The 57,671-nt window shown below is 64.5% G+C and carries 42 protein-coding genes and 5 pseudogenes (2 of these 47 cut by a window edge); 23 read left to right on the plus strand and 24 right to left on the minus strand.

Going from position 1 to position 57,671, the window contains the following annotated elements; genetic code table 11:
- From XcyCFBP4188_RS06650 to XcyCFBP4188_RS06660, 3 genes are all read left to right on the plus strand, one after another.
- A protein-coding gene (locus tag XcyCFBP4188_RS06650) for an assimilatory sulfite reductase (NADPH) flavoprotein subunit (RefSeq protein WP_006450706.1) crosses the window boundary here: on the plus strand, positions 1-370 show its 3' portion. 1,478 nt of this gene lie to the left of the window's left edge; only the last 370 of its 1,848 coding nucleotides appear in the window; its start codon lies beyond the left edge, outside the window; it ends in the stop codon at positions 368-370.
- Between the two features lie 105 nt (positions 371-475).
- Entirely contained in the window at positions 476-2,197 is a 1,722-nt protein-coding gene (cysI, locus tag XcyCFBP4188_RS06655) for an assimilatory sulfite reductase (NADPH) hemoprotein subunit (protein WP_104591823.1), read from the plus strand.
- On the plus strand, positions 2,194-2,919 hold the full coding sequence (locus XcyCFBP4188_RS06660; RefSeq protein ID WP_023904953.1) for a phosphoadenylyl-sulfate reductase: 726 nt from the start codon (positions 2,194-2,196) through the stop codon (positions 2,917-2,919). Before cysI ends, XcyCFBP4188_RS06660 begins: the two co-directional genes overlap by 4 nt.
- Before the next feature lie 137 nt (positions 2,920-3,056).
- Here XcyCFBP4188_RS06660 and XcyCFBP4188_RS06665 read toward each other — a convergent pair whose 3' ends face one another.
- The 3 genes and pseudogenes from XcyCFBP4188_RS06665 to XcyCFBP4188_RS06675 all read right to left on the minus strand — a co-directional run bounded on the left by XcyCFBP4188_RS06665 (position 3,057) and on the right by XcyCFBP4188_RS06675 (position 7,402).
- On the minus strand, positions 3,057-4,769 hold the full coding sequence (locus XcyCFBP4188_RS06665) for a PepSY-associated TM helix domain-containing protein (RefSeq protein ID WP_104591824.1): 1,713 nt from the start codon (positions 4,767-4,769) through the stop codon (positions 3,057-3,059).
- Positions 4,769-6,769, minus strand: a pseudogene (locus XcyCFBP4188_RS06670) (TonB-dependent receptor). The gene XcyCFBP4188_RS06665 and the pseudogene XcyCFBP4188_RS06670 overlap by 1 nt, the downstream one beginning before the upstream one ends.
- A gap of 195 nt (positions 6,770-6,964) precedes the next feature.
- Positions 6,965-7,402 (minus strand): DUF2946 family protein, encoded by a 438-nt coding sequence (locus XcyCFBP4188_RS06675; RefSeq protein ID WP_006452710.1) that lies wholly within the window; start codon positions 7,400-7,402, stop codon positions 6,965-6,967.
- Positions 7,403-7,732: 330 nt separating this feature from the next.
- On the opposite strand from XcyCFBP4188_RS06675, the gene XcyCFBP4188_RS06680 reads away from it, so the two are divergent.
- On the plus strand, positions 7,733-8,926 hold the full coding sequence (locus tag XcyCFBP4188_RS06680) for a sensor histidine kinase (RefSeq protein WP_006452711.1): 1,194 nt from the start codon (positions 7,733-7,735) through the stop codon (positions 8,924-8,926).
- 463 nt (positions 8,927-9,389) lie between these two features.
- Here the strand turns inward: XcyCFBP4188_RS06680 and XcyCFBP4188_RS06690 are convergent, their stop codons facing one another.
- Together XcyCFBP4188_RS06690 and XcyCFBP4188_RS06700 are read right to left on the minus strand one after the other, a co-directional pair.
- Complete coding sequence (locus XcyCFBP4188_RS06690; RefSeq protein WP_043889865.1) at positions 9,390-9,671, minus strand: hypothetical protein; 282 nt, start codon at positions 9,669-9,671, stop codon at positions 9,390-9,392.
- An 855-nt stretch (positions 9,672-10,526) separates the two neighbouring features.
- Complete coding sequence (locus XcyCFBP4188_RS06700) at positions 10,527-11,510, minus strand: LysR family transcriptional regulator (protein ID WP_104591825.1); 984 nt, start codon at positions 11,508-11,510, stop codon at positions 10,527-10,529.
- A 162-nt stretch (positions 11,511-11,672) separates the two neighbouring features.
- Here XcyCFBP4188_RS06700 and cobA point away from each other — a divergent pair, with 162 nt between their 5' ends.
- The 4 genes from cobA to XcyCFBP4188_RS06720 all read left to right on the plus strand — a co-directional run bounded on the left by cobA (position 11,673) and on the right by XcyCFBP4188_RS06720 (position 15,361).
- Positions 11,673-12,878 carry a uroporphyrinogen-III C-methyltransferase gene (gene cobA, locus XcyCFBP4188_RS06705; protein ID WP_074066026.1) on the plus strand — a complete coding sequence of 402 codons (1,206 nt, stop codon included), beginning with the start codon at positions 11,673-11,675 and terminating at the stop codon, positions 12,876-12,878.
- A gap of 16 nt (positions 12,879-12,894) precedes the next feature.
- The gene (gene cysK, locus XcyCFBP4188_RS06710; RefSeq protein ID WP_006451419.1) at positions 12,895-13,854 is read left to right on the plus strand and encodes a cysteine synthase A; all 960 of its coding nucleotides are present in this window, start codon (positions 12,895-12,897) and stop codon (positions 13,852-13,854) included.
- Between the two features lie 252 nt (positions 13,855-14,106).
- A complete protein-coding gene (locus XcyCFBP4188_RS06715; RefSeq protein WP_043909502.1) occupies positions 14,107-14,613 on the plus strand; it encodes a methyltransferase family protein in 507 nt (168 codons plus the stop codon).
- A 208-nt stretch (positions 14,614-14,821) separates the two neighbouring features.
- A complete protein-coding gene (locus XcyCFBP4188_RS06720; RefSeq protein WP_006451417.1) occupies positions 14,822-15,361 on the plus strand; it encodes an O-acetyl-ADP-ribose deacetylase in 540 nt (179 codons plus the stop codon).
- 246 nt (positions 15,362-15,607) lie between these two features.
- Here the strand turns inward: XcyCFBP4188_RS06720 and XcyCFBP4188_RS06725 are convergent, their stop codons facing one another.
- The 9 genes and pseudogenes from XcyCFBP4188_RS06725 to gap form a co-directional block, all read right to left on the minus strand.
- Complete coding sequence (locus tag XcyCFBP4188_RS06725; RefSeq protein WP_006451416.1) at positions 15,608-16,612, minus strand: class I fructose-bisphosphate aldolase; 1,005 nt, start codon at positions 16,610-16,612, stop codon at positions 15,608-15,610.
- A 362-nt stretch (positions 16,613-16,974) separates the two neighbouring features.
- Positions 16,975-18,441, minus strand: coding sequence for a pyruvate kinase (pyk, locus tag XcyCFBP4188_RS06735; protein ID WP_043889404.1), 1,467 nt, complete (start codon positions 18,439-18,441; stop codon positions 16,975-16,977).
- Positions 18,442-18,649: 208 nt separating this feature from the next.
- On the minus strand, positions 18,650-19,303 hold the full coding sequence (locus XcyCFBP4188_RS06740) for an HAD family hydrolase (protein WP_006451414.1): 654 nt from the start codon (positions 19,301-19,303) through the stop codon (positions 18,650-18,652).
- Positions 19,300-20,475, minus strand: a complete 1,176-nt coding sequence (locus XcyCFBP4188_RS06745; RefSeq protein ID WP_104591826.1) for a phosphoglycerate kinase — start codon at positions 20,473-20,475, stop codon at positions 19,300-19,302. The genes XcyCFBP4188_RS06740 and XcyCFBP4188_RS06745 overlap by 4 nt, the downstream gene beginning before the upstream one ends.
- Positions 20,476-20,795: 320 nt before the next feature.
- Positions 20,796-22,154: a DUF3999 domain-containing protein gene (locus tag XcyCFBP4188_RS06755; protein ID WP_006451412.1), complete on the minus strand. Its 1,359-nt coding sequence runs from the start codon at positions 22,152-22,154 to the stop codon at positions 20,796-20,798.
- Positions 22,151-24,655 (minus strand): annotated as a pseudogene (locus XcyCFBP4188_RS06760) (DUF2339 domain-containing protein); the annotation flags it as partial. The pseudogene XcyCFBP4188_RS06760 and the gene XcyCFBP4188_RS06755, both read right to left, overlap by 4 nt.
- A 98-nt stretch (positions 24,656-24,753) precedes the next feature.
- Positions 24,754-24,952 (minus strand): annotated as a pseudogene (locus tag XcyCFBP4188_RS23755) (hypothetical protein); the annotation flags it as partial.
- A 159-nt stretch (positions 24,953-25,111) separates the two neighbouring features.
- Positions 25,112-25,582: a hypothetical protein gene (locus XcyCFBP4188_RS06765; protein ID WP_043909495.1), complete on the minus strand. Its 471-nt coding sequence runs from the start codon at positions 25,580-25,582 to the stop codon at positions 25,112-25,114.
- A gap of 217 nt (positions 25,583-25,799) precedes the next feature.
- On the minus strand, positions 25,800-26,801 hold the full coding sequence (gap, locus tag XcyCFBP4188_RS06770) for a type I glyceraldehyde-3-phosphate dehydrogenase (protein ID WP_006451409.1): 1,002 nt from the start codon (positions 26,799-26,801) through the stop codon (positions 25,800-25,802).
- Positions 26,802-27,380: 579 nt separating this feature from the next.
- On the opposite strand from gap, the gene XcyCFBP4188_RS06775 reads away from it, so the two are divergent.
- The 8 genes from XcyCFBP4188_RS06775 (at position 27,381) to modC (ending at position 33,446) form a co-directional block, all read left to right on the plus strand.
- On the plus strand, positions 27,381-27,893 hold the full coding sequence (locus XcyCFBP4188_RS06775; protein ID WP_104591828.1) for an SgcJ/EcaC family oxidoreductase: 513 nt from the start codon (positions 27,381-27,383) through the stop codon (positions 27,891-27,893).
- 290 nt (positions 27,894-28,183) lie between these two features.
- A complete protein-coding gene (locus XcyCFBP4188_RS06780; protein WP_006452853.1) occupies positions 28,184-28,807 on the plus strand; it encodes an OmpW/AlkL family protein in 624 nt (207 codons plus the stop codon).
- A 116-nt stretch (positions 28,808-28,923) separates the two neighbouring features.
- The gene (locus XcyCFBP4188_RS06785) at positions 28,924-29,538 is read left to right on the plus strand and encodes an OmpW/AlkL family protein (protein WP_006452856.1); all 615 of its coding nucleotides are present in this window, start codon (positions 28,924-28,926) and stop codon (positions 29,536-29,538) included.
- A complete protein-coding gene (locus tag XcyCFBP4188_RS06790; protein ID WP_046933708.1) occupies positions 29,510-30,439 on the plus strand; it encodes a S1/P1 nuclease in 930 nt (309 codons plus the stop codon). Before XcyCFBP4188_RS06785 ends, XcyCFBP4188_RS06790 begins: the two co-directional genes overlap by 29 nt.
- A gap of 13 nt (positions 30,440-30,452) precedes the next feature.
- On the plus strand, positions 30,453-31,277 hold the full coding sequence (locus XcyCFBP4188_RS06795; protein WP_104591848.1) for an MBL fold metallo-hydrolase: 825 nt from the start codon (positions 30,453-30,455) through the stop codon (positions 31,275-31,277).
- A 76-nt stretch (positions 31,278-31,353) separates the two neighbouring features.
- Positions 31,354-32,130 carry a molybdate ABC transporter substrate-binding protein gene (modA, locus tag XcyCFBP4188_RS06800; RefSeq protein ID WP_006452859.1) on the plus strand — a complete coding sequence of 259 codons (777 nt, stop codon included), beginning with the start codon at positions 31,354-31,356 and terminating at the stop codon, positions 32,128-32,130.
- A gap of 15 nt (positions 32,131-32,145) precedes the next feature.
- Complete coding sequence (modB, locus tag XcyCFBP4188_RS06805) at positions 32,146-32,832, plus strand: molybdate ABC transporter permease subunit (RefSeq protein WP_174555997.1); 687 nt, start codon at positions 32,146-32,148, stop codon at positions 32,830-32,832.
- On the plus strand, positions 32,832-33,446 hold the full coding sequence (gene modC, locus XcyCFBP4188_RS06810) for a molybdenum ABC transporter ATP-binding protein (protein ID WP_104591829.1): 615 nt from the start codon (positions 32,832-32,834) through the stop codon (positions 33,444-33,446). The genes modB and modC overlap by 1 nt, the downstream gene beginning before the upstream one ends.
- A 53-nt stretch (positions 33,447-33,499) precedes the next feature.
- On the opposite strand, the pseudogene XcyCFBP4188_RS06815 reads toward modC, so the two are convergent.
- From XcyCFBP4188_RS06815 to XcyCFBP4188_RS06825, 3 genes and pseudogenes are all read right to left on the minus strand, one after another.
- Positions 33,500-34,130, minus strand: a pseudogene (locus XcyCFBP4188_RS06815) (hypothetical protein).
- The gene (locus tag XcyCFBP4188_RS06820; RefSeq protein WP_104591830.1) at positions 34,130-35,470 is read right to left on the minus strand and encodes a TonB family protein; all 1,341 of its coding nucleotides are present in this window, start codon (positions 35,468-35,470) and stop codon (positions 34,130-34,132) included. The pseudogene XcyCFBP4188_RS06815 and the gene XcyCFBP4188_RS06820 overlap by 1 nt, the downstream one beginning before the upstream one ends.
- Positions 35,460-35,825: a BlaI/MecI/CopY family transcriptional regulator gene (locus XcyCFBP4188_RS06825; RefSeq protein WP_043888927.1), complete on the minus strand. Its 366-nt coding sequence runs from the start codon at positions 35,823-35,825 to the stop codon at positions 35,460-35,462. The genes XcyCFBP4188_RS06820 and XcyCFBP4188_RS06825 overlap by 11 nt, the downstream gene beginning before the upstream one ends.
- Before the next feature lie 154 nt (positions 35,826-35,979).
- Between XcyCFBP4188_RS06825 and XcyCFBP4188_RS06830 the strand changes: the two genes are divergently transcribed.
- From XcyCFBP4188_RS06830 to XcyCFBP4188_RS06850, 5 genes are all read left to right on the plus strand, one after another.
- Positions 35,980-37,938, plus strand: coding sequence for an acetyl-CoA hydrolase/transferase C-terminal domain-containing protein (locus XcyCFBP4188_RS06830; RefSeq protein ID WP_104591831.1), 1,959 nt, complete (start codon positions 35,980-35,982; stop codon positions 37,936-37,938).
- Between the two features lie 140 nt (positions 37,939-38,078).
- On the plus strand, positions 38,079-39,254 hold the full coding sequence (locus XcyCFBP4188_RS06835) for a phosphatidylinositol-specific phospholipase C1-like protein (RefSeq protein ID WP_043911012.1): 1,176 nt from the start codon (positions 38,079-38,081) through the stop codon (positions 39,252-39,254).
- Between the two features lie 136 nt (positions 39,255-39,390).
- Entirely contained in the window at positions 39,391-42,105 is a 2,715-nt protein-coding gene (locus XcyCFBP4188_RS06840) for a TonB-dependent receptor (protein ID WP_104591832.1), read from the plus strand.
- A 370-nt stretch (positions 42,106-42,475) separates the two neighbouring features.
- Positions 42,476-43,405 carry a L,D-transpeptidase family protein gene (locus XcyCFBP4188_RS06845; RefSeq protein WP_046940583.1) on the plus strand — a complete coding sequence of 310 codons (930 nt, stop codon included), beginning with the start codon at positions 42,476-42,478 and terminating at the stop codon, positions 43,403-43,405.
- Positions 43,406-43,407: 2 nt separating this feature from the next.
- Positions 43,408-44,124 carry a M23 family metallopeptidase gene (locus XcyCFBP4188_RS06850; protein WP_104591833.1) on the plus strand — a complete coding sequence of 239 codons (717 nt, stop codon included), beginning with the start codon at positions 43,408-43,410 and terminating at the stop codon, positions 44,122-44,124.
- 56 nt (positions 44,125-44,180) lie between these two features.
- Here XcyCFBP4188_RS06850 and XcyCFBP4188_RS06855 read toward each other — a convergent pair whose 3' ends face one another.
- The gene (locus XcyCFBP4188_RS06855) at positions 44,181-44,942 is read right to left on the minus strand and encodes an SDR family NAD(P)-dependent oxidoreductase (RefSeq protein ID WP_167393508.1); all 762 of its coding nucleotides are present in this window, start codon (positions 44,940-44,942) and stop codon (positions 44,181-44,183) included.
- 159 nt (positions 44,943-45,101) lie between these two features.
- On the opposite strand from XcyCFBP4188_RS06855, the gene XcyCFBP4188_RS06860 reads away from it, so the two are divergent.
- Entirely contained in the window at positions 45,102-46,073 is a 972-nt protein-coding gene (locus tag XcyCFBP4188_RS06860) for a LysR family transcriptional regulator (protein WP_167387211.1), read from the plus strand.
- A gap of 299 nt (positions 46,074-46,372) precedes the next feature.
- Here the strand turns inward: XcyCFBP4188_RS06860 and fhuE are convergent, their stop codons facing one another.
- A complete protein-coding gene (gene fhuE, locus XcyCFBP4188_RS06865) occupies positions 46,373-48,565 on the minus strand; it encodes a ferric-rhodotorulic acid/ferric-coprogen receptor FhuE (protein ID WP_104591834.1) in 2,193 nt (730 codons plus the stop codon).
- A 210-nt stretch (positions 48,566-48,775) separates the two neighbouring features.
- On the opposite strand from fhuE, the pseudogene XcyCFBP4188_RS23635 reads away from it, so the two are divergent.
- Positions 48,776-48,940 (plus strand): annotated as a pseudogene (locus XcyCFBP4188_RS23635) (alpha/beta hydrolase); the annotation flags it as partial.
- A 106-nt stretch (positions 48,941-49,046) separates the two neighbouring features.
- Here the strand turns inward: XcyCFBP4188_RS23635 and tkt are convergent.
- The 5 genes from tkt to XcyCFBP4188_RS06900 form a co-directional block, all read right to left on the minus strand.
- Positions 49,047-51,047, minus strand: coding sequence for a transketolase (gene tkt / locus XcyCFBP4188_RS06875; protein WP_104591835.1), 2,001 nt, complete (start codon positions 51,045-51,047; stop codon positions 49,047-49,049).
- Positions 51,048-51,303: 256 nt separating this feature from the next.
- Positions 51,304-52,584, minus strand: a complete 1,281-nt coding sequence (locus XcyCFBP4188_RS06880; RefSeq protein WP_174705829.1) for a dicarboxylate/amino acid:cation symporter — start codon at positions 52,582-52,584, stop codon at positions 51,304-51,306.
- 818 nt (positions 52,585-53,402) lie between these two features.
- Complete coding sequence (locus XcyCFBP4188_RS06890) at positions 53,403-55,169, minus strand: BatD family protein (RefSeq protein WP_006451346.1); 1,767 nt, start codon at positions 55,167-55,169, stop codon at positions 53,403-53,405.
- Positions 55,166-57,004: a tetratricopeptide repeat protein gene (locus XcyCFBP4188_RS06895; protein ID WP_043909474.1), complete on the minus strand. Its 1,839-nt coding sequence runs from the start codon at positions 57,002-57,004 to the stop codon at positions 55,166-55,168. Before XcyCFBP4188_RS06895 ends, XcyCFBP4188_RS06890 begins: the two co-directional genes overlap by 4 nt.
- Positions 57,001-57,671, minus strand: the 3' portion of a protein-coding gene (locus XcyCFBP4188_RS06900; protein ID WP_006451348.1) for a vWA domain-containing protein. The gene runs 337 nt beyond the window's last position; only the last 671 of its 1,008 coding nucleotides appear in the window; its start codon lies off the right edge, out of view; the stop codon is at positions 57,001-57,003. Before XcyCFBP4188_RS06900 ends, XcyCFBP4188_RS06895 begins: the two co-directional genes overlap by 4 nt.

Raw genomic sequence — 57,671 nt, forward strand, 5'->3', positions numbered from 1 at the left:
AACCGGCGCCAAGGGCCGCAACTGGCTGTTCTTCGGCGCCCAGCATTTCAATACTGACTTCCTGTATCAGGCCGAATGGCAGCAGGCCCTGCAGCGCGGCGAACTGCATGCATTGGAAGTGGCGTTCTCGCGCGACCAGGCCGCAAAAATCTACGTGCAACACCGCCTGCGCGCACGCGGCGCCGAGGTCTACGCCTGGTTGCAAGGCGGCGCGCATGTGTATGTGTGCGGCGCTACCGGCATGGGCAAGGACGTGCACGCCGCCCTGCTCGACATCGTTGCCACCCACGGCGCACTCGATGCCGAAGCCGCAGCGGCGTATCTCACCAAGCTGCAGGTGGAGGGGCGGTATGCGCGCGATGTCTATTAGAGCCGGGATTGGGGAGTTGGGATTGGGGATTCGTAACGGCGGGCTCCCGAGGTCGTTGTGTTGTCGTCGTACTGCCTGCCTTGTGTTGCCAATCCCCAATCACGAATGCCGAATCCCGTCATGAGCCATTCCGTCGAAGACATCAAATCCGAAAGCCGTCGTCTGCGCGGGTCGCTGGAACAGAGTCTGGCCGATGCGGTGACCGGTGCGTTGCGTGAGGACGATCAGACCCTGATCAAGTACCACGGCAGCTACCAGCAGGACGACCGCGATATCCGCGATGAGCGGCGTCGCCAGAAGCTTGAGCCGGCGTATCAGTTCATGATCCGCACGCGCACGCCGGGTGGGGTGATCTCGCCCACGCAGTGGCTGGCGCTGGATGGCATCGCCACGCGGTATGCCAATCATTCGCTGCGCATCACCACGCGCCAGGCATTCCAGTTCCATGGCGTGATCAAGCGCGAACTCAAGGCGACCATGCAGGCGATCAACGCGACCTTGATCGATACGCTGGCCGCCTGCGGCGATGTGAATCGCAATGTGCAAGTGGCAGCCAATCCGCTGCTGTCGCAGGCGCACGCCACGCTGTATGCCGATGCTGCGCGCGTGTCCGAGCATCTGCTGCCGAATACGCGCGCGTACTACGAAATCTGGCTGGACGAAGAGCGCGTCTCCGGCTCCGGCAGCGAAGAGGAACCGATCTACGGCGACCGTTATCTGCCGCGTAAATTCAAAATCGGCTTCGCCGCGCCGCCGCTCAACGATGTGGACGTGTTCGCCAACGATCTGGGCTTTATCGCCATCCTGCGCGAGGGCCAATTGCTCGGCTACAACGTCAGCATCGGCGGCGGCATGGGCGCCAGCCATGGCGATGCGGAAACCTGGCCGCGCGTGGCCAATGTCATTGGGTTTGTCACCCGCGATCAGTTGCTTGATCTCGCAACCGCCGTGGTCACCACGCAGCGCGACTTCGGCAATCGCGCAGTGCGCAAACGCGCACGCTTCAAATACACCATCGACGATCATGGTCTGGACACCATCGTGGCCGAGATCGAACGCCGCGCCGGTTTCGCGCTGCAGCCGGCGCAGCGGTTCGCCTTCGAGCATAACGGCGATCGCTACGGCTGGGTCGAAGGCGAAGACGGGCTGTGGCATCTGACTCTCTCGCTGCCGGCCGGGCGCATCGCCGATACCGAAAGCGCTGCGCACCTGAGCGGCCTGCGTGCGATTGCGCAATTGAACGTCGGCGAGTTTCGCATGACGCCCAACCAGAATCTGGTCATCGCCGGTGTGCTGGCCAGCGAGCGCGCGCGCGTCGATGCCTTGGTTGCGCAGTACGGCCTGGATGCCGGCAACCGCGCGCCCACCGCACTGGCACGCGGCGCGATGGCCTGCGTGTCGCTGCCCACCTGCGGCCTGGCGATGGCCGAGGCCGAGCGGTATCTGCCCGACTTCAGCGCCGCCTTGCAACCGTTGCTGGAACAGCACGGACTGGCCGACACCCCGATCGTGCTGCGCCTGTCCGGTTGCCCCAACGGCTGCTCGCGCCCCTATCTGGCCGAGATCGCGTTGGTGGGCAAAGCGCCCGGTCGCTACAACCTGATGCTGGGCGGCGATCGCCGTGGCCAGCGTCTGAACACGCTGTATCGCGAAAACATCACCGAGGCGGACATCCTCGCCGCGCTGGAACCGCTGCTGGCGCGCTATGCGGCCGAACGCGACCAGGCCGGCGACGAAGGCTTCGGCGATTTCCTGCATCGCAGCGGCCTGATCGCCCTGCCGCCCTACCCCACCCACCGTCACCTCGACCTGGAATTGCTCGCATGACCGCGCTGCCTGCTGCATCGATCGCACCTTCCGCGCTGGACGACCTGGACGCGCTCAACGCGCAGCTGGAAGGCCTGCGTGCCGACGAGCGCGTGGCCTGGGCACTGCAACACGGCCCGCAGGACGCGGCGCTGTCCTCCAGTTTCGGCGCGCAGTCGGCAGTCACCCTGCACCTGCTCACCCAGCAGCGCCCGGACATTCCGGTGATCCTGATCGACACCGGTTACCTGTTCCCGGAAACCTACCGGTTTGCCGACGCGCTGGCCGACCGGCTCAAGCTCAATCTCAAGGTGTATCGCCCGTTGGTCAGCCGTGCCTGGATGGAAGCGCGCCACGGTCGCCTGTGGGAACAGGGCATGGTCGGCATCGACCAGTACAACAACCTGCGCAAGGTCGAGCCGATGCGGCGCGCATTGGACGAGCTCAATGTGGGCACCTGGTTCACCGGCCTGCGCCGCAGCCAGTCCGGCGGCCGCGCGCAGACGCCGATCGTGCAAAAGCGCGGCGAGCGCTACAAGGTCAGCCCGATCGCCGACTGGACCGATCGCGACGTGTGGCAATACCTGCAGGCGCACGATCTGCCGTATCACCCACTGTGGGAGCAAGGCTACGTGTCGATCGGCGACTTCCACACCACGCGCCGCTGGGAACCGGGCATGCGCGAAGAAGACACGCGCTTCTTCGGATTGAAGCGCGAGTGCGGCATTCACGAGGACATCTGAGCACTACACCACGTCGTCATTTCTTCGCGGTAATTTCAAGCGCTGTGGCGCGCTGAATGTTTCTGCTGGCCATCCCAAGAAGTAAGGCCTCGCCGTAGCGAATGCTCAGCGCGATGCAGCCGCAGACATGCCGACCCTCATGGCGCTGCGACGCCAGTTTGATCGCGCTGCATCCAGTAGCGATCAAACAGCCACATCAGCAGCAACGAGAGTCCGACCAACGGGAAGATCAGCCCGCAGATCACCAGCAGCAGCATCAAACCGCGCAGCGTGCGTGGTTCGGCTGGCAGCGGCGGCACGCCCAGCCCGCCGGCCGGGCGACGCTTCCACCACATCACCGCAGCGCTCACGCACAACAACACGATCGCCGCGCACGCCAGCAACAGGATCAACTGATTGGCAGTGCCGTACTGCTGGCCCAGGTGCACGTTGATGCCCCATTCCAGCGCGCGTCCCACCGGCCCGTAATCGCGATAAGTCATGTCCAGCAGCACCGCACCGCTGTACTGATCCAGATGGATCACGCGCTGCCGTTGCAGGTCGGCCGGATACACCGAGGCGGTGTACACGCCGGTAGCGCCACGCGGCGGCGAGATGCTGTAGCCCGGCACGATGCCGAGTGCATCGAAGCGCGCCATCGCCGCATCCAGCCCTATCGCAGCATGACCGGGCGCAGCGACGCTGCCGGTGCCGGTGCCGGTGCCACCGTGAGCCGCGTGCTCGCTGTCCGTCGAGTGCGCGTGTTGCGCCGAGTGGCTTGAGTGCTGTGAGTCCCCCGGCATGCCTATTTGCTCTGAGTGCTCTACAGGATTTGCATCAGAAGCACGCTGACTAGCCCCTCTCCCCGCGGGGCGAGAAGGCACGGCTTGCGCGCCACTGGCGCGCGTGCCTTGGAGCGCCCGCGCTGCTAGCGCGGGCCGGGGCGCGGAGCGGGGGTTGGGGTGAGGGTCGGCAGCACGCACTGCACTCACCTTCAACCCGCCCGCCTGCTCATGCCGCGCAACACCTCCACGCCCAGGCACAACAGACTCCGGCACGCGCGCCTGCCGCAACGACCACGCCGGATCGGTCGTCTCGGTCAACCGCTGCTGCGACATCGGCTGCTGTACCCGCAGCCCAGCCGGATACCCGAAATCCTGCCCATTGACCCAGCGATTGACCTGCGCGCCCCACAGCCACGACCACGGCATGCCGGTCAGCGCCAGAAACAGCAACACCGCGCCCACACTCGCCCCGGTGACCGCATGCAGATCGCGCCAGAACAGCCGTTGCGCCGGCTTGCCGCGCACGCTGACCACCCCGCCGCGACGCCCGCGCGGCCACCACAGATACACACCGGTCAGCACCAGCACGATCGCCCAGCCGGCCGCCATTTCGATCAACCCGCGCGCAAGCGGCCCGATCAACTCCAGGCTGTGCAGCCGACGAATCGTCCAGCCCAGGGTGCCATGCTCGGGCAGCGTGCCCAGCACGCGTGCGCGGTACGGATCGACATAGACCACGTGCCGCATGCCGTGCGCATCGACCAACCCGATCTCGGCGCTGGCATCGGCACGACTCGGCGTGGTGTAACGGAACAAGGTGCCGCCATCGCTGCGCTGCGCCGCATCGACCAGGTGCTGCGCAGACACGCGCAGCGCGCCCACCGGCACGACCTTCAACCCATGGTGCACGCTGCGATCGATCGCGTCCTGATACAGAAACGCCGCACCGGTCAGCGCCAGCCAGATGATGAAAGGCAGCACCAGTAAGCCGGCATAGAAATGCCAGCGCCACACCGCACGATAGAAGCGCCAGCGGCTGTCCTGACGCAGCTCGGCACCAGCACCCTGAGCAGTCGATACGCGCATCAGAAGCTCCAATCCCACGACAGCGACAACGCACGCCCATCGCCCGGCGAATAACCGGAACTTCCGGTGTCGTACCACGCGTACACATACGCACGATCGGTCACGTTGCGCAGCTGCAGGCTGAGCGCATTGCGCGCATCCACGTTCCAGCGCGCGCCCAGATTGAGCAGGGCATAACCACCGGTGCGGCCCAGCGTATTGCTGCGCTCCAGATAATAATCGCCTTGCGCATTGCCCCAGGCGCTCAGCTGCACGGCCGAAGTGAGCTGCCATTCCAGCCCGGCAGTCGCCAGCCAATGCGGCACGTTTTAGATCTCCTTGCCGCGCGTGGCCGGCGCGCTCGGGTCGGGCGTGGCGATGCTCGCCTTCTGCCGCGAATACGACAGCCAGGCCCGCCAGTGTTCGGCCGGCTGCAGATTCAGTTGCGCATCCCAGCCGCGCCGCAGCGTGCGCCCCACGTTGGCCACATCGCCGACACCGGCCACGCCGTTCACTCCCAGAATGGTGGCGACTTCACCGGACGCGCGTTGCTCCCAATACGCCAGGCGCCCGTCCATCACCGCCGACGGGGCGAACTTGAAACCGGCCTCCCAGCCATCGTTGATCGATGGACCCAGGTTGCCGGGCTGGCGACGATACGCGCCATCGCCGCTGCCGATCTGGAAGCTGCGGCCCCAGTTGGCGTACATGCTGCTCTGCCCGACAAGCCGATAGCTGGCGCTGAACTTGGGCTGCTTGATGGTGCCGTAGTCGTAGGTGGGCGCGTAAATGCCGGTGCGCACATCGTGCAGCTGCCCATCGACGCGATCGATGCGATAGCCCGGCACCACCTGCAGGCGCTCGATCGGTGTCAGCACCGCCTGCACATAAGATCCGCGTGTGCGCAGGTCGTAATCCCAATCGCGCAATTGCGCGCCGCGCACGCGTGCCACGGTGCGGTAACGCTGCGACTGGTTGTCCTGCCACTGCGCATCCACACCGGCTTCCAGGTTGGCGCTCAGCGCGCCCCAATCCGGCTGCCAGTTGCCACGCAACAGCAGGCCGCGATGGGTTTCGTCGGTATCGCGTTCTTGCTGCAGGCCGGCTGCGGAAAACCGCACCCAACGCCGATTGCGATAGTCGTTTTGATAGGCCTTTGCACTCCACTGCGCATCGGCGCCCAGCGTGCCGTCCGCATGCAACGCGGTCTGCCGCACCTGCCGTTCGCTGCGATCGTCCTGTGCATAGTCCGGCGAACTGCGCGGCGCAGCGCGTGCGCTTGCCGCATCCAGATAACCCGCTTCCAGCGCGTGATTGTCGTAGTACCGCGTGGTGAGCCCGGCACGGAACGCACCATCCGGGTCGGTGTAGAACCACTTGCCGGCCACGCTGCGCTTACGCGCCTCGGCATGGTCGCGATAGCCATCGGAATCGCGCCACGCCAGTACATAGTTCTGGCTCCATGCGCCATGTTCGAAGCCCTTGCCCAGCTGCACCTCGCGCGCACCGAAGCTGCCGCCCGTCACGCTCAAACGGCCATCGTTACCGCCGGTGCGGGTCAGCACGTCCACGCTGCCGGCAATCGCATTCAGACCATAGCGCGCATCGTTGGTACCACGCACGATCTCGATCGCGCTGATGTCCTGCGGAAACACCGCGTCCAGATACGGCATGCCACCGGCATTGTCGTTGCTGGGGATGCCGTCGATCAGCAGCTTCACTGCATTGATCCGTCCCTCGCCGTTGAAGCCACGGAACGAGAACCGCCCCGCATCGGTGCCCATGCGGAACTGGGTGACCTGCACACCCGGCGCGCGCATCAGCAGCTCCCAGCTGTAATCCACGTGTTGATCGTGCAGCAGCTCGCCGCCGATCACATCCACCGAACTCAGTACGCGTGCCGTGTTCGGGCTGCGCTGGGTCTGGCTCACCTGCACCTTGCCCAGCGTCAACGCCGCATCCTGTGCCTGCACCTGGCAGGCAGGCCACCACACCAACGCCAACGACGGCGCATACCACATCGTTTTCAAGAACCGCAGACGCATGACCAACCCTTCGCCGTGCCGGCACGGCAACACCGCCATGCGCCGCGGCATAGCAGCGGGCACAGGCATCACTTCAGGAAAGCGGGCCGTCCATGCAGCGGCAGGCGGGCACGCCGGAAAACCAGGCGTGCAATCAACACAACGCAGCGGACGCCCGCGATGGGACCAGACTCACGCGTGCAGCGGCGGCCCACGTGCCCCGAGTGCGGCCCAGCGCACGACCGACCACGCCCGTGCATGGGTGTGCATGGGCGCCGGCGCCGACCGGAGTTGCAGCAGACACAGCACCAGCAGCGCCAGCCACGGCAGCAGGCGCGCGGCCAGCACGCAGTAATCGCAAGCTTCGCCGTGCATGCCGGCAGCGTGTTCGCCAGTTGGAGGCTTGGCTGGCGACGCGGCGCTGCCGTGATGATGCGCGGCAGTCTGCGCCGGCATGGCCTGGTGGCCTGCGTGCGACGCCCCGCCTGCATCCAATGCAGGCCCGCTCATGCACATCGGTTCGACCGACTGCGCCTGGCTCCACCGGCTGATCAGCGGCGCCACCAGCATCAGCGCCACCGCCAGACAGGCAAGCAGGTGCAGCCAACGGTGATGACGGAACGAACGCATCGCGCGAGTGTAAACCGCCGCCTACCGCGCGGCGATGCTTGCGGCCGGTGCGCGACCGGATGTCGCACCCTGATGTCGCACCCTGATGTCGCACCCTGATGTCGCACCCTGATGTCGCATCCTTGGGTCGTCGCAACCCCTTCGTACTGATCGTTGCTCAGCCGCAACACACCGCGCAATTTGCGTCACGACATCGCAAACAAACCAAAACGCCGCCCCTCCACTGTCGGGGCCGGCAGTCACAGTTCCAGCCACGAGCGTGATTGCACCCACATGCCAGCCCCTGCCATGCCCTATGCTTGTCGCTTATCCAATTAATTCTGCGCGCGCATGAGCGTCTTGTTCGATCCAGCGGCTGAGCCCCTTCCCTGCGCGCCCAAACCAGCGAGCGAAGCGTTGCGCCTGCAGGCGCTGCGCAGCTACGGCATTCTCGATACGCCGCGCGAGGCGGCATTCGAAGACATCACCAGGTTGGCCTCGATCATCTGCCAGACCCCGATCGCGCTGATCAGCCTGGTGGATGCCGACCGCCAATGGTTCAAGAGCGAGCGCGGCATGGGCGAGCGCGAGACGCCGCTGTTCAAGTCGATGTGCGCGCATGCGCTGCTCGACAACGACGTGCTGGTAGTGCCCGACACGCGCGAAGACATCCGCTTTGCACGCAACCCGCTGGTCACCGGCGAGGTGCCACTGCGGTTTTATGCCGGTGCGTTGCTCAAGACCAGCGAAGGCCTGTCGCTGGGCACGGTCTGCGTGCTGGACCGGCAACCGCGTCAACTCACTGACGAACAGGTCGAAGCGCTGCGCGCACTGGCACGCCAGACCATGGCGCAGCTGGAACTGCGCCGCGCGCTGCAGACTGCCGAAGAGTCCGACCGCTATCGCAGCCGACTGATGGCGATCGCCGGGCACGACCTGAAAACCCCGCTGCGCACTGCGGCCTATGCCATCGACAAGATGCGCCGGCACGCCAATGTCGATTCCGTTCCCACCCTGGTCACCGCACGCGATGCGATCGGCGTGGTGGCACGCAGCCTCGACGAACTGGCCACACTGGCCGCCGCGAGCAAGAGCTCCACCCCGGATCTGCAGCCGCTGGCACTGGAAGACGTGCTGCACGCGGTCCTCGGCGTGTGGCGGCAACCGGCGAGCGACAAATGCCTGGCCTTGCGCCACGTGCCCACTTCGCTGCGCGTGCGCAGCCACGCCACGCTGCTGACCACGCTGATCGGCAACCTGGTCGGCAACGCGGTCAAGTACACCGAACGCGGACGCGTACTGGTCGGCGTGCGCCGCCGCCCCGGCTATGCCGTGGTGGAAATCATCGACAGCGGCATCGGCCTGAACCTGGACCACCCCGAACAGGTGTTCCAGGCGTTTCGCCAGGCCGACCCGAACAGCGAAGGGCTGGGCATCGGTCTATGGATCGTGCACCGCACTGCCGAAACCCTGGACTGCGAGGTGGATGTGCGCCCGCGCCCGGCAGGCGGCACCTGTTTCTCGGTACGCATCCCGCTGGCCTGAGCGCGGCAGTGCGTCGCGCATAAAAAAAGGCGGACCCGGGCTCCCGACCCGAATCCGCCGCCAAGCACGCCAGGTCTCTCCCCAGGGACCAGGGTGCGCCAGCCGCGCCATCGCGCAGCCTCGCGCAATGGTGATGCGACAGCGCTGGCAACCTCTCGACGACACCGCCAAACACACCGGCCATGCGATCACTGCATCGCCGGTCCTGCGCCGTCCACCCCTAGACGTCCGAAAGTGTCGCGTTATGGTTGCTATAAGGATTTACGACAGCGCAGCGCGCAACTTGATACGGACCGATGACGCCGATCCGGCGGCCCTGACACATGTAGGGAGAATCACTGACAGCGTGTTTCCGGGTAAGTGCAAGCCTGCGCGCAGGCTGTTGATCGCATTGAGATTTTTCGCAACCACTTGCGTTGCAGTGCAGCATCCAGGGCAACCACGCGTGCAACGGATGAGGCCGTCAAAGCTCAGGTTCGGCCGCATCCTGCCGCGCAAACCACTCGGCCGAATGCACCTCTTCGGCTGCGACCTCCAACAGCTGACGCAGCACCGCCAGCGGAATCTGCACCTGGGTGTCGCCGGCCTGCACTGCCACCCATAACGCTTCGTCGTGCGGGTCGGCCAGTACCGTCAGCAACGCATGCTCGCGGCCGTCGACGTTGGCCGACAGCTGCAACGACATGCCGCCGTCCTGGTCGGGCGACCACAGCCGGCTGAGAGGCGGACGCAGTGGCTCGGTCAATCGCTCGGTCATCGGTTGCAGCGCCTCACAGTGGCGAACAGGGATCGCGCGCGCGCAGCAAACCGGAATCGGTACACCCCGCGCGCAGACCGCAGTGTACGAACAGTCCCTACCGATTCCGAATACCGACCGCCAGCATGATGCAGTTGCACGGTTGCGACGTGGACGTACTTGCGGTGTGTCTCATGCTGGTTACGCATGCAAGCGCCATTAGTGACCGGAGCATTCGCGTAAAACTGGCAGGCGCCGTGAGCGGCGATAGTCGATGCGCGGTGCCGCATCCGGGAGCGGGACACGCCGCAAGTACGTCCATGTAGGCTCGGTGGCGGCATCCATGCCGCCACACGGTCCCGCACCCGGATACGGCACCACGCCTCCACTCTTCACTGCAGCTGATGGGCAAGCAATGATTTCAGGTAGGCATAATGCTTGCGGGTTCCACAGGAGATTTCTGCAGTCGATGTGGTTGGCATCAATCCATCGTTTCGCCATTGTGAGGTCATGATTCGAAGAAGGGCCAGTGAACCAGACACCGTTTCTCCTTCAACCACCGACAACACCTGGTGGTGCTTGCGCGCGTACCGGCATGGGACCTTACGCGGCATGGATGCCGCGTAAAAGCCTACATGGACGTACTTGCGGCGTGTCCCACGCTGGTACGCGCGCAAGCGCCCCTCAGTGACCGAAGCACTCTCACAAAACCGGCAGACGGTGGGTGCGGGATTGGCCTGTACGCGGCCGCTGATCGGCAGGTAATACCTTCGCTTTCCTGCAGAACATGCATCGCATCGATCCGGCAAACATGCAGCCTTCGATAGCCGCTCAACCAGCGCTCCTGCGGCCGTCGCCAGCCGCTCAGCTGGTAATGGTCTGGGTCAGCGACCCCCAGGTCGGCGGCAGCGGCCAGTTCGGCGCCTGGTTGCCATCCAGCACGCGCCGCAGATCGCGCTTGTCGATCTGCGGCGCCAGCACATGCACCAGATCCAGCGCGTAATCGCGCAACACGCGGTCGCGCGGCAGCACCGCCCAGGCGATGCAATCGGCAATGGGCGCCGGCGCTGGCCAGGCGCGCAGATCCTCATCGTTGGCGCTGACCGCCATCTCCGCCACCAGACCAACGCCCAGGCCGGCACGCACATAGGTCTTGATCAGGTCCGCATCCAGCGCGGTCAGCGCGATGCTTGGCTCCAGCCCGACCTGCGCAAATGCCCGCTGCAACGACGAACCTGGCCGCGTGGACGACTCGTAACTGATCAACGGGTATTGCGACAGCGCCTGCATGTCCGGCGCGGTGCGCGCCTGATCCAGCGGATGACCGCGCGGCACGATCACCAGCCGACGCCAGCGATACAGCGGCACCGCAATCCCGGCACTCGGCTCGCCACCGGCGGTGCTGACCACCGCAATATCCGCATCGCCCTGGCTGAGCAGATCCAGCGCCGCGCTTTCGGCGGCCTGCTGCAGATGCACGCTCACCTGCGGGTAGGCGTGCTTGATCTGCGCCACCGCCGGCGGCAGCACGAAGCGCGCCTGGGTATGGGTGGTGGTCAGGGTCAGCTGGCCCTGGCTCTCGCGGCGCTGGTTGGCCGCATAGGTGCGGATGTTATTGGCTTCCGACAGCACCGAACGCGCACGCTCGATCACTTCCACGCCCGCCGGCGTGACCGCATCCAGGCTGCGCCCCTTGCGCACGAACAACAGAAAGCCCAGTTCGTCCTCCAGCTGTTTGAGCTGCTTGGACAGACCGGGCTGGGTAGCATGCACACGCGCGGCGGCCAGCGTGATGTTCAGCTCGGCATCGGCGATGGCGACCAGATAACGAAGTTGGGTCAGCGTCATGGGCTTATATCCAAAAAAGCGCGAGGCGCCACAGGGACTCGACTGTAGAGGAGTTCTATGGGCCAGCTTATAACCGAACGCTATTTTCAGGATGTATGAAGTCATTTCCGACGGCTATATGCCGGCGTTACGGTCTGGCCCTCCCTTCTCGATGCCCCTGCCGTGCCCCCTGTGTTCCCGCTCATTGCCGACCTGCGTGGCCGTGCCGTCCTGGTGGTCGGCGGCGACGCCGATGCCGAGCGCGCCACCGCCGGGCTGCTGCAGGCCGGCGCGCTGCCGTTGGTGGGTGCACCGGAACTCACTATGCAATTGCGCAACTGGGTGCAGGCCGGGCAGGTGCGCTGGCTGTTGGGCGGGTTCGACCCGGCGTGGCTGGAACTGCCCGACCAACCGGTCTGGCTGACCATCGCCGCCAGCGCGACAGCCGGACTCAACGACGCGTTGCGCGCTGCGGCGACCGCGCGCCGCCTGCTCACGCAAGACGCTACCCCGGCCGCTTCAGCAGCGGCACCCGCAGCCTCGCCCACGCCCCGTAGCGCAGTCGGCACGCTGGCCCCCGGCAGCGTGACCCTGGTCGGCGCCGGCCCGGGCGATCCCGGCCTGCTCACCCGGCATGCGTTGCGCGCGCTGCGCCAGGCGGACGTGGTGCTCTACGATCGCCTGGTCAGCCCGCAGATCCTGCAACTGGCCCGGCGCGACGCACTGCGCGTGGAAGTGGGCAAAGCCGCACAAGGCCACAGCACCCGCCAGGAGCAGATCCACGCGCTGATGCTGGAGCACGCCCGCGCCGGGCGCCGCGTGGTGCGGCTGAAAGGTGGCGACCCGTTTGTGTTCGGCCGTGGCGGCGAGGAGCTGGAATTCCTGCGCGACCACGGCATCGCTTTTCAGGTCATTCCCGGCATCACCGCCGCGATAGCTTGCGCCGCTTATGCCGGCATTCCGCTCACCCACCGCGACCACGCGCAATCGCTGCGGCTGATCACCGCGCACTGCAAGGATTCGCTGGACACGCTGGACTGGCAGGCGCTCGGCCAGGAACGCCAGACCCTGGCCTTCTACATGGGTGTGGCAGGCCTGGACAGCATCCAGCAACGCCTGTTGCAGGCCGGCCGCGCGCCCGCCACGCCATTCGCGCTGGTGGAAAACGGCTCGCGCCCGCAGCAACGCGTGATCACCGGCACCCTCGCCAGCCTGGCCGCCACCGCGCAGCAGCACGCCGTGCGCGCACCGGCCTTGCTGATCCTGGGCGAGGTCGCCGGGCTGGCCGCCAGCCTGCACTGGTTCGGCGCACCGCCGTTGACCGCCCGGCCGCCCCCGCACTCACCCATCGCAACGCCCGACGCGCCCACACTCGCCCACGCAGCCTGATTCCGACGGAGACCCCATGGCCCTGTACGACAACATTCTCGACACCATCGGCCGTACCCCGGTGGTCAAGCTCCATCGACTCGCGCCCGAGCACGTGACCCTGTACGTCAAGGTCGAGGCGTTCAATCCGGGCGGCTCGGTCAAGGACCGGCTGGCGCTGGCGATCGTTCTGGACGCCGAGCAGCGCGGCCTGCTCAAGCCCGGCGACACCATTGTCGAGGCCACCTCCGGCAATACCGGCGTGGCGCTGGCAATGGTGGCCGCCGCACGCGGCTACAAGTTCGTCGCCACCATGGTGGAAACCTTCTCCATCGAGCGCCGCAAATTGATGCGCGCGTATGGCGCCAAGGTCATCCTGACCCCGGCCGCCGAGCGCGGCAGCGGCATGGTGCGCAAGGCCAAGGAACTGGCCGAGCAGCACGGCTGGTTCCTGGCCAGCCAGTTCGCCAACCCGGCCAATCCGGCCTATCACCGCAACACCACTGCGGCCGAAATCCTGCGCGACTTCGCCGGCCACCGGCTGGACCATTTCGTCACCGGCTGGGGCACCGGCGGCACCCTCACCGGCGTGGGCGAAGTGCTGCGCGTGGCCCGCCCGGAAGTGCGCATCACTGCCACCGAGCCGGCTGGCGCCGCATTGCTGCAGGGCCAGGACTGGAAGCCGCACAAGATCCAGGGCTGGACCCCGGACTTCGTGCCGGAAGTGCTCAATCGCGATGTCGCGCATGAAGTCCTGAGCGTGGAAGACACCGATGGGATCACTGTGGCCCGTCGCCTGGCCGCCGAGGAAGGCATCTTCACCGGCATCTCCGGCGGCGCCACCGTCGCCACTGCATTGCGCGTGGCCGAAAGCGCGGTGCCCGGCGCCGTCATCCTGGCAATGCTGCCCGATACCGGCGAGCGGTATTTTTCCACACCGCTGTTCGCCGACATCAACGAGGGCTCCGACGACGATTGGTTGGCCGGTCTGCCCTGATCGCCGCGTTGTGTCTGCATACAAGGCCGCGCCCACAGCGCGGCCTTTTTGTTTGTGGTCGATCCAGTCATCGGCCTCGCCTTCCCCGGCATGCGATTGCGTCATGCAATCGCATGGTGCCGCAGATACCTCGGACATCGCCAAGCTTTTGTAGATCGCTGTGTGCGGAGCAGCTCGCACTACGGCACCCGCGCACTCCCGTCCATGTCAAGGAAACGTTAGGATGGCGGCCGTGATGCAGGGAGAAACGTGGTGAACAACCGGCCGTACGGACACAGCGACACCCGCGCATCGCGGGCGCCATGGCTGGTCAAGATCACCTCGCCTGCTCACTTCGCGCTGGCATTGGGCCTGGGTGCCTGGCTGCAAAGCGCGTTGGATCTGCCAGTACCTGCGCCACCCCTGTTGGCGTGGATCGAACTGGCCGGCGGCGGCATCGCCGGTCTCGGGCTGGCGCTGGCGGTGAGCTGCTTCATCCTGTTCGCGCGCCAGCGCACCACCATCATGCCCAGCGGTCATCCCTCGCGGCTGGTGCTGGACGGCCCGTATCGCTTCACCCGCAACCCGATGTATCTGGCGCTGGTGCTGAGCTACATCGGCCTATGTCTGCAGCTGGGTTTGCTGTGGGCAGTTGCGTTGTTGCCGCTGCCATGGCTGGCCTTGCAGCTCTACGTCATCCCGTTCGAAGAAGCGCGCTTGCGTAGTGAATTCGGCCGCCATTACAGCGCCTATTGCGCGCGCGTGCGGCGCTGGTTGTAGCTCTCGATTGTCGGTGACATCTGCGTGGCGATTGACCCAATCGATCGCATCGGCACGTTCGCACAGTTGCGGCATGCCATCGACGCGCGGCATCGACGTACGCGCGCCGGGCAGTCGCAGCAGGTGAGATGAATGGGCGATAGCGTGCCCATTCCGCAACGCGCGTCCCATCACGCGTTCCTCATGCAAATCCCTTAACTATCGCGCTATGAAGATCGAAGTCTGGCAAGGCGACATCACCGAACTCGACGTTGACGTCATCGTCAACGCCGCCAACGAAACATTGTTGGGCGGCAGTGGCGTCGATGGGGCCATCCATCGTGCCGCCGGCCCGCGTTTGCTGGAAGCCTGCGAAGCATTGCCGCAAATGCGTCCGGGCGTGCGCTGCCCCACCGGCGAAATCCGCATCACCGACGGCTTCGATTTGAAGGCACGGCATGTGTTTCATACCGTCGGCCCGGTGTGGCGCGACGGCAAGCACAACGAGCCGGAACAACTCGCCAATTGCTACTGGCAGTCATTGAAACTTGCCGAGCAGATGATGCTGCATTCGATCGCCTTTCCGGCGATCAGTTGCGGCATCTATGGATACCCGTTGTATCAGGCCGCACGCATCGCCGTGACCGAGACACGCGACTGGCAGCGCTCGCACAAGGTGCCCAAGCACATCGTGCTGGTGGCCTACAACGAGGCAACCTTCAAGGCATATCAGCAGGCATTGGCTGCCCAGGAAACTGCGGCCGCCTGAGGCGCGATGCAAAGATTGAAGTGACGAGCGCCGCGAGGCGCTCGTTGCGTTTTGACAAGGCGACTGACGTGCAGCGCCATCACTGGCGCCGACAGTCTTTCAACGACTTCAGTGCGGTATGACGGTGTGGCCCGGCCTCGCGCCCGATCAGCGCTATCGCTCTTGATCGAGGCAAACAAAAACGCCGGCATTGCTGCCGGCGTTTCGTCTTAGCGATGCGACGGTCTTGCAGCCGTCGTCAACCGATCAACCCTTCCACTTGCCCAGCGCGGCCAGACCGTTTTCCTTGGCGCGCTCATAGATGATCTGCTGCGCCTTGGCGAAGTTGCCGGTCATGTCCTTGGCCCACAGCTTCAGTGCGGCCTGCTGCATCGCACGGCCGTAGGAGAAGCTCAGCGGCCACGGCAGATTGCCGAGCTGGTGCATCTCGTTGAGGTGCGCGGTGGACTGCTCGTCGCTCTGGCCGCCGGACAGGAACACGATGCCCGGCAGGATCGCCGGCACGGTCGACTTCAGGCACATCACGGTGGACTCGGCCACTTCTTCGATGCCGGCCTGCTCTTCGCAGCCCTTGCCGGAGATGACCATCGAGGCCTTCAGGATGGTGCCTTCGAGCACGACATTCTGCTCATACAGTGCGCCGAACAGCGAACGCAGCGTCGCTTCGGTGACTTCGTAGCAGGTCTCGATGTCGTGGCTGCCGTCCATGATCACTTCCGGCTCGACCATCGGCACCAGGCCCTGTTCCTGGCACAGCGCGGCGTAACGCGCCAGCGCATGCGAATTGGCCTCGATGCAGGTGCCGGACGGGATGTCTTCGCCGATGTTGATGACCGCACGCCACTTGGCGAAACGCGCGCCCAGCGTGTAGTACTCCTCCAGACGTGCGCGCAGCCCGTCCAGACCTTCGGTGACCAGCTCGCCCGGCATGCCGGCCAGCGGCTGCGCACCCTTGTCGACCTTGATGCCCGGAATGATGCCGTGGGCGGTCATGTACTCGGCGAACGGCACGCCGTCCTTGGTCTTCTGACGGATGGTCTCGTCGAACAGGATGGCGCCGGAGATGTAATCGCTCAGCTTGGGCGTGGTCAGCAGCAGTTCGCGATATGCGCGACGGTTTTCTTCGATGTTCTCGATGCCGACGCTGGCAAAACGCTTGGCGATCGTGCTGGTCGATTCGTCGATGGCGATGATGCCCTTGCCCGGGGCGACCATGGCCTGGGCGGTTTCGGCAAGCTGTTCGATGCTCATGTAGTTCCTGTGGCAGCTGCGGGGGAGAACGAAAGTATAGCGACGAAAGTCGCAGACATTCCTTCACGGAATGTCTGCAACCGATTACACCTGTCCTGCATGACAGGATGTGTGGCGCGGCGCGCATCGCGATGTGCATCGCGATGTGCACGCATGCCGACGATGCCGGTGGCCGCGCATCGGGCGGATGCGCGCATGGGTCTTGTCTGGCGTCTTGCATGCGCAAACGTTCCGCAACAAACCTCACCCGGACATGCCACACAGCACAACGGCGACCCACAGGCCGCCGTTGTGTTTGTCCTCGCGATCACCACGCAGCGCGCGTTTCGCACGCGCGCTGCGTCATCACCAAACAGGCGTGACTACAGCTCGCCCAGTCCGCTGGCGCGGCCGTCTTCGCCGACTTCCAGCAGGCGCAAGGTGTTGGTGGCGCCGTGGGTTTCCATATGCTCGCCGCTGGTAAAGACCACGCGGTCGCCAGGTCCCATGCGCTCGTTCTCCACCAGCAGACGGATCGCCGCACGTGCGGCTTCGCGCGGGGTCAGGCCGCGGCTGTCGAAGCTGATCGGGAACACGCCACGCATCATCGCCATGTGGCGGCGCGCGCCATCGTGACGGGTGAACGCGTAGATCGGCATGTTGGAGCGGAAGCGCGACAGGTAACGCGGCGTGCCGCCGGATTCGGTCAACGCGACCACACCGGCCAGACCGATGTGCTCGGACAGGAACATCGTGGCCATCGCGATCGCCTGGTCGGCGCGCTGCAGGTTGCGTTGCGCGGCTTCGAAGTCGGTGTCGAATTCGAACTGGCGCTCGGCACCCAGACAGATGCGCGCCATCGCTTCCACTGCACGCACCGGGTAGGCACCGGCCGCGGTTTCGGCCGAGAGCATTACCGCATCGGTGCCGTCGATGACCGCATTGGCAACGTCGAGCACTTCGGCGCGGGTCGGGATCGGGCTTTCCACCATCGACTGCAGCATCTGCGTGGCGGTGATGACCACTTTGTTCTGCGCCAGCGACTCGCGGATGATCTTCTTCTGCAGGCCCGGCAATTCGGCATCGCCGATTTCCACGCCCAGATCGCCGCGCGCCACCATCACCACGTCGGAGGCTTCGACGATTTCGACCAGGTTCTCGATCGCTTCGGTGCGCTCGATCTTGGACACCAGCGCGGCATCGCAACCGTGCTGACGCGCGATACGCCGTGCATCGTTCATGTCTTCGGCATTACGGCAGAACGACACCGCGATGAAGTCCACACCGATCTTGGCGACGATGCCGATCAGCTCCTTGTCGCGCTCGGTCAGCGCGCCAAGCGACAACCCGCCGCCCTGCTTGTTCAAGCCCTTGCGATCGGACAACACGCCATCGTTGAGCACGGTGGTGACGATGCGCTGGCCCTGCACTTCGGTGACCTGCAGCTGCACCAGGCCATCGTCGAGCAGCAGCACATCGCCCGCGGCCACGTCCTGCGGCAGGCCGAGGTAGCTGACGCCGACCTGATTCTGGTCGCCCGCAGGTGCATTGGGGTCGGCCACCAGGTCGAAGCGTGCGCCGGTGGTCAGCTTGATCTTGCCTTCGGCAAAGCGCTCGACGCGGATCTTCGGGCCGGGCAGGTCGGCCAGGATGCCGACCTCGGCACCGACACGTACCGCAGCGGCGCGGACTTCGGCCGCACGCTTGGCCTGGCCGGACGGATCGCCGTGGCTGAAATTGAGGCGCACCACGTTGACGCCCGCCTTGAACAAAGCGTCCAGCACACCGGGCGGATCCGTGGCCGGTCCGAGCGTTGCGAGGATCTTGGTGCGGCGTTGACGTTCTTTCATGATGGCCTCCCTGTAAAAGCCGCGAAACTTAACACACGCGTCACGTACCAAGGATGGCATTGCGGCATAGCCACCCTTGCATTCCGGCATGTCCTGAAGACAGTGCGGGACAGTACGTACGCTTTCCGCACCACGCTGACGCGCTGCGGGCTGAAACCGTGGGCTGCCACCCTAACGCGGCGGCGGTGAAGAACAGACTTTGCAAGCGTCAATGATTTGCGTCGATCAATGCACGCAACTCGGCCGGGTTATGTGCGATCGCAGCGGCACCGGCGGCGCGCAGTTCGGCTTCGTCGCCGAAGCCCCACAACACGCCGATGCTATGGATACCGTGGTGAGTAGCGCCATCGATATCCATGCGGCGGTCGCCGATCATCACGCAGCCGGTTTTTTCGATCTGCAAACGGCGCAATGCTTCGGCGATCAGGTCCGGCTTGAAGCGACGCTCGCCGTCTTCGCTGGCGCCGATCACGTTCTCGAAGCACGCACCGAAGGGCAGATGCTCGACGATACGGCGCGCGTAGCGCTCGTTCTTCGAGGTGACCACCGCCAGGCGATGGCCGGCGCGCTGCAGGTCGATGACGACCTCACCGATACCGTTGAACACGCTGAGTTCGGTCCAGCCCACCGCGTCGTAGCGCGCGCGGTAGGCGGCCAAGGTGCGCTGCACCAGCTCCGGATCATCCGGAAAGCATTCGGTGAAACTGTCGCGCAGCGGCGGGCCGATCCAGGCGCGCAGGGTTTGCGGCGACGGACGCGGCTGGCCCACCTCGTCGAAGGCATGCACGATGCTACCGACGATGCCCGGTTCCGAATCGACCAGGGTGCCATCCAGATCGAAGAACAGCGTGGCTGCACTCACTTACCGCGCGCCTCGAGTGCGGCCACCGCCGGCAGGGTCTTGCCTTCCAGGAACTCCAGGAACGCGCCGCCGCCGGTGGAGATGTAGGTGACGTCCTTGGCGATGTCGTACTTGTCCACGGCCGCCAGGGTGTCGCCACCGCCGGCAATCGAAAACGCCTTGGAGCTGGCGATCGCACGCGCCAGGGTTTCGGTGCCATGGCTGAAGGGCTCGAATTCGAACACGCCCACCGGCCCGTTCCACACCACGGTGCCGGCGCTGGCGATCAGCTCGGCGTAGCGCTTGGCGGTCTGCGGGCCGATATCCAGAATCAGATCGTCGGCCTCCACGGCATCGAGCGACTTCACGGTGGCCTGCGCATCGGGCAGGAACTGCTTGGCGACCACCACATCGGTGGGCAACGGAATCTCCGCGCCGCGCAGCTTGGCATCGGCCACGATCTGGTTGGCGGTGGGAATCAGGTCCGGCTCGTTCAAGGACTTGCCCACGTCATGCCCGGCTGCGGCGATGAAGGTGTTGGCGATGCCGCCACCGACGATCAGCTGGTCGACCTTGTTGACCAGGTTGGACAGCAGCTCCAGCTTGGTGGAGACCTTGCTGCCGGCCACGATCGCCAGCAGCGGCTTGGCCGGGTTGTCCAGCGCCTTGGCCAGCGCATCGAGCTCGGCCATCAACAGCGGACCGCCTGCGGCCACCGGGGCAAAACGGATCACCCCATGCGTGGAGGCCTGCGCGCGATGCGCGGTACCGAACGCGTCCATGACGAACACATCGCATAGCGCGGCGTACTTGCGCGACAGGGTCTCGTCGTCCTTGCCCTCGCCGACATTCATGCGGCAGTTTTCCAGCAGCACCACCTGGCCCGGCGCCACCTCGACCCCGTCGATCCAGTCACTCACCAGCGGCACGTCCACGCCCAGCAGCGCGCTCAAGCGCGCGGCCACCGGCGCCAGCGAATCTTCTTCGGTCCAGCTGCCTTCCTTGGGGCGGCCCAGGTGCGACGTCACCATCACTGCGGCGCCCTTTTCCAGCGCCAGCTTGATGGTGGGCACCGAGGCGGTGATGCGCTGTTCGGAGGTGATCTGGCCGTTGTCGATCGGCACGTTGAGATCCTGGCGGATCAGCACGCGCTTGCCGGAGAGATCGAGGTCGGTCATGCGGACAATGGACATGGGGTCAGCTCGCTAGGTCTGGGGAATGGAGAATCAGGAATGGGGAATCGAAGAAGCCGCCAGTGCGCAGAGCGCTGACTTCTGCGCGCTGCGCAGGTAGGTGGCTTGGTTGGGGTAGCCGTTGCACGCTGCCGTTGCGTCCCCGTGCAGATCGCTGGGATCGCACATTGCCTGTCACGCATGTCGCTGCCAACACGGCTGGCGACGCGGACGGTGGTCGGTCGAAGACGACGGGCAATGCGGATGCCTTGGCGACGGGGGACGCCCATTGTCGGACCTTCGCGCCGCAGCGGCAAACCGCCGTGCGGCGCACCTCGTTATCAGGCGTTGCGATTGGCCGCCGAGCTACGCAGCAGACTCACTGCGAAACCGCCGACCAGCAAGGCGCCGCCGACCAGCAGGCCCCAGAGCAACCAGCGCTTCCAGTCGCGCGGCGTGGTGGCCGGCTGCAATGCTGCATCGCCAGCCAGCGGCTGTGCCTGCGCGGCGACGCTGGCCCGGGCCGGTTGCCACTGCGCACCGCGCTCGCGACGTAGCGCCTGCAGCATCGAGGCCAGCGGCGCTTCACCACGTTGCACACGCGCGCTGCCGGCAACCACTGCGTATGGCGGCTGGCCCTGCGCGAGAAACATCACCCGCTCCGGCTGGTAACCCACACGCAGGGTCGGCACTGCGGTGCTGCGCCCTTGTGCGGCGAGCAGCCGCCACTGACGGTCGCGCACCGGTGCGGACAGCACTTGCGGCGGCGAGGCGGCCGCAGCGCCATTACCCAGACGATAGGCCAACCACGGCCCGGCCCGACGCTGCCACGGCACATCGTCGGCATCGCGGCTTTCCACGATCCATTCGACCGCTTCGGCCTGACCACCGCCGACATCGATCTGAGTGATCGGAAAGCGCCCCGGCAGGACGTAGACCACGGCTGCGTCCTGCGCAGTGCCCGGTAGCTCCAGCCAGTGCGAGTGGGTGGGCGCGGCGATGCCGTCCAGTTCTGCATCGACCACACGCAAGGCCGGCAACTCGCCCGACACCGGCACGATGCGCAGATAACGAGCGCCCTCGTCCAATGCGATGCGCCGTTGCTGCAGGCGCTGGGCCTGATTGTCCAGCGCCATCACGGTGGCGTCGGAAGCGAGCACGCGCCAGTCGCGTAGATCGTCGCTGCCCTCCACGCGTAGTTGGGCTTGCACCGGCGTGTTGCCGTCCCAGTCCAGCCACAGCGCACGCACACGATCGCGCAATGCGCTGGCATCGATCAGCCAACTGCCGCCGGCGCCCGCTGCTGCCGATGTGCCGGTCGCAAAGCGGCCTTCCAGCCGGCGCACCGCGCCACTGGCATCGCGCTCGGCAATCAGCTGCAGATCGCCGTTGGCAGGCGCCGCACCCGCCGGCAATGCAAACAACGGCAAGCGTTGCCGGCGTGGCGCGACGGCTGGCGCTGCGTCCACGGCGAGTAATGCGCTCGGCACTTCCTCGCCACGCGCATCGATCACGGTGACATCGCGTAGTGCTGCGTCATGGGCGCTGCGATAGAGCGCATCGTTCAAGCTCAGCTGGTACATGCCGGCATCCGAGCCGGTCACCTGCAACGGCCATTGCTGACGATAGTCCTGGCGCACATCGGCCGCCTGCGCCATCAGCGGCACCAGCAGCAGCCATCCCCATTGCCTCGCTTTCATGCCTGATCCTTTTCGACGCCATCGTCTGCGACAGCAGGTTCTTCCGCAACCGCCTGACGCGGCGGCGCCGGTGCCAGATAGCCCACCACGGTGCACAACAGGCCATAGGCCATGAATGAGCCGATGCCGAGCAAGTTGCCCAGATGCTGGCGATCGACCAGGACCAGCTTGGCCAACACCAGACCCATCAACAACGCCCCACCCAGCCACAGCCCCCGCTGGCCGCGACGCGAGCCGATCACCCAGCCCAGCACGCCCAGCACGCTCCACACGATGGTGAGGCTGGTCTGCGACAAGGTGGCATTGATCAAGGACCCATCCCACGCCACGCCACCCCAGTGATGCACGCTGTGCAAGGTGCTGCCGGTGATCAACACCCAGCCCAGCACGCCCAGCGCGGTCACACGCCAGCGTTGCAAGGCCAATGGTGCCCGCGTGGACCATGCCCAGCGCGCCAGCAAGGCAAGCACGGCCAGTTGCGCCAGCTCGGCCGGGTTGAGCACGGGCAGCCACGGCAATGGCGCGGCGCTCACCGGATCCAGCAACACGATCAACCAACCGATGCCCAGCACAGCGAACACACAGCTCAGCAAGGCGGTGCGCGCAGGGTCGAAGCTTGCCCCTTGCGGCCACGCCAGCCATGGCCAACGCAGCAGCCCCACGGCCGCCACCGCAAGCCAGGGCGCGGCGAGCAAAGCGCAGCGCCAGCCATTGGCGAGCACGAAGTCATCGGCCAACCAGGCCGCGCCCAACGACACCACCAACGGCCACAGCAGCCACCAGATGAACTGCGCGGCCACGGCGCCAGCACCATGCTGCATGCGCAGGCACCACAGCGCGCGTGCACCGGCCACGGCGAACGCCAGCCAGGCCAACGCGCCCCAATGTGCGAACGGCTGGGTATGCGCATGGCTCTGCCACAGGGCCAGCGGCACGGTCAGCGCCAGCCCGGACATCACCGTCCACACCAACGCCGTTGCCGGGCGACGACGATGGACTTCGGCCGCCATCCACAGCGTAAGCGCCACAAAGCCCAGCAGCAGATCCGGTTCGCTGCGCAGATCGCCAGCAAAACTGAAGATCTCGTGCACGCCGCAGAACGCCCACCAGCCCAGCCCCCACACGTACGCAACCAGCGCACGCCGTGGCTGCCCTGCATCGCGCAGGAACCAGGCACTGGCGCAGCCGGCAATGGCAAGCAGCAAGGTGCTCATGCAGGTGGCATTGGCAATGGCCATCACGTCGTAACGCCACGCATCCACGCCGAAGGCGACGCCGACCGCCGCAAACAACTGCAGCGCCACACCGCTGAACTGCGAGATGCGTCGCTGCTGCCGCAAGCCCAGCCACAACAAACCCACCCCTTCGAGCGCGAACACGCTGGCGGTGGCGCGCGCCGACAATGCCAACGGCACCGCCAGCGTCGCAAAACCCACCGCCAGCATCGCGTGCGCTTCGCCCAGCAAGCGCGTGGAGGCACGGCGCAGCAGCCAGCTCGCCAGACCTGCATACAGCACCGCCACGGCCAGCGCGCACAAGGCCAGCGGCAATCGATCGCCTTCCAATAGACGCGCCTGCAACGCAAAGGCCACCAGCGGTGTGCCGAACAACAGGCTGCCATCGATGACCTTGCCCGCGCTGCCATCGCCACGCCGCGCATGCAGCACCGGAATCGCCACATACATGGCGAAGAACAACAGCAGGAACGGTTCGGTACTGGCGAATTTTGCCGGGCTGTATTGCAGTGCGCCCCACAGCGTGCCGATGCCGAAGGTGAAGGCGAATCCGAGCAGATTCAGCACCCGCCACGGGCGCGTCCAGGCGATCGCCACAATGCCGGCGTTGAGCACGGCGTAATACGAAAACAGCGCAACATGATTGCCGGTGCCGGTGGAGAGCCAGATCGGCGCGAGGAAGCCCGCCAACACACCGAGTACTGCCAGCGTGCGCGAATCCTGCACCACCGCCAGCACGCACATGCCGGCAATCAGCACCACGCTGATCCCCATCGCCAGACCTGCGCCGAGCAACCCGTACAACTTGAAGGCCGCGAACACGGTCAACAACAACCCGCCGATGGCGCCGCCCTGCAAGGCCAATGCAAAGCCCGGCCGCTGCAGCCGCTGTTTCCAGCCGAATACCAGGCCGGCGAGCGCCAGCACGCTGATCCCGGCCAGCCGCAGCTCGACCGGCATGCGCATCCAACCCTGGTCGCTGGCGTACTTCAACAACGACGCCACACCGGCCAACAACACCAGCATGCCGACCTTGACCGGCACATTGCCTTCGGTGAACCAGCGCTTCACTGCGCCTGCGGTACGCGAGATCGGGCCGGGTTCGGATGGGATGTAGTGCGGTTGCTGCTGTGGCTCAGCCTGCGCAGGCGCAGTGGACGAAATCGGCGCATCGCCTGCGCTACGCGCTGCCGAAGACGCTGGAGCTTCTGCCGGCAATGATGGCGGCATCGTCACGACAGACACCGGTGCAGCTTGCAGGTCTGCTGCGCGAGGCGAGTCGGGCTCGCCAAATGTAGACACACCGACATCGGATGCGTCTTGCTGCGGCTCCCACGTCCTGAAAGGCGTTGGCATTGGGGTATGCACTGCTGCCGCATCCGCGGCCCCTGCCCCGACTCCGCTGGCCTGCCACTGCGCAAGCCGCTGCTCCAGTGAATCCACGCGTCGCCGCAACCCGGCAATCCACACCAGTGCGATCACCAATCCCACCGGCAACGCAAGCAGAAACAGCACTACCAGCCCGATCATCGTTTCCAACGCAGCAACCCCCTGAGTCGGCATCCGGCCGAATGCGCGAACCATACAGGCTCAGGACGCGTCTGGGCAGCCAAGCCGGGGGGAAAGCCCTGCAACGCGATGACGTCAGCAGCTCCGGGACGCAATGGCTGCACGTACGCAAGCGCGCCAAAAAAAACGCCCGGAGAACCGGGCGTTTCAAACTTATTCGCGGTAGCCGCTGTCGTTCTTGTTATGGATGATCCAGATCAAGTTGCCGCCGGTATCCATCGACTTGCCAGCGAAGACCAGACGGCCCTGGCCCTTGTAGGCCATCTCGTACCGGTAACGGTCGCCGCCGAAGAAAAACGGAATGAACGCCTTGCCAGTCACGTACGAACCCTGGTCATTCGGCTGCCCGATCAGATCGGTCACCTGCTTCATCGGCATGCCGATCTGCAACTGGGTGAACTTGCTGCCCGGCGCAGGCTTGCCGGTGATCTCGCCTTCGTAATCGTTGACGCCCTTGACGGTCTCACCGTAGCCCGCCTCGACATCGGAAGACTTGATCACTTCACCATCGGCATTCATCCAGGCCGGCGTACCGCTCTGCTTTTTCGCCGCCCAGCTGTTCAACGGAGCCGAAACCGCAATCACCACACCGAGCGCCAATGCGCCCGCCAGAAATTTATTCATCGTTATGTTCTCTCGATCCATGGAGTTCCCCGATCCTTCGTACACGACACGGGAACGGCCGCCGTGCGCGCAAATTAGCGCACGTGAGCCTCTCAAAGTCCACATCTTGTACTGGCGACGAAGCGGTGACGGCGCATGTCCACATCACATTCCGACAGACAAAAAACGAAAGGCCCCGGCATGCCGGGGCCTTCAACGCGTCGCCTGAGCGCGCGATTTACTTCGCCACAACCCGCACCATTTCCAGGCACTTGTTGGAATAGCCCCACTCGTTGTCGTACCAGGACACCAGCTTGACGAAGGTGGAATCCAGGGCGATGCCGGCGTCGGCGTCGAACACCGAGGTGCAGGTTTCGCCGCGGAAATCGGTGGCCACGACCTTGTCTTCGGTGTAGCCCAGCACGCCCTTCAAGGCGCCTTCGCTCTGCGCCTTCACTTCGGCGCAGATCTCGGCGTAGGTGGCCGGCTTTTCCAGTTCGACGGTGAGGTCGACCACCGAGACGTCGGATGTCGGCACGCGGAAGCTCATGCCGGTCAGCTTCTTGTTGAGCTCGGGAATCACCACGCCCACGGCCTTGGCAGCACCGGTGGAGGACGGAATGATGTTCTCCAGGATGCCGCGCCCACCGCGCCAATCCTTGTTCGACGGGCCGTCCACGGTCTTCTGCGTTGCCGTGGCCGCATGCACGGTGGTCATCAGGCCGCGCTTGATGCCCCACTTGTCGTTGATCACCTTGGCCAACGGCGCCAGGCAGTTGGTGGTGCACGAGGCGTTGGAGACGATGGCTTCGCCCTTGTAGGTCTTGTCGTTGACGCCGAACACGAACATCGGCGTGTCGTCCTTGGACGGTGCCGACAGGATCACCTTCTTGGCGCCCGCGTCGATGTGCTTCTGCGCGGTTTCCTTGGTCAGGAACAGGCCGGTGGACTCGATCACCACCTCGGCACCGACGGCATCCCACTTGAGGTTGGCCGGGTCGCGTTCCTGGGTCAGACGGATCTTGTTGCCGTTGACGATCAGCGTGTTGCCGTCGACCGATACATCGGCCTTGAAGCGGCCATGCACCGAATCGTATTGCAGCATGTAGGCCAGATAGTCGGGCTCGAGCAGGTCATTGATGGCCACGATCTCGATGTCATTGCCGAAGTTCTGCACCGCAGAGCGCAGCACGTTGCGGCCGATGCGACCGAATCCGTTGATGCCAACCTTGATTGCCATGTTCACTAGCTCCTGCGGCCGCGACAGCGCGGCGGATGGAAAGGGACGGCCATTCTAGCAGCGTCGCACTCGCGCAGCCGTGCGCTTGAATGCTGCGCAGTACAGCGTGCAAAGACGTTGTGGTCAGGTGCAGCCGCACCCATCGCAGGCATCCCCGAACCACTGCCGGTAGACGCAGTGCCGACCCTGGATATCTGCGCTCGCTGCATGCGCGATGCACGGCCAAGTTGCAGCGAGAGACCTGCTGATCCAGCGCCAGCATGCACCGCACTGGCAGCGGGCTCGGCAATAGCCTGTGTCCTTCAAGAAGGCACCGGCGTATCGCTCTCACATGGGCATCCGCACGCGTTGCTCAGCGCTCGACGCTCGGCACAACGAACAACTCTCTGCACAACAGGCAAAACCTAAAGAGGGTCAGAAATCATCATTAAATAATTTACTTTCAATGACTTAGAAATACCCGATATACGCCATACAGCATACTAAAGACTATGCCGAACAGCAGAATTTCGGCGCTCCGTGGATTTCGATACTGGCCCTGCCTGCTGAGGCACCCATCAATCACAACGGAGATTCCCCATGCGTCGCACCCTTCTCTCTCTGGTTCTGGCTCTGGCCGCCACCCCGGCGCTGGCTGGCGGCGTGATGCATTACACCGAAAAGGCAACGCTGCCCGCCGATGGCGAAGCGCGCGAAGTGGCTGCACTGTTCGACACCTGGAACGCGGCGCTGGCCACCGGCAACCCGCACAAGGTTGCCGATCTGTACGCACCGGACGGTGTGCTGCTGCCGACCGTCTCCAACGAAGTGCGCGCTTCGCGGGCGCAGATCGAAAAGTACTTCGAGATGTTCCTGACCAAGAAGCCGCAGGGCGTCGTCAACTACCGCACCGTGCGCGTACTCGATGAAGACAGCGCAGTGGATGCCGGCGTCTACACCTTCACGCTGACCGACAAGGACGGCAAGAAGAGCAAGGTGCAGGCGCGCTACACCTTCGTGTACGAAAAGCGCGACGACAAGTGGCTGATCATCAACCACCACAGCTCGGCGATGCCGGAAGTGGATGCGCCCAAGGTCGCCAAGGTCAAGTAAGTGCTCGATCCCTGCAGCCATCCGCTCGCTGCCCGCTCCATCGCGCCTGGCGCAAGCGTCGGCGTTCCTACCCCGCTGCCGCTTGCGCCAGGCGCATCGCGTTGCACCTCAGACGCGATGCGCCGGTGCGATCACCGCCACGGCGCGCACCGCTGTTGTCAATGCCAGCTCCTGCTCACACCGCTGCTTGACCTACAGCGTCATCGCGCCAACGGATTGATCAGGATCAAGGCAGCCCTCGGGCAAACCCACAAGACTTACTCCATCTTCTGCACACAACGAGAATTTCTATGCGCATGCGCTCTACCCTTCTGCTCGCCGGCCTGGCCGCCAGCTTTGCCAGCGTCCCCGCATTGGCTCAATCCAAAGGCGACTGGACGGTTGCCGTCGGCGCCCACCAGGTCGCGCCCAAATCCGATAACGGCCGTCTGGTCGGCGGCACGCTCGAAGCAGACGTCGGCAAGGACATCAAGCCGACCTTCACTGCGGAATACTTCATCGCCGACAACCTGGGCATCGAAGTTCTGGCTGCGCTGCCGTTCGAGCACGACATCGCGCTCCGCGGCATGGGGCGCGTCGGCAGCACCAAGCATCTGCCGCCGGTGATTTCGCTGCAGTACCACTTCAACAGCCAGGGCAAGCTCTCGCCGTTCGTTGGCGCGGGTATCAATTACACCCGTTTCTTCAGCACCGACACCCGCGGCGCACTGGCCGGCAGCGATCTGGAACTGGAAGATTCCTGGGGCCTGGCCCTGCATGCAGGCGTGGACTACAAGCTCAGCGACCGCGGCGCCCTGCGCGTGAACCTGCGTTGGATCGATATCGACACCGAAGCCAGCCTCGATGGCAACCGCATCGGCACGGTCAACATCGACCCGCTGGTCTATGGCGTGGCGTACGTGCACCGGTTCTGATCCACTGCGTGGGCGGTGCATCTCTGGCACACTGGGCGTCCAGGGACGTGCATCCACCGCCGGAGTTGCGGACAGGTTGGTCACGTCGACCGCCTGTCCGACCTACCGGGGATTCCATGAGCATGCTGATCCGTACCGCCCTCGCCATCGCACTGGCCGCTTCGGCCACACCCGCCCTTGCACAGTCGGCCGGCCACTGGACGACCGGCTACGGTGCCGGCTATGTCTCGCCCAAATCCGACAGCGGCACCTTCGGCGGCACACGTGCCGAGATCAAGGGCGCACCGGCGCTGTCGTTCACCTACGAATACTTCATCCGCAACAATCTCGGCATCGAGGTGCACGCTGCCGTGTCGGGCAAGCACGATCTGGAACTCGACGGTATCGGCAAGGTGGGGAGCTACTGGTCGGTGCCGCCGAGCGTGCTATTGCAGTACCACATCAACGGCTACGGCACGGTCTCGCCGTTCGTGGGTGTGGGCATCAACTACACCACCTTTCTCGGTGAAGACGTCGATGATGCATTCGGCAATGGCGATCTGAGCTTCGACGATTCGGTGGGTGCCACCGCGCACGTCGGCGTGGACTTCATCTTCAGCGACCGCAGCGGCTTGCGCGTGGATGCGCGCTGGACCGGCTCGCAAAGCAACGTCGACTTCAACGGCGCGCGGCTGGGCAAGGCGAAGATCGATCCGCTGACCTATGGCGTGTCCTACCTGGTGTACTTCTGATCGTATTGCAGACGCCACGCTGAGGCGTGGCCGTCGTGCGACCGGGACGGCCATCAAACCGTCCCAAAGCGATGCGTACAATTACGGGATGAAGACTTTCTCCCCTTATGTTGTCGTTCTTGCTGCCGCCGTTGCGGCACTCCAGCCCATCGCCGCATTCGCCTGGGGCCCGCAGGGTCACCGCTTGGTGGCGCGCGTTGCAGAAACCGAACTGACGCCGCAAGCGCGTGCGCAGGTGGCGCAATTGCTCGCAGGCGAGTCGAATCCGAGCCTGGCCGGGGTCGCGACCTGGGCCGATGAACTGCGCGAACACGATCCGGATCTGGGCAAGCGCTCCGGGCCCTGGCATTACGTCAACCTGGGCGAACACGAGTGCGGCTACGTGCCGGCGCGCGACTGCCCGGATGGCAATTGCGTGATCGCCGCGCTCGAGCAGCAAACCGCGTTGCTTGCCGATCGCAGCCAGCCGTTGGACGTGCGTCGGCAGGCATTGAAGTTCGTGGTGCATTTTGTCGGCGACATCCATCAGCCCATGCATGCCGGCTACGCGCACGACAAGGGCGGCAACACGTTCCAGCTGCAGGTCGATGGCAAGGGCAGCAACCTGCATGCGCTGTGGGACAGCGGCATGCTCAACGACAGCCACCTCAGCGACGATGCGTATCTGCCACGTCTGCTGGCGTTGCCGGCTGCAGCTGCAATGTCTCCGGCGCTGCCGCCGCCCGCTGCTGCCTGGGCGCAGGCGTCGTGCAAGATCGCGATCACGCCGGGCGTGTATCCGAGCGAGCATGTAGTGCCGGATAACTACATCGCTACCTATCGTCCGATCGCCGAGACGCAATTGCGGCTTGCCGGCGACCGACTCGCCGCCGTGCTCAATGCGGCGCTGGCCGCCCCCTGAGATGGAGACGCCGATGCAGCCCGAAGTCCTTGCGTTCTTCCACGCCGACAGCAACACCTTCACCTATGTGGTCGCCGATGCGGCAACCGGTGCAGCGGCGGTGATCGACCCGGCGCTGGACTATGCGGCCGACACCGGCGAGGTCAGGACGCACGCCGCGCAGGGCATCGTCGATGCCATCGCCGAACACGGCTGGCAGGTGCACTGGCTGCTGGAAACCCATGCGCATGCCGATCACCTGTCTGCCGCGCAATGGCTCAAACAACACTGGCCACAAGCGCGCATCGGCATCGGCGAAGGCATTCGGGATGTGCAACAGACGCTTGCGCCCCATTACGCATTGCCGGAAGGTTTTCGCGCCGATGGCTCGCAGTTCGATCACCTGTTCGCCGATGACGAACGCTTCCGGCTCGGCAGCATCCAGGCGCGCGTCATCGCGGTGCCCGGGCATACCAGCGACAGCATTGCGTATCTGATCGGCGATGCGCTGTTTCCCGGCGATTCGTTGTTCATGCCCGACGCGGGCACGGCGCGCTGCGATTTTCCCGGTGGCGATGCGCGGCAATTGTTTGCCTCGATCCAGCGCCTGTATGCGCTGCCGGAAGACACGCGTGTGTTCGTCTGCCACGACTACGGCCCAGGCGGTCGCGCTGTGGCGCATCAGACCAGCATTGGCGAACAGCGGCGCCGCAATATCCATGTGCGCGATGGCGTCGAGATCGAGGCGTTCGTGGCGCAGCGGCAGGCGCGCGATGCCACCTTGCCCGAGCCCAAGCTGATCCGGCCGGCACTGCAGGCCAATCTCCAGGCTGGCCGACGCGGTGGCGTGGTTCGGTAACGTTCCAGTGTGGTCGCCACGCGGCGCACGGGGTGCAACCGCTATGATCGGTCTCTGACCCTGCTGGAGCTTACCCATGCGCACGATCGGTTTTTGGCAGCGCGCGTTCTGCGTGCTGGTGCTCGCCCTGCCCGTCCTGGCCACTGCGCAGACTGCACCGGTGACGGTGTTTGCCGCAGCAAGCCTGAAGGAATCCATGGACGAGGCCGCAGCCGCTTACGAAAAGGCGACCGGCACGCCGGTACGCGTGTCGTATGCCGCCAGCTCCGCACTGGCGCGCCAGATCGAGCAAGGCGCACCGGCAGACGTGTTCTTCTCGGCCGATCTGGAATGGATGGATTATCTGCAGCAGCGCGGCCTGGTGCTGCCGGCGCAGCGCCACAACCTGCTCGGCAATACGCTGGTGTTGATCGCCCCGGCCACCAGCAAGCTGCGCGTGGACCCGAGCAAACCTGGCGAGATTGCCAAGGCGCTCGGCGACAGCGGCCGGTTGGCGGTTGGCCAGACCACCAGCGTGCCGGCCGGCAAATACGCCGCCGCATCGCTGCGCAAACTCGGCCAGTGGGACGGTTTGAGCAACCGCCTGGCCGAGTCGGAAAGCGTGCGTGCGGCGCTGATGCTGGTCTCGCGTGGCGAGGCGCCGCTGGGCATCGTGTACGGCTCTGACGCACGCGCCGACCCCAAGGTACGCGTGGTCGCCACGTTCCCCGACGACAGCCACGATGCGATCGTGTATCCGGTCGCTGCGTTGAAGAACAGCAGCAATCCCGACACCGTCAAGTTCGTGCAATGGCTGAGCAGCAAGCCGGCCAAGGCGATCTTCACCCGCCGCGGTTTTTCGTTGACCGATTGAGGCGCGCCGTTGTCGATGTTCACCCCGCAAGAGCTGACCGCGATCGGCTTGAGTCTCAAGGTCGCGATCGTTGCCGCCATCGCCAGCCTGCCGCCGGGTATTGCCTGCGGTTGGTTGCTGGCGCGGCGGCGCTTTCCGGGCAAGGCCCTGTTGGACGCGTTGCTGCACTTGCCCTTGGTGATGCCGCCGGTGGTCACCGGCTACGCGCTGCTGGTGGTGCTGGGCACGCAGGGGCCGGTCGGTAGCTGGCTGCTGGAGTACTTCGGTGTGCAGTTCGCGTTCCGTTGGACCGGCGCGGCGCTGGCATGCGCGGTGATGGGCTTTCCATTGATGGTGCGCGCCATTCGCCTGTCCATCGAAGCCACAGACCGCCGCCTGGAAGCCGCCGCTGCCACGCTCGGCGCCGGTCCGTGGCGGGTGTTCTTCAGCATCACCTTGCCGCTGGCCTGGCCGGGTCTGGTCGCTGGCACGGTGCTGGCCTTCGCCAAGGCCTTGGGCGAGTTCGGCGCCACCATCACCTTCGTCTCCAATATCCCTGGCGAAACCCAGACCTTGTCGTCGGCCATCTACGGCTTGATGCAGGTGCCGGGCATGGAATCGGGCGTGTGGCGGCTGGCCGGAGTTGCATTGGCGATCTCGCTGGCGGCGCTGCTGTTGTCCGAGTGGCTGGTGCGCAGGCCGCATCCGCGTGAGGAAGACTGATGCTGGACATCGATCTGCAGTTGCAGCGCGGCAACTTCCAGCGCCACATCCGGATTCAGGACGCCGCCCGCGTGGTGGCCTTGGTCGGCCCGTCCGGTGCCGGCAAGACCACCGTGCTCAACGCGATCGCCGGGCTGGTGCAACCGCAGGCCGGGCATATCCGCATCGATGGGCGGTGTCTGTACGACGCCCGGCAAGGCGTGGACCTGCCTACGCACAAGCGCAGCATCGGCTATGTCTTTCAGGATGCGCGGCTGTTTCCGCATCTGGATGTGCGCCGCAATCTGCGTTACGGCCGGCATGCGCGTGGCGCGGCGCCGTTCGGTTTCGATGATGTGGTGGCATTGCTGGGAATTGCGCCGTTACTGCAACGCCGGCCGCGCAATTTGTCAGGTGGCGAAGCGCAACGCGTGGCGATCGGCCGCGCCTTGTTGTCGCAACCGGCGATTCTATTGTTCGACGAGCCCTTGTCTGCGCTGGATCAGGCGCGCCGCGAAGAGTTGATTCCCTACCTGCAGCGCGTGCGCGACGAGATCCGTCTGCCGATGTTGTACGTGAGCCACAATCCCGACGAAGTGCAGCGCATTGCCGACAGCGTACATGTGCTGGAGTAAACGCAGCCGGCAGGGTTGGTGCGTTGCGTCCACACGCTGACGCAAGGCCTGCGTCAGCGTGCAACCTTGCCGGTGCGCACGCTGACCTTGCCCTGCCGCACCTCGAAGGTGAATGCGAACGACAGCGTCACCGGCACCGGTTCTTCGTCGGTTGCGCCGCGGCAGTCGTCCAGCGCCGCCGGTTGTGCCACACCAGGCGCACCGGTTGTGCCACACCAGGCGCACCGGTTGTGCCACACCAGGCGCAAACGTGCACATCGCGGCCGGCACGAACTGCCATTGCTGCACCGTGGTACGCACCGCCTGCACCAGATCGGCATTGCCCGGCAGCAGACCGGCCGCGCATTCGTCGCGGTCGGACATCGGATCGACGCGCTGCACCGCGCCGTCGGCGGTCAGGATCACATGCGCGCACACGGTGGTCGGCGGCAAGCTCTGCCGTGGCGAATCGGCCGGCAGCACCGGCGCCGCGCTGCGCAGCGCGCGCGGCATGCGGAAGCGTTGTGTCGGCGCCAGCGTATAAGGCTGGATCGAAGAATCGCCCTCGCCTCCCGACTGCGCGCTCAGCATGCGCTGGTCCACCGAATCTTCGCGCTGGCTGCGCTGCTGTTCCTGCACACGTAGCGTTGCGCATGCGCCAAGCGACAGCGCCAGGAATGCGGCGCAGATCTGAGCACCTCTCATCACAGCGCCTCCTGTAACGCGCAGCCTGGCAACGCGCAACCGGCAAGGCGCTCGGAGGGTGGCGCATGCGATCGTGCAGCGCTGGGGCTGGCATTGGCGGTCTTGGTCGTTTGCTCAGGCGCATCCAGTTCGAACTTCACCGGCACGCGCACGTTCGATGCAATGGCCTTGCCCTGTGCGTACGCTGGTTTCAGTCGCCATTGGCGCGCTGCATCCAGCACCGCTTGATCGAAGACACCGGCCGGCGTGCTGCGCACGACGGCGATGTGCTGCGGTACGCCGCCTGGGTCGACCTCCATCTGCAGTTCGACAAAGCCCTCGATGCCGCCATCGAACGCAGGTGCAGGATATTTAGGCGGTCGCATCGTGGTGAAATCCGCATACTTCGACTCCCGCATGCGAGTGACACCCGCCGCATCGTTGTCTGCAGGCGCGGCGTAAGGCGCTGCTGCGATACGCGCTGGCTGCAGGGCCCAAGCGGCGGCACTGAGTGTTACCGCGAGCAACAGCACACCCCCACTGCTCCAGCGCGAACGCCTGGCATCTTTCAGTGGCTTGCGCAGCGCTGCAATCCGCTGTGTCAACGGATGCGCCGCAGCCCAATGACAGGCGAGCGGTGTGCACCCAGCACCCAGTTGGGTCTTGAGCATTGCCGTGGCATAGATGCGGCGCTTGCCTGGATGTTGTGCCAGCACGGCCGCATCGCAGGCCAGTTCCTGATCCAGCCGGAACGCACGCCAGGCCAGATGCATCAGCGGGTTGAACCAACCGATGCAGAGCATCAGGGCCGCAAGCAGATTGGCATGCAGATCGCCGCGGCGCAGATGCAGCCGTTCGTGCGCCAGCACCAACGCACGTTCGGCAGCGCAATAGCGCGTAGTGAAATCCGACGGCACCACAATACGTGGGCGCCAGATTCCCAATGATGCCGGCAGCCCGGCGTCATGCGTTGCCGACCACACTGTATTGTCCAACGCGTACAAAGGCCCAAGGCTGCGCACGAAACGATGCTGCCGCCGCCACAGCATGGCTGCCATCAGCGCGGCACCAGTCAGCCACACCGCCAATGCCAGCGTCGTCCACGCAGTAGCACCGTCATGCGCGTTGGAGAGCGCCGGTATGGCAGCAAGCAGCGGCACCTTCAACATCACAGCATCCGACTGGGGGCTTGGCAGCACGGCAGCCAACAAGGCGAGCGGAACGCATGCCCAGATCGCGTACGCCGCCGTTGCACCAAGCCAGCCGCGCAAGGGGCGCCGCAGGAGCAGACAGATCGATAGCGCGGCCGCGGTGTAAAGCGTTGCGCGCAGCAGTAGCGGAACCAATGTGTCAGGGCTCATCGTCCAACTCCTTGATCAGCTTTTTCAATTCCGCGATGTCGGACGCACTGAGCTTTCCGCGCTCGCTGAAATGCGCCACCAATGGCGCCACCCGCCCACCGAATAGTCGTTGCAGCAATCCTTCGCTCTGTTGCTGTACCCACTGCTCGCGTTGCAGCAGCGGGGTATAGAGATATTTGCGCCCGTCTTTCTGCGCGGCGATGGCGCCCTTGTTGAGCAGGCGATTGAGCAGAGTCTTGATGGTCGGCTCGGCCCAATCGGTCTGTGCCAGCGCTGCGACCACCTCTTCTGCCGTGCGCGGAGCACCGTCCCAGAGCACTTGCATCACTACCGCCTCTGCATCGCTGATCGACATCCGATTACATCCGTAATTTTTAATGATTACATGCGTAAACCCAGTGGTTGTCAAGCCTGTTCCTCCTCCGGCTTCGAGCAGCGATTTCAGCGACCAACCACGCCGCAAGCTGCCCAAGCAACCGGCTCGCCATCGGCTCGGCTACCCTGCACGCATGACCGAACATCTCACTGACCTGCCCTCCGCCGTGCAGCGGATCCTGCAACGTATCGAAGGCCCCTTGCGCGTCGGTGCGCCGCTGGGCATCGGCAAGCCGCATCGGCTGTTGAACGCCTTGTATGCGCAGCTCAAGGACACGCCGTCACGACCGCTGGCGCTGTACACGGCGCTGTCGCTCAATCCGCCCAAGCCAGGTGCGGGGCTGGAGGCGCGCTTTGCCGCACCGTTCGTTGCACGCCATTTCGGTGACGACTTTCCGCGCTTGGCGTATGTCGATGCCATGCTGCGCGACGCATTGCCGGCGCATGTGCAGGTGGAAGAGTTCTACATGCAGTCCGGCGGCCTGCTGCACTCCACGCAGGCGCAGGCCGACTACACAAGTCTGAACTACACGCACGCCGCCGCGGCGGTGGCGCAACGCGCGCCCAACCTGATCGTGCAAAAAGTGGCGCGCGAACCGGACGGCACGCGGCTGTCGCTGTCGTGCAACAACGACATCACCCAGGACACGCTCGATGCGGTGCAGGCGCTCGGCCTGCCACGTCCGCTGTTGGTGGCGGAAATCGATACGCAACTGCCGTGGATCGGCGGTACTGCAGCGGTGGATGAAGCGTTCTTCGATCTGGTCATCGACCTGCCCGGCCCGTCGCCACGCCTGTTCGGCTTGCCGCGGCAGCCGGTCAATACCATCGACTACGCGATCGGTTTGTATGCCAGCACGCTGGTGCGCGATGGCGGCAGCTTGCAGATCGGTATCGGCACGTTGGCCGATGCGCTGAGCCATGCCCTGGTGCTGCGACACACCGACAACGCCACCTATCGGCGCGTGCTGCATGCGCTGGATCCGGAGCTGGAACAGCATCCTGCAGTGCGCACCAGCGGTGGTCTGGAGCCGTTCGCGATTGGCTTGTACGGCTGCAGCGAAATGCTCAATGAAGGGTTCAAGCAGCTGGTGGACAGCGGCGTGATCCGGCGCAAGGTGCATGACGATCTGCCGCTGATGCAGCGCATCGCCGACGGCCGTGCCGATGCTGCCGACCACGCGCGGCTGGCACGCGAAGGCGAGTTCCTGCACGGCGCGTTCTATCTTGGTTCGCCGGATTTCTACCACTGGCTGCGCACGCTGGATGCAGAGACCCGCGATGCCATCGGCATGCGCCGCATCAGCGAGATCAATCAGCTCTACGGCGGCAACGAAACATTGGAGCGCTTGCAACGTAACCAGGCCCGCTTCTTCAACTCGTGCATGATGGCCACCGCGCTCGGCGCGGCGGTGTCCGATGGCCTGGAAGATGGCCGCGTGGTCTCCGGTGTCGGCGGCCAATACAACTTCGTGGCGATGGCGCATGCCTTGCCGCAGGCGCGCAGTGTGTTGATGCTGCGGGCCACCCGCGATGCCGGTGCACACGCAGCGAGCAATGTGCGCTGGAACTACGGGCACACCACCATCCCGCGCCATCTGCGCGATCTGTACATCACCGAGTACGGCATCGCCGATCTACGTCACCAGACCGATCAGGACTGCGTGCTGGCGATGGCGGGCATCTGCGATGCGCGCTTCCAGGATGCATTGCTTGCCACAGCAAAGACATCGCGCAAGCTGCGTAGCGACCCTGCACTGCCTGCGCGCGCGCAACGCAATACACCGCAAGCGCTGGAACAGGCATTGGCGCCGTTTCGCCGCGACGGCAGCCTGCCGGACTACCCACTCGGCAGCGACTTCACCGAGGTCGAGCAACGCGTGCTACGCGCCATGACCTGGCTCAAACGCGCCACTGCCAGCAACAGCGCGAAACTGACGACGGTGTGGCGCGCACTGCTGTCACGCGATGCGAGCGATGCAGACGACGCTGCCTGCTTGCAACGCATGGCATTGGACACGCCACTCGGCATCGGTGAGCGCGTGCAGGCGCGGCTGCTGGCATACGCGTTGCGCAAGACCAGATCGCACTGAGAGCGGCTTTGCCGGGATGTGCCGAGAAACGATGTCATGGCGCGTTTATCGCGCTGTGACCCACGACGGCAACACTGCGGAAAGCGTTGCGTCAAATTTGGCCGGGATGATGGCGACCACCTTCTTTCCGACTTCGGTGCATGCGCTTTCTACACGCTTTTTCGGCTTTGAATCCAGGCGATGACAGCAAAGCGAAGCAATCGCGTGCCAAACGAAGCACTACGAGACACGCTGCATTTTTCGGCGTGTTGATGATGGCCAGCGTCACTTCACACGCCGCACCTCGCCTCACCGATCTGCAATACATCGGTAGCCACAACAGCTACCACGCCGGCTTTGCCCCCAGCGAAGCGGCACTGCTGAAACAACTGAACCCGGAATTGTTCGCAGCACTGGATTACCGCCATCCAGCGCTGACGCAACAGTTGGACGATGGCGTCAGACAGCTAGAACTGGATGTGTTTGCCGACGCGAACGGTGGCCGCTACGCGCACCCGGCCATCGTCGCGCAGATCGCCAAGGCCGGCTTGCCACCCGCACCGCCAAGCGCACCTGCCGGCGTGATGGACAAGCCCGGCTTCAAGGTCATGCATGTGCAGGATGTGGATCAGCGCAGCAACTGCCAACCCTTGATCGCCTGCCTGCAGGAAGTGCGCGCGTGGTCCAAGCAGCACCCCAAGCATGTGCCGATCTTCATCCTGCTGGAAACCAAACAGGCAGCGGTGAAGCTAAGCTTTCCGACCGTGCAGCCGGAGCCGTTCGATACCGCGGCGCTGGATGCCTTGGATGCCGAACTGCGCTCGGTATTTCAGCCCGACGAGTACCTCAGCCCCGATCATGTGCGTGGCACGGCGCGCACCCTCAATGCGGCAGTGCTTGCACACGGCTGGCCATCATTGAACCAGGCACGCGGCAAGGTCGTGTTCCTGCTCGACCAACGCGCGGCCGGTGCGAGCTACCTGCCCGGGCATCCGTCATTGCGCGGACGTGTGTGCTTCACCAACGCCGTGCCGGGCGAAGACGATGCCGCGTTTACTGAACTCAACGATGGCCCCGTCGAGAAGATCAACCAGCTGGTGAAAGCCGGCTATCTGGTGCGCACGCGTACCGACGCAGACCTGAAGGAAGCGCTGCACAACGACACCACACGCCGCAACAGCATGCTGGCCAGCGGTGCGCAATTGCTCAGCACCGACTTCCCCGCACACGAGCCGGCCAGCAACGGTTACGTGGTGCGCTTCGATGGCGATGCGGTCGCACGCTGCAATCCGCAGCTTGCGCACGCGCATTGCAAGGGTGTCGATCTCACGCATTGAGTCGGGGTCAACTCCTCGTCGCAATCTCCACTTCAAACACACAGACCTGTCGCAATGGAAGGCGTCGGCGATGCACGCCTGCGCCCGCGTCATCGGGCCGGGCACCCCACGTTCTCCAACTACGCGAGCCAACTGCATGCAGCCCCCCCGCACTTTCCATCGTCTGACCTGCGCCATTGCGCTGGCGCTGTCCGCACCTGCGTTTGCCGAGACTCCTGAGCCCGCTACCACCACATTGGATTCGGTCAACGTGCAGGCCAAGCACGCTGCCACACCGGGATCGCTCAACGAACAGCGCCTGTCCAGCAGCGTCAACAGCGTGATGAGCAAGCAGCAGATCGATGCCATCCCGTCGGGCGGCATCGCCGATGTCGTGTCGCACATGCCGGGCCTGTCGGCATACAGCGACATGCATCTGGGCCAGGCCACCACCGGCGAGAACGCTTACGTCAGCATCCGCGGCATGGATGCCAGCTACAACGCCTACATGCTCAACGGCTTCGGCATGCCCGAGACCGATTCGTCCACGCGCGCGATCTCATTGAACATGCTGGCCCCGTTCGGCATCCAGTCGGTGCAGGTATCGAAATCGCCCCCACCCGACATGCCGGGCGATTCGATCGGCGGTGCGATCGACATGCGCACGCCTAACGCCTTCGACTTCGATCGCGACGTCTATGCCAAGACCACCGCGCAAGGTCAGTTCAACGCGCTGGCCTCCGACCTGGGCGGCAAGGACACCGGCGGCACCTTCCAGCAGGAGCTGGCCTGGAAGTTTGGCGACGGCCATGCCTTCGGCGTCTACGCATCGGCCTATTACGGCAAGAACAACAACATGGCGCAAGCGCCGGCGCCCAACAGCAAGTACGTGCCGGCCGATCCTGCATTCGCCAGTGCAACGGACCTGCGCGAGGTCGGTCCATTGATCAGCACCCGCTACAAGTACAGCCTCTACACCAGTCAGATCGAACGCTATGGCGGCAATCTCTCGCTCGATTGGCAGGGCGACAACAGCGCACTCTATGCGCGTGCCATCTACGGCAGCTACGGCGTGACCGGGCAGCAGGATCAGTCCAGCGCACGCCTGGAGACCTATCGCAACCAGCCCACCGCCGTGCGCGGCGGCTACTTCAACACGCACGATATCGACGAGAAGCTGGCAACGCTGCAACTCGGTGGCCAGACCACGCTGGATCGCTTGCGCTTCGACTATGGCGCTTCCGTCGGTCGCGGCACCCGTAGCCGTCCGGACTATGTGTCGGCCAGTCTGTATGGTTTCACGCCCGGTAGCTTCGCCTTCGACCTCAGCAACCCTCGTTATCCGAGCATCGCGCCAAGCTCGCCTGCATTGCAGGACTTCTTCTACAACCTGGATTCGTCGCTGTTGTGGAAGGTGCAGGGACATGACGCCGGCAGTCACGACAACCGCGTCAACGCGCACACCGATATCACCTACCAGGTCGATGGCGATGTGCTGGACAGCGTCAAAGTCGGCCTGTCTGCCGATCACTCCGACCGCGGCGCCTATGATCATCCGTTTTTCCACAAGGACGGCAACTTCGTCACCAATGGGCCTTATTTTGGCGGGCCGAATTACGCGTTTCCCACTGCTGGCGGCCCGCCGCTGAGCGCGATCCCGGGACGTGTCACCAATAACGCGTTCGATGGCCGTTACGCAGGCCCGTTCAAACTGCTCAACCGCAACTGGATGCTCGCGCAGGCGTTGCCTTACAAGTACGTCAACGATCCCAATGGTGCAGGCGTCTATACGGCCAACGACTACAACGCCAACACCACCTCCAGCACCGAGGCGATCTATTCCGGTTACGCGATGGCCGCGCTGCATATCGGTTCGGTGAGCGTGCTGCCCGGTGTGCGCTACGAGCTGACGCGCTACTCGGCCCAATCCTGGCAATCCAGCGGCGATGGCAGCACCGGCAGTTTCGTCGGCACCGGCAGCACGTATGGGCAAGTGTTGCCGGGCATCAGCGTCAACTATCGGCCAGACGATCTCACCGTGTACCGCGCTTCATTGCGCCGCAGTTTCAGCCGCCCGGCGTTCGGCCTGATTTCCGGCGAGACGGTGTACACCATCGACGACACCCAGCAGGTGGTCGGCATCTCCAAGCCCAATCCCGATCTGCATCCGAGCAAGGCCGACAACGCCGATCTCTCCGCCGAATTCTACGACCACAACGGCGGCGTACTCAGTGCATCGACCTATTACAAACGCATCACCGGCTTCATCTATACCTCGCAATCGGCGACCAGCAACGACAACACGCTGGGCGGCCTGGTACCGACCGGCACCACGTTCGAAAACGGCGTGCCGGTGACGATGCCGCAGAACGGCGGCACCGCCAAGCTCTATGGCCTGGAGTTGGCGGCGAGCAAGCGCCTGCAGGACTTGCCGGGCATCTGGAGCAATTTCGGCGTCACCGCCAACCTCACGCTGCAACACAGCCAAGCAGACAGCAAACGCAGCGATCAACCGGAAAAAACCTGGCTGCCGCGCGCGCCAGAGCGCATCTACAACCTGGATCTGTTCTACGACGATACGCATCTGCGCACCGACCTGAGCTACAACTACACCGGCCTGCAATTGCTGGGCTTGACCAGCGACCGGCTCAACTACTATCTGCAACCGGTGAAGTCGTTGGACTTCAATGCGACCTACCATTTGCCGCACCATATCGATGTGGGTGTGTCGGCCAAGAACCTGCTCAATGCGGCAACGTTCTACGAAACGCAGGGCAAATCCAAACGCTACATGGCCTACGATCCCGGCGCCGATGGTGCGTATGTACAAACCGGCCGGGTGTACATGCTGACGTTGGGCTATACCTACTGACGGCAGACCTGCAGACAGATGCGGCACGATGTCTGCAGAAGCAAAGACCAGGTTTGCGCTGATCCAATCGATCGCCTGACTGACATACAGGCGATCGATTGTTGCGCGGTGCAAGACTCCCTCCACCGCCCGGGTAGACGCATGAGCAGCCGGCGGACGCGTCGAATCGGCAACTGCGCGGAGGCGAGATAGCAGGTATCCACTTCTGACCCGCATCGATACTGCGTTCTCAGTCAGTCCCGGTGCAGCCATTTCACGCAGACCACGCAGGCAGCTCGGGCAAGGTGCGCGCATGCCTCTTTCGGACCTGCTCATGCCCTCACGCTCCTACGCTCGCGCCTGCCTGCTCACTCTCGCCCTGAGCGCTTCATTGTCTGCATTGGCGCAAGCGCCGCAGCCCGCCGCTGCACCTGCACCTGCACCTGCAGCAACGCCTGCGGCGAAAGTCGTGCCGAGTGGCCCGCGTTCGGATCTGCATGCACAGGTACTGCTGGATCGCGCGCATTTTTCGCCGGGGCAGATCGATGGCGAGCGCGGTTCCAATCAAAAGCGTGCCGTCTCCGGGTTTCAGGCCGCGCACAACATCAAGGTGACCGGTGAGCTGGATGACGCGACCTGGCAGGCCTTGCAGGCCGACGCCACGCCGGCGCTGGTGCAATACACGCTCACCGCTGCCGATGTCGCCGGACCGTTCCAGCCGATTCCCAAGGGCCCGGCCGAACAGGCCAAGCTGCCCTCGCTCGGCTACACCTCGGTGGATGAGGCACTGGGGGAGCGGTTTCATGCCGACCCCGAACTGCTACGCCAACTCAACCCCGGCGTGGACCTGAGCAAGGCCGGGGGTGTGATCCAGGTTCCCAACATCGACGGTGTCCCGCCACTGGCCAAGCCGGCCAAGCTGGTGGTCGACAAGTCCGAGTCGACGCTGCGCCTGTTTGATGCCGACGGCAAGGTCTATGCGCAGTTCCCGGTGTCTTCCGGCAGCAAGCACGACCCGCTGCCGATCGGCCGCTGGAAGGTCCTGGGCGTCGCGCGTGATCCGGTGTTCAAGTACAACCCAAAGCTGTTCTGGGACGCGAAAAAGGGCGATCAAAAGGCGACCTTGCCGTCGGGTCCGAACAATCCGGTCGGCCGCGTGTGGATCGACCTGTCAAAGCCGCATTACGGCCTGCACGGCACGCCGGAACCCGGCCATGTCGGCAAGACCGAATCGCATGGCTGCGTGCGCCTGACCAACTGGGACGTGGTCAATCTGGCCAGCGTGGTCGGCCCGTCCATGCCGGTGGTGATGCAGGAGTAAGCATGAAACTGCTGATGATGCTGGTGGTAGGTGTGTTGCTGGGTGCAGCCGGCTATTGGTGGCTGGAACGTGAGGCGCCGCAGGCGGCAGTAGAGCCAGCGCCCACTGCTGCACCCGTGGCAACACAGCGCGACGCGGCGCATGCCGAACTGGCATCTGCTGCTCCGGCGGCCGCGCCACCGCCAGCCCTTGCCGCTGCGCCGGCAACCGCTGCGGCGCCAGCCAATACGCCTGCGGCAGCAACGCCCGTGCCACCAGCTGACGCCGCAGTTTCAGGTGCTGGCTTGTTGATTCCGGTACAAGGCATCAGCAGCAGCCAGCTGCAGGACACTTTCACCGACGCACGCAGCGAAGGCCGCGTGCACGATGCCATCGACATCCTCGCACCCACCGGAACAGCGGTCCTCGCAGTGGCAGACGGCACGGTCGAGAAGCTCTTCAACAGCGAACGCGGCGGCCTGACGCTGTATCAGTTCGACCCGAGTGGCACGTATTGCTACTACTACGCGCATCTGGAGCGCTACGCCGATGGTCTGGCGGAAAAACAGCCGATCAAGCGCGGCCAGATCATTGGCTATGTGGGCAGCACCGGTAACGCAAATCCTGCGGCACCGCATCTGCATTTCGAGATCCATCGCCTCGGGCCGGAAAAAGAATGGTGGAAGGGCGAAGTCGTGAATCCGTATCCCGTCTTGCATGGCGATCAGACACTGCAGTGATGCACTGATGCGGTGGCGTACACAAAGGCCTGCGCGTCATGCGCAGGCTTTTGTACTTAAATCAACATCCCACCAGACACCTCGACGCGCTGCGCATTGATCCAACCGGTGCCCGGTGCCAGCAATGCAGCCACCACCGGCCCGATATCGTCCGGCAGCCCAGGGCGGCCTAATGCAGTGACCGAGGAAACCATCGCGTTGACCTGCGCGTTGTCACGCACGCTGCCGCCATTGAAGTCGGTTTCGATCGCACCCGGTGCCAGCGTATTGGCACGGATGCCACGCGCACCCAGCTCTTTGGCCAGATAGCGGGTGAACACTTCCACGCCGCCCTTCATCATCGCGTAGGCCGACGAACCCGGCAGTGCAAAACGTGCAAGGCCGCTGGACACGTTGAGGATGCGTCCGCCATCGGCAATCAGCGGCAACAACGTCTGGGTCAGAAAATACGGGCCTTTGAGATGGATGTTGAACAGCGCATCGAATTGCGCAGGCGTGGTCTCGGCAAGGGGCGCATGCAAGCCGGTGCCGGCGTTATTGACCAATGCATCGAAGTGGCTGCGACCCCAACCACTCAACACCTGCTTCAATTGCGCTGCAAACGCAGCGAAGCCCTCGACATCGGCGACATCCAGCTGCAGTGCATGCGCGCGACGCCCCAGCTTTTGAATGTCTGCGACGACTGCAGCAGCCTCGCCTGCTTCGCTGCGATAGGTCAGCACAATGTCGCTGCCGTCGGCAGCGAGCGCGAGCGCGGCGTTGCGGCCCAGGCCACGGCTGCCGCCGGTGATCAACGTGATGGGGGTGGTGTTCGACATGCTGTACTCCGGGGGTGAGGGATGATGCCGAGAACGACCGCAGGCCTGTAAGGATGTCAGGCGCCTCGGTGCCTGGCATTGGTGTCTGCCAGTGATGTTGTAGCGCGCGTTTGCGCGCCAGCCTGCGACGGTATGGGTATCGCGTCGTTGCAAAGACTATTGCGCTTGCCGCGCCGCATAAATCAGCTCAGGCTGATTGCACCGTTCAAGAGTGTCGACCAATCGATGGACACCATGGAGTCGTTGCGCGCATTCCTGCGTGTGGCCGAGCTCGGCAGTTTCACTCGCGCCGGCGAAACCTTGGGCCTGCCCAAGGCCAGCGTCTCCACTGCCGTGCAACGGCTTGAAGCGTCGCTCGGCACCCAGCTGTTGCATCGCACTACACGCCGCGTGCAACTTACTGGCGACGGCACCGCGTTCTATCAGCGCAGCCGCGATTTGCTCGATGACATGGACGAGTTGCAAGGCATGTTTCAGCGCGACCGTGGCCAGTTGCGAGGGCGCTTGCGGGTGGACATGTCGTCCGGCATTGCGCGCAATTTCGTGATTCCCGCCTTGCCGGTATTTTTGGCACTGCATCCACAACTGGAAGTGGAGATCAGCGGCACCGACCGCCGCGTGGATGTGGTGCGCGAAGGCTTCGATTGCGTGTTGCGCGTGGGCACGCTCGAAGACACCAACCTGGTCGCGCGACCGCTCGGCGCGTTTCGCATCATCAACTGCGCCAGCGCGGATTACCTGACGCGGCGTGGCATACCGCGCTGTCTGGACGATCTGGCGCAGCACGATCTGGTGCATTACGTCACGACGCTGGGCCAGCGGTCGCCCGGCTTCGAGTACCACGACGGGCAGACCTATCAACTGCTGCCAATGCGCGGCCCGGTGACGGTCAACAACGGCGATGCCTATCTTGCTGCCGCATTGGCGGGCCTGGGCATCATCCAGGCGCCGGCCAGCCCGTTACGTGCGCACCTGGATAGCGGCGCCTTGATCGAGGTGCTGGCCGCCATCGCGCCCGAACCGATGCCGGTCACGCTGCTCTACGCGCAGCGTCGCCACCTGCCGCAACGCGTGCGCGCGTTCATGGATTGGGTGGCAGAAGTGATGGCGCCGCATCTGGAACCGCTATAGCCCTGGGCCACAGTCGATGCGATTGCCGGCACGCCTTCGCGTGTGCGTGTGCGTGTGCGTGTGCAGGCAAGTCTATGCAACGTGCCGACACTTGCGGGAAAGGCTTCCGCTTGCGCGCCGGGTCGGCACCACCGAAGCAAACTGATGTCAGCACGCAGCGCAGGCGGTAGAAAGCGCAGCAGATCTACGATCACCCAGAAGGGATGCAGACACAAAAAAAAACAGGCACCTTTTGAAAGGTGCCTGCATCCTTGCAACAACAGGCCAGGCGCTGAAATCGCGCCCAGCCTGGTCTGCGATCAGAACGTGTAGTTGAAGGTCAGCATGCCGTTGCGCGATGCGCCCAATGCGCCATAGCCGCCGTTGAACTGCGAGTAATAGCGCTTGTCGAGCAGGTTATCGACATTGAGCTGCACCGAAAACTGTGGCGACAACCGGTAGCGCGCGAATGCACTGACCAGTGCATAGGCACTCTGCTGGAAGGTGCCGTAGACCGGGTCCACATAGTACGAACGGTTCTGCCAATTGACGCCGCCGCCCACCGTGAGATCGCTCCACGCACCTTGCGGGGTGTAGCTATTGAACAACTTGATGGTGGTGCGCGGCAGATGCGTATTGATCGACGTACCGCTGTCGTCACGGGCGGTGTAGTGCGAGGCACCGAAGGTGGTGTTCCAGCCAGCGGTCACGCTGCCGGAGATCTCGAAATCGAAGCCTTCGCTCACCACGCCGTTGGCGGCCTGATACGCCGATTCGCTGCTACCGGGGACGAAGCCGCCGGTGGCAACGCCCAGGTTGTCCTGCTCGATGCGAAACACCGCAAGCGAGGCGTTGAGCTTGTCGTCGAACCACGCTGCCTTGATGCCTGCTTCGTAGCCCTTGCCGCTCAACGGATCCAGATAGCCGCCATTGGCATCGCGCAGGGTCTGCGGATTGAAGATTTCGGTATAGCTGACGTAGGTCGACCACACATCGTTGATGTCGTACACCAGGCCGGCGTACGGGGTGACTTCGGTCTGGGTGTCGGAGAACGGCACCAGGCCTTGCGTCGTCGAATCGAAGTTGCGGCCATCGATCTGCCAATCGGTATAGCGCGCGCCCACCAGCAGCGTCAGCGGATCGGCCAGCGAGAACCGTGCGGCCACGTAAGCGGCCTTCTGCTTGATGGTGCCGTCGCTCTGCACCGTGCGCGGGCTCCAGTTGGGTTCCGGGTACGCGCCGGTCCAGCCGAAGTAGCTGTCCAGCGGCGCCGGGAAATCGAAGGTGCCGTTGTTGACGTATTCGCGGCGGTTGTAGCTGGCGCCGGCCACCAGATGATGCTCGCGGCCGAACAGCTGGAACGGGCCTTCCGCATAGACATCGCCGCCATCGGCCTTGCGCTCGGTCAGGTAGTTGCCCGAATACGGCACCACGCCGCCACCGGTGGCGCGGTCGAACCCGAAGATCGTATAGAACGGATAGAACAGGTGATTGGCCGCTTCGGTCTTCTCATGGCTCAGATTGGCCTTGAGGTTCCAACCGTTGTCGAAGCTCTGCTGCAGGCTGGCGAAGGTGCGCTGCAGACGCGTATCCCAGAACGTCCAGTCGGCCGCCGGGTTAAACGAGCGGTCGTAGTTGGTGCGGGTGCCATCGCTGTAGAACAGCGGGAAGCCGCCCCAGGTGACATCGTTCGATTCCTTCTTCTGGTACTCGTAGCCCACGCTCAGCAAGGTGCTGTCGGTGAGGTCGGCATCGATGATCGCCGAGCCGATCTTCTTGCGCATGCTGTAGCGGTCCATATCCGACTCGCCATCCTGATACACGCCGATCACGCGCGCACGCACGGTGCCTTCTGGGCTCAGCGGCACGGTGACATCGGCCACGCTGCGGGTCTTGTTGAAATCGCCGCCGCCGACCGACACGGTGCCGGTGAAGTCGCGGCTGAGCGCGTGCTTGCGCACCAGATTGATCGAGGCCGACGGATTACCCGAGCCGGTGAGCAGGCCGGTGGCGCCGCGCACCACTTCGATACGGTCGTACAGCGCCACGTCCAGCGCCGAATCGCCATAGCTCCAGGCCTGCTCCATATAGGCCGGGATACCGTCGAACTGGTAGTTGTCGATGTAGAAGCCGCGCGAGAAGAACTCCAGCCGCTCGCTGTCGCTCTGCGCCACCGAGATGCCGGTGACGTTGTTGAGTACGTCGGTGATGCTCTGCAGGTTCTGGTCGTCCATGCGGTCACGGGTGATCACGGTGACCGACTGCGGAATCTCGCGCAGCGACAGGTTCATGCGCGTGCCGGCGGTGGTCTTCTCCACCGTATAGCCCTTGGCCTGTTCGCCCTGCACAATCAGCCGGTCCAGCGTGGTGACCTCGGCATCGGCGGCGGCAACGGGCGTATCGGCCAATGCCTGGCCAGCGGCCAGCGTGCACAGCGCAGCGAACAGCGCGCGTGGCAGGGCATGACGACGCGCGCCCATGGAAACATGACGCAACTCGGTACTACGGATCATCGGGAACTCCAACGCAGACGGAATCAGACCACGCGCTGCGAAGACGCCGCGCCGGCAACAAGGGGGAGGAAGCGGTGTGCCGTACCAGCGGCAGCGCGCTATTTTAATGGGAATGATTCACATTTTAAATAGCTGGGTTGACATTTTTTTAGCATTTGCTTGACATAAGCGAGCGCTACCTGGATGGGAGCGCATTTCGCAGGATCTGGTCCAGCGGAGATCAGTAAGGCGTACTTCGATGGTCTTTCTGCCCCGAGCAAGCAATTCCTGCTGCTGCCACACACCGGGCACGATCCCAACCCGCCGATGATGGAGGCACAGTTGAAGGTGCTGACCAGAATCCGCGCATCGGCGCTGGCCAACGACGCGCACTGACACGCGCAATGCCTCCGTTGCACGATGACCCATCGCGCATCGCTCACGAGGCTCAACAAAAAAGCCGGCTTTCGCCGGCTTTTTCTTTCAGGCAACACCCAAGGCGTTACAGCGCCTTGGCTGCCGCAACTACATGCTCGGCGGTGATCTTGAAGTACGCATACAGCTGATCCGCCGGCGCCGAGGCGCCGAAGGTGTCGATGCCGACCACATCGCCATCCAGCCCCACGTACTTGCGCCAGAAGCCGGTCACACCCGCTTCCACCGCCACGCGCTTGCGCACCGCGTTCGGCAATACCGACTCGCGATAGGCCGCGTCCTGACGATCGAACACGTCGGTGGACGGCATCGACACCACGCGTGTCTTCAAGCCTGCTGCATCGAGCGTCTGCTTGGCTTCCACTGCCAGGCCCACTTCCGAACCGGTGGCGATCAGGATCACATCCGGCACCCCGCCTTCGGCGTCGGCCAGCACATAACCACCGCGTTCGATCAGCTTGATCTGCGCGTCGCTGCGCGGCTGGTGCTGCAGGTTCTGGCGACTGAACACCAGGCAGCTCGGGCCGTCCTTGCGGGTAATGGCGGCCTTCCAGCTCACCGCCGACTCCACCGCATCGCCCGGGCGCCACACATCGTTATTGGGGATGTAGCGCAGCGAGGCCAGATGTTCCACCGGCTGATGGGTCGGGCCGTCTTCGCCCAGGCCGATCGAGTCGTGCGTGTACACGTGAATGGCATGCGCCGGATTCAGCGCGCTCATGCGTACGCCGTTGCGGGCGTAATCGCTGAACACCAGGAAGGTGGCGTCGAAGGGAATAAAGCCGCCATGCAGCGCCAGGCCGTTGGCAATGGCGGTCATGCCGAACTCGCGCACGCCGTAATACACGTAGTTGGCATCCGGGTCGTCGGTGGCCACCGACTTGCTGGCCTTCCACAAGGTCAGGTTGGAATGCGCCAGATCGGCCGAGCCGCCAATCAGTTCCGGCAACAACGGCGCGAACGCTTCGATCGCCAGCTGCGAGGCCTTGCGCGAGGCGATGGTCTGGCCGTCCTGCTGCGCCTTGGCGATGTAGGCATCGGCCTGGGCGATGAAGTCGGCCGGCAGCTCGGCGTGCGAGCGACGGGTCAGTTCGGCGGCTTCGGCCGCGTATTGCTTGCCGTACTTGTCGAACAGCTGCTCCCACTCGGCCTGACGCAGCGTGCCGGTGCCACCTGCACGCCAGCCGGCGTAGATCTCTTCGGGAATTTCGAACGGGCCGTACGGCCACTCCAGCGCCTTGCGTGCGCCTTCCAGTTCTTCCTTGCCCAGCGGCGCGCCGTGCGAGGATTCCTTGCCGGCCTTGCTGGGCGCACCGAAGCCGATCTTGGTGCGGCAGCAGATCAGCGTGGGCTTGTCGGTGTTCTCCAGCGCGGCTTCGATGGCGGCCTTGATCTTCTCGGCATCGTGCCCGTCCACATCGCGGATCACTTGCCAGCCATAGGCCTCGAAACGCGCCGGCGTGTTGTCGCTGAACCAGCCATCGGTGTTGCCGTCGATGGAGATGTGGTTGTTGTCCCAGAACGCGACCAGCTTGCCCAGGCCCCAGGTGCCAGCCAGCGAGGCGGCTTCATGCGAGATGCCTTCCATCATGCAGCCATCGCCCATGAACACCCAGGTGCGGTGGTCGACGATTTCCAGCTCCGGGCGGTTGAAGCGCTGCGCCAGCAACTTCTCGGCCAGCGCGAACCCGACCGCATTGGCAAAGCCCTGACCGAGCGGACCGGTGGTGGTCTCGATGCCGGGGGTTTCGCTGCGCTCGGGGTGGCCGGCAGTCTTGCTGTGCAGCTGACGGAACTGCTTGAGCTGCTCGATCGGCAAGTCGTAGCCGGAAAGATGCAGCAATGCGTACTGCAGCATCGACCCGTGGCCGTTGGACAGCACGAAGCGGTCGCGATTGAACCACTGCGGGTTGTTCGGGTTGTGCCGGAAGAAATCGTTCCACAGCACTTCGGCGATATCGGCCATGCCCATCGGCATGCCGGGATGGCCGGATTTGGCGGCTTCGACCGCATCTGCGGCGAGAAAACGGATGGCGTTGGCCAGCTGGCGGCGGGTGGGCTGGGTCATGGGCGTCTATGGAAGCGGAGGGGAACACCGCTGGAAGCGGAGCCGCTTATTCTCCCACAGAGCGCGTTAGGGAGCCGGGATTGGGGAGGCGGGATTCGGGATTGGTGAAGCGGGAGCCGGAGCCTCTGCAGCCTCGTCCGCAGTGCAACAGTGCAGCAGGCGGCGCAGACGCTGCCACGACACTGCAGAACTGACCTGGCACCTGACGATCGCAACAGCCCGCTCCAACGAATCTCGACTCCCGAATCCCGAATCCCTACTCCTCGCCCTTCGCCACCAACGTCGTCAATGCCAGATCGCCGGTCACATTCAACGCCGTGCGGCACATATCCAGGAAGTGATTGACGCCCAGGATCATGCCGATGCCAACCGGATTGACCCCGACCATCGCGCAGATCAGCGCCACCACCGGCAGCGAGCCCGACGGCACACCCGCAGTGCCGATGCCGCCCAAAATGCAGACCAGCATCACCATGAACTGCTGGCCGATGCTCAGGTCCACATTGAAGAACTGCGCCAGGAAGATCACCGTCACCCCTTCGAACAACGCGGTGCCGTTCTGGTTGGCGGTGGCGCCCACAGTGAGCACAAAGCGCGACACCCGCGGCGGCAGGCCCATCTCGTCGGCCACACGCAGGGCGGTCGGCAAGGTCGCATTACTGGACGCAGTGGAGAACGCCATCATCGTGGCCTCCTGGGTCTGCTTGAAGAAGCCGATCGGCGAACGCCCGGCGAACTTCACCGCCAGCCCGTAACTGACCACCATGTGCAGGCCCAGCGCCAACACCACCACGCCCACGTAGGCGCCCAGGCGGATCAACAGATCGAAGCCGAACAGCGCAGCCAGATTGAACATGAAACAGGCCACCGCATACGGCGCCAGGCGAATCACCAAGCCGATCAAGGTCATCGAGATTTCGAAGATGCCCTCGATGCCGCGTTTGAGCGTGGCGACCTTTTCATCCGCGGTCAGCACCATGCCCACGCCGAACATCACCGCAAAAAACATCAGCGACAAAATCGCGCCATTGCTGGACGCCGCAGCGATCACGTTGCTGGGCACGATCGACAACAGCATGTCCATGCCCTGCGGCTGGGTGCCGGAGCTGGAAATGATCTCGCGGGTGCGCTCGGCGTTTTCCTGGATCAGCTGATTGGCCAGCTGTGGATCCACGCCCGCCCCCGGCTTGAGCACATTCACCAATACCAGGCCGAGCAACACCGCCACACCGGACAGCACGACGGTGTAGCCCAAGGTGCGCCAACCCACGCGCCCCAGCGCGCGGATGTCGCCCATTTCGGAAATGCCCATCACCAATGCCGAGAACAGCAGCGGCACGATCAGCATGAAGATCAGATTGAGGAAAATCTGCGAGAGCGGGGTGGTGACGTACTTGGTCACCGTGCGCACCCAGTCGGCATCGCTGCCGGCAAGGTAGTAGACGGCCAACCCCAACACCAGGCCGACGGCGAAACCAATGCCCATCTTCCAATGCAGGGGCAGGCCCGGGCGGCGTGCGGCTGGGGATGCAGTCATCTGGTCGGGCCTTGATCTGTACACAAAGGCGGGAGCTTAACAAACGCCATCGATGCGGCCACCTACCCGACGTGCCGCTACGCGCCTGCGCGAGGGTAGGTGTCCCTCTCGACGTCAGGTGATGCAGGCGTTGGCGCGGGAGCGGGCGAGAGTCCTGCAACCAGTCTGCTGCCCTAATCGATCTGCAATTGGCGCATCCACATCATCTAATCAGCTTGAAGCGGCAAAGATTTCGAGTCTTGCCGTTGCTAGATGCAGCCAAAAGCCTTGTTAGTCGAGTGCGCGGTGCCTTATAGCTTTAGATCAATAGCCTGGTTGGTCGAGTGCGCGGTGCCCTCGCCGCTCGCGGGACACGCCGTGAATCCGTCCCTGGAGGCTCGGTGGCGGCATCCATGCCGCCACACGGTCCCGCAAGCGGCGAGGACACCGCACCAGAGAGTCTGCAGGTTGCTTCGTTGAAAGCCTGCCTTCCGTTTGCCTTGCGTTGAAAAGCTGATCGGACAAGCCGTTATTGAACCAACGCACGTCTTGCCACGCTTGTAACCGTGCACACCGACCATCTCGACCGGTCCTTGCCCGCCCACCGTCGCGGGACCTTACGCGGCATGGATGCCGCGTAAGAGCCTACACGGACGTACTTGCGGCGTGTCCCGCGATGGTGGGCGGGCAAGGACCCTGCAGCCAAGCAGCAACCCCAGAGCTCTGCTTTCATCGACACATCAGCAACCCACGTGTAACCGGAATCAACGAGTCGCAACGCTACACGGCTTGGCGACCATCCAAGAACCCGTTAGCCACTGTCGCTGCAGCGCAGCCGATCAACGCGCTGGCGGATACAGCGGCGCCAATACCTCCGGTTCCGCAGCCGTTGCATGGCGCCAACGCGGGCCTTTGGAAAACGCCTCGCGCAACATTGCACGCGCAGCAGCTACATCGCCATCGCCGCCCCAGCGCGCGCGCTGCATCTGCGCCACCGCTGCGCGCTGGGCCGGGTCGCTCAACGCGGCCAGCACACTGTCGATGTCGGCAACACCGGCCATGCCGCAGAGTACCGCCGCCACATCGTCCATCCCGCCGGTATCGAGCGCGCGACGCAATTCGGCCACACCGTGGGTGGCACGCCGACCGGGGGCGGGTGCATCGCTGCCATTGGTCACCGGCGAACCGCGCGAACCGCCGCGACGCAGCAGCAACGCCCACGCAAGCGTGGCGATCCACAACAACGCGAAACCGATCGCCGCGCCGATCCAGCCCCACGGCCGTTGCGCAGCGGCGGGTTGCTGCAGGCTGAGCGTGCTGGCCGCAGGAGCTGGCGCAACGTTGTCCGGCAACGGGTTTGCTGCAGGCGCAGGCGCGGGCGCCGCAAACGCACCGCTGCCCGCAGCCACATCCAACGTGAGATCCGGCAGCGACGCGGTCTTTGCCGCCGCCGCACTCACATCCCACCACGCCACCTGCAATCCGGGCACCACCAGTGGACCGGCGCGGTTGGGCACGATCGAATAGCGCCGGGTCAGCCGCAGCTGCGGCGAACCGTCCACGAAGCGTTCTTCATACTGCGCCGGCTCGGCGAACACCTGCGCGTCGGGCACGCTAGGACTAGGCAATTCCGGAAACTGCGCCTGGGTGGCGCCGCGTGCGCTGGCTTCCACCACGATCTGCGCCGCCTCGCCGGCAGTCGCGCGCTGCGGCGTGGTGGTGTAACGCAGTTGCAGACTGCGCAGCGGCAGCCACGGCTGCGGCGCGTTGGCCGGCTGCGCACGCACCTGCAGCGGAATGCTGGCGCTGCGTGCGGTCAGCTCGCCATTACCGCGACCGAAATAATCATCGAAAAAACCACCGACCGAACGCCCATTGAAACGCGCCGACGGCAACAGCAAGCGCCCACTGCGCTCGGGCACCAGCAAATAGCGTCGCTCCACCACGTTGTACTGACGATTGTTGACCAGCTTGACCGAACTGACGTCATCGCCAATGCGTTGCAGCGAGGCGCCATCGGGCGCTTCCAGATCCAGTTCGCCGGAGGCCAGCTGCGTAGCGAAATACAAGCGCACCACCACGCCCACGCTTTGCTGCACGTAGGGCTGCGGGTCGTCCACCTGCGTTTCGACGAAGGCGTCTTCATTGCCCTGCGCCGCGCTCGGCCCGCCTTGCGCGCTGCCACCAGCGCTGCTGGTGCTTCCGGTGCTGCCGGTGCCCGCATTGTTTGCAGCCCCAACCACCTGCAACCGCAGCGGCTCGGTGCGCTCGTTGCCGACGCGTATCGCCGGCACGATCAGCTCGCCGCTCTTGCGCGGCGTCAACACCACGCCGAACAACGCACGCACCGTCACCGATCCATTGGTCACCTGCATCTGCTGGTTGGCGCTCTTGGCACCCAGTGCGAAGTCGTTGCGCAACGGCGTGTAATCCGGATCGACACCGCGTTGATCGGTTTCGATGTTCAACATCACCACGTCGCCGGCATTGGCGCTGTCGCGGTCCAGCCAGGCGCGCGTCACCGCACTGACGGGTGCGGAAGCGAGCATCACCATGCTGGCCAGCATCGCGATCGCCGCGCGGCGTAAGTGGTGTGTGCCGATCATCGTCCGTCCCGTTGCCTGCGTTCGTGTTCCAGCCTGAATTTGGTGCGCAGCAAGCTGCCCGGATCGTCCGGAACGCGCCGCAACCAGGCATCCACCGCCTGCCGTTGCTCGCGCTGTTCCGGCGTCTCGCTGACCGCTGCGGCTTCCTGCTTGCCGTTTGCATCGGCGCTCTTGTCGCCGGCCTGCGCCATCGCCTGCTGCATCTTTTGCCGCTGCGCGGCATCGGCCTGCTGCTGCGCCTGCGCATCGGCCGACTGCGGCGGCGCGTCCTGCTTGCTCTGCTCGCCTTGCCCGCTCTTGGATGGCTGGTCTTGCGACTTTCCATCCTGCGGCGTCTGCGCCGGAGAGGGCTGATCCTTGCTGTCCTGTTTGCCTTGGGCGTCCTGCTTGCCCTGCCCGTCCTGGCCAGCGTTTTGGTTGTCTTGTTTGTTCTGCCCGGACTGATTTTGGCCGGGCTTGTTCTGACCGGATTGCTTCTGCTCTTTGGACTGGCCCTTGCCGTCCTTGTTGTTCTGCTGTTGACGCTTGCGCGCCGCATCCACCGCCGCACGATTGGCGATGGCGTCCTGCTGATCGGGGTGTTGCTTCAGCGCACGGTCGTACGCCGCAATCGCTTCGTCGTATTGCCCCTGCCGGGCCAGCGCGTTGCCAAGGTTGTACAGGCCCTCATCGGTGTGCACACCTTCAAACGCTTTCTGTGCCGCGGCGAAATCGCCTTTGCGATACGCCTGCACGCCTGCATCCAGACGTTGCTGTTGCACCTGATCGGCGCGTTGCCACAACGTACTCTCTGCTGCGTGCGCGGGCTGAGCCAACGGCAACACACACACCAACGCGAGTACCGCCACAACCGCACGACGTCGGAACGCCAGAAGCGCCAACAGCATCACCGGCAGCAGCAGCCAGTAGCCTTCGTCCAGCCAGGTCTTGCCGCCATTGGACTCGGCCGCTTCATCGGCCAAGGGCTGCTGCGCAGGATCGAGCACCCCCAGCGCACGCAAATCCGAATCATCCGCTGCAATGCGCGCATAACGCCCACCCCCCTGCCCGGCCAGATCGCGCAGGCTGGCTTCGTCCAGTTTCGCCTGTGCGATTTCGCCTGTATTGGTGCGATAGGCAGCGCCGCGCTCGCTACCCACACCGAGCGCAGACACGCTGAATCCACGCGAACGCGCCAGCCGTGCAGAACTGCCAGCCCTACGATCCGCACTATCGCTGACCAACAGAATGTCGCCTTGTTTGAAGCCCGCCTGCAGCAGCAACTGCGTGGCCGCATCGATCGCCGCATCGGCGCGCTTGCCATCCACCGGCATCACCGATGGCGACAACGCGTCCAGAAACAACGCCAAATTGGCCGTGTCTTCAGTGAGCGGCGCAACGGTGAAGGTTTCGCCCGCATAGACCAACAGCGCGACTTCGCCACCGGCGCGCTTACGCAACAGCGTGGCCAGTTTCGCGCGCGCCTGCAGCAAGCGCGATGGCGGCAAATCGTTGGCATTGATGCTGGAGGACAGATCCAGCGCCACCACCAGCGGCATGCTGGAGTGATACACCGGCCGCTCGACCTGCCGCCAACTCGGCCCAGTCATTGCCACCACCGCGAGCACATACGTCAACGCAGCCAGCACGAAGCCGAGCCATCCGCGCTGGCCACCGGAGACCAGTAATTTGGGCAGCAGATGCGCATCCACACTGTGCCGCCATACCTCCGCATCGCGTCGGCGCAGGTGCCAGAGCAGCGCTGCCGGCACGATGGCCAGCAGCGCCCATAGCAAGGTCGGGCGCAGCAGATGCAACGACTGCAATACCGCTGTCAGCTCGGTCAGCGCGTTCATCGCCATCTCCGCGGCAGCACGTAAGCCAGCAGCGCAATCACGATGGCAGCGCCCAACGGCCAGTAATAGCGCTCCACGCGCGGTTGCACCGACGGCCCCATTGCCTTCACCGGTTCCAGCCGATCCAGTTCGGCATAGATGCCGGCCAGTTCCTCGGTGTCGCGTGCGCGGAAGAAACGCCCGCCGGTCTGTTCGGCGATCTTGCGCAACCCCGCTTCATCGATATCGTCATTGCCACCGGCCGGAATCGGCACGCCGAACAACGAATACCCGCCGCTGCCGCCGAACGCGATGGTATGCACGCGCACGCCTTCGGCCTTGGCAAGTTCGGCGGCTTTCAATGGGTTGAGCACGCCGGCCGTGTTGACGCCATCGGTGAGCAGCACTACCACGCGTTGCCCCTGTTTCTGCTCGCGCAGCCGTTTGACCGACAACGCAATCGCATCGCCAATCGCGGTTTCGCGCCCGGCCAAGCCCACCACGCTGTCGGCCAACTGATCGCGGACCGAGGTCAGGTCAGCGGTCAACGGCGTCAGCGCATAGGCGCGTTGGCCGAACACCAACAAGCCGACACGATCGCCTTCGCGGCGATCCAGAAAGTCCGACAGCACCGCCTTGGCCGCCGTCAGGCGATCGACGACGCTGCCGCCGAGCACCATATCCGGCT

This window comes from Xanthomonas hortorum pv. cynarae (assembly GCF_002939985.1).
GTDB classification, from domain to species: domain Bacteria; phylum Pseudomonadota; class Gammaproteobacteria; order Xanthomonadales; family Xanthomonadaceae; genus Xanthomonas; species Xanthomonas hortorum_D.

What these genes read in the sequence shown, in the direction of transcription:
- cysI (WP_104591823.1), top strand. Translation starts at nt 476, where the DNA reads ATGCCGAATCCCGTCATGAGCCATTCCGTCGAAGACATCAAATCCGAA.
- XcyCFBP4188_RS06785 (WP_006452856.1), top strand. Translation starts at nt 28,924, where the DNA reads ATGAGCATGCTGATCCGTACCGCCCTCGCCATCGCACTGGCCGCTTCG.
- XcyCFBP4188_RS06840 (WP_104591832.1), top strand. Translation starts at nt 39,391, where the DNA reads ATGCAGCCCCCCCGCACTTTCCATCGTCTGACCTGCGCCATTGCGCTG.
- XcyCFBP4188_RS06780 (WP_006452853.1), top strand. Translation starts at nt 28,184, where the DNA reads ATGCGCATGCGCTCTACCCTTCTGCTCGCCGGCCTGGCCGCCAGCTTT.
- XcyCFBP4188_RS06725 (WP_006451416.1), bottom strand. Translation starts at nt 16,612, where the DNA reads ATGAGCATCGAACAGCTTGCCGAAACCGCCCAGGCCATGGTCGCCCCG.
- XcyCFBP4188_RS06745 (WP_104591826.1), bottom strand. Translation starts at nt 20,475, where the DNA reads ATGTCCATTGTCCGCATGACCGACCTCGATCTCTCCGGCAAGCGCGTG.
- modA (WP_006452859.1), top strand. Translation starts at nt 31,354, where the DNA reads ATGCGCACGATCGGTTTTTGGCAGCGCGCGTTCTGCGTGCTGGTGCTC.
- XcyCFBP4188_RS06820 (WP_104591830.1), bottom strand. Translation starts at nt 35,470, where the DNA reads ATGAGCCCTGACACATTGGTTCCGCTACTGCTGCGCGCAACGCTTTAC.
- XcyCFBP4188_RS06890 (WP_006451346.1), bottom strand. Translation starts at nt 55,169, where the DNA reads ATGATCGGCACACACCACTTACGCCGCGCGGCGATCGCGATGCTGGCC.
- XcyCFBP4188_RS06830 (WP_104591831.1), top strand. Translation starts at nt 35,980, where the DNA reads ATGACCGAACATCTCACTGACCTGCCCTCCGCCGTGCAGCGGATCCTG.
- XcyCFBP4188_RS06720 (WP_006451417.1), top strand. Translation starts at nt 14,822, where the DNA reads ATGAAGATCGAAGTCTGGCAAGGCGACATCACCGAACTCGACGTTGAC.
- XcyCFBP4188_RS06765 (WP_043909495.1), bottom strand. Translation starts at nt 25,582, where the DNA reads ATGAATAAATTTCTGGCGGGCGCATTGGCGCTCGGTGTGGTGATTGCG.
- XcyCFBP4188_RS06825 (WP_043888927.1), bottom strand. Translation starts at nt 35,825, where the DNA reads ATGTCGATCAGCGATGCAGAGGCGGTAGTGATGCAAGTGCTCTGGGAC.
- XcyCFBP4188_RS06680 (WP_006452711.1), top strand. Translation starts at nt 7,733, where the DNA reads ATGAGCGTCTTGTTCGATCCAGCGGCTGAGCCCCTTCCCTGCGCGCCC.
- XcyCFBP4188_RS06675 (WP_006452710.1), bottom strand. Translation starts at nt 7,402, where the DNA reads ATGCGTTCGTTCCGTCATCACCGTTGGCTGCACCTGCTTGCCTGTCTG.
- tkt (WP_104591835.1), bottom strand. Translation starts at nt 51,047, where the DNA reads ATGACCCAGCCCACCCGCCGCCAGCTGGCCAACGCCATCCGTTTTCTC.
- fhuE (WP_104591834.1), bottom strand. Translation starts at nt 48,565, where the DNA reads ATGATCCGTAGTACCGAGTTGCGTCATGTTTCCATGGGCGCGCGTCGT.
- XcyCFBP4188_RS06775 (WP_104591828.1), top strand. Translation starts at nt 27,381, where the DNA reads ATGCGTCGCACCCTTCTCTCTCTGGTTCTGGCTCTGGCCGCCACCCCG.
- XcyCFBP4188_RS06660 (WP_023904953.1), top strand. Translation starts at nt 2,194, where the DNA reads ATGACCGCGCTGCCTGCTGCATCGATCGCACCTTCCGCGCTGGACGAC.
- XcyCFBP4188_RS06755 (WP_006451412.1), bottom strand. Translation starts at nt 22,154, where the DNA reads ATGAAAGCGAGGCAATGGGGATGGCTGCTGCTGGTGCCGCTGATGGCG.
- cysK (WP_006451419.1), top strand. Translation starts at nt 12,895, where the DNA reads ATGGCCCTGTACGACAACATTCTCGACACCATCGGCCGTACCCCGGTG.
- XcyCFBP4188_RS06850 (WP_104591833.1), top strand. Translation starts at nt 43,408, where the DNA reads ATGAAACTGCTGATGATGCTGGTGGTAGGTGTGTTGCTGGGTGCAGCC.
- XcyCFBP4188_RS06855 (WP_167393508.1), bottom strand. Translation starts at nt 44,942, where the DNA reads ATGTCGAACACCACCCCCATCACGTTGATCACCGGCGGCAGCCGTGGC.
- pyk (WP_043889404.1), bottom strand. Translation starts at nt 18,441, where the DNA reads ATGAAAGAACGTCAACGCCGCACCAAGATCCTCGCAACGCTCGGACCG.
- XcyCFBP4188_RS06665 (WP_104591824.1), bottom strand. Translation starts at nt 4,769, where the DNA reads ATGCGCGTATCGACTGCTCAGGGTGCTGGTGCCGAGCTGCGTCAGGAC.
- XcyCFBP4188_RS06895 (WP_043909474.1), bottom strand. Translation starts at nt 57,004, where the DNA reads ATGAACGCGCTGACCGAGCTGACAGCGGTATTGCAGTCGTTGCATCTG.
- XcyCFBP4188_RS06790 (WP_046933708.1), top strand. Translation starts at nt 29,510, where the DNA reads ATGGCGTGTCCTACCTGGTGTACTTCTGATCGTATTGCAGACGCCACG.
- XcyCFBP4188_RS06880 (WP_174705829.1), bottom strand. Translation starts at nt 52,584, where the DNA reads ATGACTGCATCCCCAGCCGCACGCCGCCCGGGCCTGCCCCTGCATTGG.
- gap (WP_006451409.1), bottom strand. Translation starts at nt 26,801, where the DNA reads ATGGCAATCAAGGTTGGCATCAACGGATTCGGTCGCATCGGCCGCAAC.
- modB (WP_174555997.1), top strand. Translation starts at nt 32,146, where the DNA reads ATGTTCACCCCGCAAGAGCTGACCGCGATCGGCTTGAGTCTCAAGGTC.
- XcyCFBP4188_RS06795 (WP_104591848.1), top strand. Translation starts at nt 30,453, where the DNA reads ATGCAGCCCGAAGTCCTTGCGTTCTTCCACGCCGACAGCAACACCTTC.
- modC (WP_104591829.1), top strand. Translation starts at nt 32,832, where the DNA reads ATGCTGGACATCGATCTGCAGTTGCAGCGCGGCAACTTCCAGCGCCAC.
- XcyCFBP4188_RS06700 (WP_104591825.1), bottom strand. Translation starts at nt 11,510, where the DNA reads ATGACGCTGACCCAACTTCGTTATCTGGTCGCCATCGCCGATGCCGAG.
- XcyCFBP4188_RS06835 (WP_043911012.1), top strand. Translation starts at nt 38,079, where the DNA reads ATGCGCTTTCTACACGCTTTTTCGGCTTTGAATCCAGGCGATGACAGC.